This window comes from Streptomyces doebereineriae (assembly GCF_031845645.1).
GTDB lineage: Bacteria > Actinomycetota > Actinomycetes > Streptomycetales > Streptomycetaceae > Streptomyces > Streptomyces canus.
Genome location: NZ_JAVREZ010000016.1, coordinates 56,531 through 114,201, shown reverse-complemented (window position 1 = coordinate 114,201; position 57,671 = coordinate 56,531). Strand labels below are relative to the sequence as shown.

Annotated in this window: 50 protein-coding genes, 1 pseudogene and 1 riboswitch (2 of these 52 running past the window's edge); of the genes and pseudogenes, 31 read left to right on the top strand and 20 right to left on the bottom strand. The window is 69.5% G+C overall.

Translation table 11 applies throughout. The features are described from left to right. The 3 genes from RNB18_RS36390 to RNB18_RS36380 all read left to right on the top strand — a co-directional run. Positions 1-358, top strand: partial view of a prepilin peptidase gene (locus tag RNB18_RS36390; RefSeq protein WP_311718348.1) — the 3' end only. The gene continues 371 nt to the left of window position 1, outside the view; only the last 358 of its 729 coding nucleotides appear in the window; its start codon lies off the left edge, out of view; the stop codon is at positions 356-358. Between the two features lie 71 nt (positions 359-429). Beyond that, positions 430-1,629, top strand: a complete 1,200-nt coding sequence (mqnC, locus tag RNB18_RS36385; RefSeq protein WP_311718347.1) for a cyclic dehypoxanthinyl futalosine synthase — start codon at positions 430-432, stop codon at positions 1,627-1,629. Positions 1,630-1,636: 7 nt separating this feature from the next. Further along, positions 1,637-2,224, top strand: coding sequence for a hypothetical protein (locus tag RNB18_RS36380; RefSeq protein WP_311718346.1), 588 nt, complete (start codon positions 1,637-1,639; stop codon positions 2,222-2,224). A gap of 82 nt (positions 2,225-2,306) precedes the next feature. Here the strand turns inward: RNB18_RS36380 and RNB18_RS36375 are convergent, their stop codons facing one another. After that, positions 2,307-3,335, bottom strand: a complete 1,029-nt coding sequence (locus tag RNB18_RS36375; RefSeq protein WP_311718480.1) for a chitinase — start codon at positions 3,333-3,335, stop codon at positions 2,307-2,309. A gap of 278 nt (positions 3,336-3,613) precedes the next feature. Between RNB18_RS36375 and RNB18_RS36370 the strand changes: the two genes are divergently transcribed. The 4 genes from RNB18_RS36370 to RNB18_RS36355 are packed head-to-tail and all read left to right on the top strand — an operon-like array spanning position 3,614 to position 8,209. After that, positions 3,614-3,928, top strand: coding sequence for a hypothetical protein (locus RNB18_RS36370; RefSeq protein WP_311718345.1), 315 nt, complete (start codon positions 3,614-3,616; stop codon positions 3,926-3,928). A gap of 17 nt (positions 3,929-3,945) precedes the next feature. After that, positions 3,946-6,225 carry a bifunctional polysaccharide deacetylase/glycosyltransferase family 2 protein gene (locus tag RNB18_RS36365; RefSeq protein ID WP_311718344.1) on the top strand — a complete coding sequence of 760 codons (2,280 nt, stop codon included), beginning with the start codon at positions 3,946-3,948 and terminating at the stop codon, positions 6,223-6,225. Beyond that, complete coding sequence (locus RNB18_RS36360) at positions 6,225-7,517, top strand: acyltransferase family protein (RefSeq protein WP_311718342.1); 1,293 nt, start codon at positions 6,225-6,227, stop codon at positions 7,515-7,517. The genes RNB18_RS36365 and RNB18_RS36360 overlap by 1 nt, the downstream gene beginning before the upstream one ends. Next, positions 7,514-8,209 (top strand): demethylmenaquinone methyltransferase, encoded by a 696-nt coding sequence (locus RNB18_RS36355; protein ID WP_311718341.1) that lies wholly within the window; start codon positions 7,514-7,516, stop codon positions 8,207-8,209. Before RNB18_RS36360 ends, RNB18_RS36355 begins: the two co-directional genes overlap by 4 nt. A 45-nt stretch (positions 8,210-8,254) precedes the next feature. On the opposite strand, the gene RNB18_RS36350 is transcribed toward RNB18_RS36355, so the two are convergent. Next, positions 8,255-8,602 carry a PASTA domain-containing protein gene (locus tag RNB18_RS36350; RefSeq protein ID WP_311718340.1) on the bottom strand — a complete coding sequence of 116 codons (348 nt, stop codon included), beginning with the start codon at positions 8,600-8,602 and terminating at the stop codon, positions 8,255-8,257. Positions 8,603-8,685: 83 nt separating this feature from the next. After that, the gene (locus RNB18_RS36345; protein WP_311718339.1) at positions 8,686-9,210 is read right to left on the bottom strand and encodes a GNAT family N-acetyltransferase; all 525 of its coding nucleotides are present in this window, start codon (positions 9,208-9,210) and stop codon (positions 8,686-8,688) included. A gap of 122 nt (positions 9,211-9,332) precedes the next feature. Between RNB18_RS36345 and RNB18_RS36340 the strand changes: the two genes are divergently transcribed. Continuing rightward, entirely contained in the window at positions 9,333-10,619 is a 1,287-nt protein-coding gene (locus RNB18_RS36340) for a geranylgeranyl reductase family protein (protein WP_057608008.1), read from the top strand. 105 nt (positions 10,620-10,724) lie between these two features. Here RNB18_RS36340 and def read toward each other — a convergent pair whose 3' ends face one another. Together def and RNB18_RS36330 are read right to left on the bottom strand one after the other, a co-directional pair. Beyond that, a complete protein-coding gene (def, locus tag RNB18_RS36335; protein WP_311718338.1) occupies positions 10,725-11,372 on the bottom strand; it encodes a peptide deformylase in 648 nt (215 codons plus the stop codon). A gap of 353 nt (positions 11,373-11,725) precedes the next feature. After that, positions 11,726-12,532 carry a C40 family peptidase gene (locus tag RNB18_RS36330; protein WP_311718337.1) on the bottom strand — a complete coding sequence of 269 codons (807 nt, stop codon included), beginning with the start codon at positions 12,530-12,532 and terminating at the stop codon, positions 11,726-11,728. Positions 12,533-13,266: 734 nt separating this feature from the next. On the opposite strand from RNB18_RS36330, the gene RNB18_RS36325 reads away from it, so the two are divergent. Genes RNB18_RS36325 through nuoN form a run of 14 tightly spaced genes read left to right on the top strand, consistent with a single transcriptional unit; the run spans position 13,267 to position 29,329 of the window. Continuing rightward, positions 13,267-13,626: an NADH-quinone oxidoreductase subunit A gene (locus RNB18_RS36325; protein ID WP_007383963.1), complete on the top strand. Its 360-nt coding sequence runs from the start codon at positions 13,267-13,269 to the stop codon at positions 13,624-13,626. Between the two features lie 14 nt (positions 13,627-13,640). Continuing rightward, a complete protein-coding gene (locus RNB18_RS36320; RefSeq protein ID WP_010041554.1) occupies positions 13,641-14,195 on the top strand; it encodes a NuoB/complex I 20 kDa subunit family protein in 555 nt (184 codons plus the stop codon). Continuing rightward, positions 14,192-14,959, top strand: coding sequence for an NADH-quinone oxidoreductase subunit C (locus RNB18_RS36315; RefSeq protein WP_311718336.1), 768 nt, complete (start codon positions 14,192-14,194; stop codon positions 14,957-14,959). Before RNB18_RS36320 ends, RNB18_RS36315 begins: the two co-directional genes overlap by 4 nt. Beyond that, the gene (locus tag RNB18_RS36310; protein ID WP_311718335.1) at positions 14,956-16,278 is read left to right on the top strand and encodes an NADH-quinone oxidoreductase subunit D; all 1,323 of its coding nucleotides are present in this window, start codon (positions 14,956-14,958) and stop codon (positions 16,276-16,278) included. The genes RNB18_RS36315 and RNB18_RS36310 overlap by 4 nt, the downstream gene beginning before the upstream one ends. Further along, on the top strand, positions 16,275-17,135 hold the full coding sequence (gene nuoE, locus RNB18_RS36305; protein WP_311718334.1) for an NADH-quinone oxidoreductase subunit NuoE: 861 nt from the start codon (positions 16,275-16,277) through the stop codon (positions 17,133-17,135). The genes RNB18_RS36310 and nuoE overlap by 4 nt, the downstream gene beginning before the upstream one ends. Beyond that, positions 17,135-18,481: an NADH-quinone oxidoreductase subunit NuoF gene (gene nuoF / locus RNB18_RS36300; protein ID WP_373432043.1), complete on the top strand. Its 1,347-nt coding sequence runs from the start codon at positions 17,135-17,137 to the stop codon at positions 18,479-18,481. The genes nuoE and nuoF overlap by 1 nt, the downstream gene beginning before the upstream one ends. Then, the gene (locus tag RNB18_RS36295; protein WP_311718333.1) at positions 18,478-20,982 is read left to right on the top strand and encodes an NADH-quinone oxidoreductase subunit G; all 2,505 of its coding nucleotides are present in this window, start codon (positions 18,478-18,480) and stop codon (positions 20,980-20,982) included. Before nuoF ends, RNB18_RS36295 begins: the two co-directional genes overlap by 4 nt. Further along, positions 20,979-22,343 (top strand): NADH-quinone oxidoreductase subunit NuoH, encoded by a 1,365-nt coding sequence (gene nuoH, locus RNB18_RS36290; RefSeq protein ID WP_311718332.1) that lies wholly within the window; start codon positions 20,979-20,981, stop codon positions 22,341-22,343. Before RNB18_RS36295 ends, nuoH begins: the two co-directional genes overlap by 4 nt. Then, entirely contained in the window at positions 22,336-22,977 is a 642-nt protein-coding gene (gene nuoI, locus RNB18_RS36285) for an NADH-quinone oxidoreductase subunit NuoI (protein ID WP_311718331.1), read from the top strand. The genes nuoH and nuoI overlap by 8 nt, the downstream gene beginning before the upstream one ends. Continuing rightward, positions 22,974-23,831, top strand: a complete 858-nt coding sequence (locus tag RNB18_RS36280; protein ID WP_311718330.1) for an NADH-quinone oxidoreductase subunit J — start codon at positions 22,974-22,976, stop codon at positions 23,829-23,831. The genes nuoI and RNB18_RS36280 overlap by 4 nt, the downstream gene beginning before the upstream one ends. Further along, positions 23,828-24,127, top strand: a complete 300-nt coding sequence (gene nuoK, locus RNB18_RS36275) for an NADH-quinone oxidoreductase subunit NuoK (RefSeq protein WP_003974374.1) — start codon at positions 23,828-23,830, stop codon at positions 24,125-24,127. Before RNB18_RS36280 ends, nuoK begins: the two co-directional genes overlap by 4 nt. Before the next feature lie 14 nt (positions 24,128-24,141). Further along, positions 24,142-26,106: an NADH-quinone oxidoreductase subunit L gene (nuoL, locus tag RNB18_RS36270; RefSeq protein WP_311718329.1), complete on the top strand. Its 1,965-nt coding sequence runs from the start codon at positions 24,142-24,144 to the stop codon at positions 26,104-26,106. Positions 26,107-26,111: 5 nt separating this feature from the next. After that, entirely contained in the window at positions 26,112-27,683 is a 1,572-nt protein-coding gene (locus RNB18_RS36265) for an NADH-quinone oxidoreductase subunit M (protein WP_311718328.1), read from the top strand. Next, complete coding sequence (nuoN, locus tag RNB18_RS36260) at positions 27,680-29,329, top strand: NADH-quinone oxidoreductase subunit NuoN (RefSeq protein WP_311718327.1); 1,650 nt, start codon at positions 27,680-27,682, stop codon at positions 29,327-29,329. The genes RNB18_RS36265 and nuoN overlap by 4 nt, the downstream gene beginning before the upstream one ends. 74 nt (positions 29,330-29,403) lie before the next feature. Here the strand turns inward: nuoN and RNB18_RS36255 are convergent, their stop codons facing one another. Continuing rightward, entirely contained in the window at positions 29,404-29,904 is a 501-nt protein-coding gene (locus RNB18_RS36255; protein WP_311718326.1) for a hypothetical protein, read from the bottom strand. Positions 29,905-30,146: 242 nt separating this feature from the next. Between RNB18_RS36255 and recQ the strand changes: the two genes are divergently transcribed. Continuing rightward, positions 30,147-32,150, top strand: coding sequence for a DNA helicase RecQ (gene recQ, locus RNB18_RS36250; RefSeq protein ID WP_311718479.1), 2,004 nt, complete (start codon positions 30,147-30,149; stop codon positions 32,148-32,150). Between the two features lie 66 nt (positions 32,151-32,216). On the opposite strand, the gene RNB18_RS36245 is transcribed toward recQ, so the two are convergent. From RNB18_RS36245 to fahA, 8 genes are all read right to left on the bottom strand, one after another. Continuing rightward, positions 32,217-35,021: a fumarate reductase/succinate dehydrogenase flavoprotein subunit gene (locus tag RNB18_RS36245; RefSeq protein WP_311718324.1), complete on the bottom strand. Its 2,805-nt coding sequence runs from the start codon at positions 35,019-35,021 to the stop codon at positions 32,217-32,219. An 11-nt stretch (positions 35,022-35,032) separates the two neighbouring features. Beyond that, positions 35,033-35,800 carry an ABC transporter ATP-binding protein gene (locus RNB18_RS36240; protein WP_311718323.1) on the bottom strand — a complete coding sequence of 256 codons (768 nt, stop codon included), beginning with the start codon at positions 35,798-35,800 and terminating at the stop codon, positions 35,033-35,035. Then, positions 35,784-36,692, bottom strand: coding sequence for an ABC transporter permease (locus RNB18_RS36235; protein ID WP_311718322.1), 909 nt, complete (start codon positions 36,690-36,692; stop codon positions 35,784-35,786). The genes RNB18_RS36240 and RNB18_RS36235 overlap by 17 nt, the downstream gene beginning before the upstream one ends. Then, a complete protein-coding gene (locus RNB18_RS36230) occupies positions 36,689-38,026 on the bottom strand; it encodes an ABC transporter substrate-binding protein (protein WP_311718320.1) in 1,338 nt (445 codons plus the stop codon). The genes RNB18_RS36235 and RNB18_RS36230 overlap by 4 nt, the downstream gene beginning before the upstream one ends. A gap of 16 nt (positions 38,027-38,042) precedes the next feature. Beyond that, positions 38,043-38,270 (bottom strand): 4Fe-4S dicluster domain-containing protein, encoded by a 228-nt coding sequence (locus RNB18_RS36225; RefSeq protein WP_018568287.1) that lies wholly within the window; start codon positions 38,268-38,270, stop codon positions 38,043-38,045. Positions 38,271-38,301: 31 nt separating this feature from the next. Then, positions 38,302-39,087 (bottom strand): GntR family transcriptional regulator, encoded by a 786-nt coding sequence (locus RNB18_RS36220; protein ID WP_311718319.1) that lies wholly within the window; start codon positions 39,085-39,087, stop codon positions 38,302-38,304. 129 nt (positions 39,088-39,216) lie between these two features. Next, positions 39,217-40,158 (bottom strand): M56 family metallopeptidase, encoded by a 942-nt coding sequence (locus tag RNB18_RS36215; RefSeq protein ID WP_311718318.1) that lies wholly within the window; start codon positions 40,156-40,158, stop codon positions 39,217-39,219. Positions 40,159-40,312: 154 nt separating this feature from the next. Then, the gene (fahA, locus tag RNB18_RS36210) at positions 40,313-41,548 is read right to left on the bottom strand and encodes a fumarylacetoacetase (protein ID WP_311718316.1); all 1,236 of its coding nucleotides are present in this window, start codon (positions 41,546-41,548) and stop codon (positions 40,313-40,315) included. A gap of 247 nt (positions 41,549-41,795) precedes the next feature. On the opposite strand from fahA, the gene RNB18_RS36205 reads away from it, so the two are divergent. Together RNB18_RS36205 and RNB18_RS36200 are read left to right on the top strand one after the other, a co-directional pair. Then, on the top strand, positions 41,796-43,034 hold the full coding sequence (locus RNB18_RS36205) for a carboxylate--amine ligase (protein WP_311718315.1): 1,239 nt from the start codon (positions 41,796-41,798) through the stop codon (positions 43,032-43,034). Positions 43,035-43,084: 50 nt separating this feature from the next. Then, positions 43,085-44,287, top strand: coding sequence for an FAD-dependent oxidoreductase (locus tag RNB18_RS36200; RefSeq protein WP_311718314.1), 1,203 nt, complete (start codon positions 43,085-43,087; stop codon positions 44,285-44,287). A gap of 109 nt (positions 44,288-44,396) precedes the next feature. Here the strand turns inward: RNB18_RS36200 and RNB18_RS36195 are convergent, their stop codons facing one another. The 3 genes from RNB18_RS36195 to RNB18_RS36185 all read right to left on the bottom strand — a co-directional run bounded on the left by RNB18_RS36195 (position 44,397) and on the right by RNB18_RS36185 (position 47,500). Then, positions 44,397-44,795, bottom strand: a complete 399-nt coding sequence (locus RNB18_RS36195) for a hypothetical protein (RefSeq protein ID WP_311718313.1) — start codon at positions 44,793-44,795, stop codon at positions 44,397-44,399. A 199-nt stretch (positions 44,796-44,994) separates the two neighbouring features. After that, positions 44,995-46,209 carry an RNA-guided endonuclease InsQ/TnpB family protein gene (locus RNB18_RS36190; protein ID WP_311718312.1) on the bottom strand — a complete coding sequence of 405 codons (1,215 nt, stop codon included), beginning with the start codon at positions 46,207-46,209 and terminating at the stop codon, positions 44,995-44,997. 133 nt (positions 46,210-46,342) lie between these two features. Beyond that, the gene (locus RNB18_RS36185) at positions 46,343-47,500 is read right to left on the bottom strand and encodes a glycoside hydrolase family 53 protein (protein ID WP_311718310.1); all 1,158 of its coding nucleotides are present in this window, start codon (positions 47,498-47,500) and stop codon (positions 46,343-46,345) included. Between the two features lie 362 nt (positions 47,501-47,862). Between RNB18_RS36185 and RNB18_RS36180 the strand changes: the two genes are divergently transcribed. The 5 genes from RNB18_RS36180 to RNB18_RS36160 all read left to right on the top strand — a co-directional run bounded on the left by RNB18_RS36180 (position 47,863) and on the right by RNB18_RS36160 (position 53,239). Further along, complete coding sequence (locus RNB18_RS36180) at positions 47,863-49,194, top strand: ABC transporter substrate-binding protein (RefSeq protein WP_311718309.1); 1,332 nt, start codon at positions 47,863-47,865, stop codon at positions 49,192-49,194. Continuing rightward, complete coding sequence (locus RNB18_RS36175; protein WP_311718307.1) at positions 49,191-50,192, top strand: carbohydrate ABC transporter permease; 1,002 nt, start codon at positions 49,191-49,193, stop codon at positions 50,190-50,192. The genes RNB18_RS36180 and RNB18_RS36175 overlap by 4 nt, the downstream gene beginning before the upstream one ends. Then, positions 50,189-51,067, top strand: a complete 879-nt coding sequence (locus RNB18_RS36170; RefSeq protein ID WP_311718306.1) for a carbohydrate ABC transporter permease — start codon at positions 50,189-50,191, stop codon at positions 51,065-51,067. Before RNB18_RS36175 ends, RNB18_RS36170 begins: the two co-directional genes overlap by 4 nt. 32 nt (positions 51,068-51,099) lie before the next feature. Then, on the top strand, positions 51,100-52,128 hold the full coding sequence (locus tag RNB18_RS36165; protein WP_266560895.1) for a LacI family DNA-binding transcriptional regulator: 1,029 nt from the start codon (positions 51,100-51,102) through the stop codon (positions 52,126-52,128). A gap of 298 nt (positions 52,129-52,426) precedes the next feature. Beyond that, positions 52,427-53,239, top strand: a complete 813-nt coding sequence (locus RNB18_RS36160) for an HAD family hydrolase (protein ID WP_311718305.1) — start codon at positions 52,427-52,429, stop codon at positions 53,237-53,239. Here RNB18_RS36160 and RNB18_RS36155 read toward each other — a convergent pair. From RNB18_RS36155 to RNB18_RS36145, 3 genes and pseudogenes are all read right to left on the bottom strand, one after another. Beyond that, positions 53,236-53,718, bottom strand: a complete 483-nt coding sequence (locus tag RNB18_RS36155) for a transglycosylase SLT domain-containing protein (RefSeq protein ID WP_057607977.1) — start codon at positions 53,716-53,718, stop codon at positions 53,236-53,238. The genes RNB18_RS36160 and RNB18_RS36155 overlap by 4 nt on opposite strands. A 3-nt stretch (positions 53,719-53,721) precedes the next feature. After that, a riboswitch (cyclic di-AMP (ydaO/yuaA leader) is annotated at positions 53,722-53,897 on the bottom strand. 268 nt (positions 53,898-54,165) lie between these two features. Next, positions 54,166-56,160, bottom strand: coding sequence for a CocE/NonD family hydrolase (locus tag RNB18_RS36150; RefSeq protein WP_311718304.1), 1,995 nt, complete (start codon positions 56,158-56,160; stop codon positions 54,166-54,168). Between the two features lie 46 nt (positions 56,161-56,206). Beyond that, a pseudogene (locus tag RNB18_RS36145) lies at positions 56,207-56,662 on the bottom strand (POT-type proton-dependent oligopeptide transporter); the annotation flags it as partial. A gap of 201 nt (positions 56,663-56,863) precedes the next feature. Between RNB18_RS36145 and RNB18_RS36140 the strand changes: the two are divergent. Then, positions 56,864-57,671, top strand: partial view of a polyprenyl synthetase family protein gene (locus RNB18_RS36140; protein WP_311718303.1) — the 5' portion only. 203 nt of this gene lie beyond the right edge of the window; only the first 808 of its 1,011 coding nucleotides appear in the window; the start codon lies at positions 56,864-56,866; its stop codon lies beyond the right edge, outside the window.

The window sequence follows — 57,671 nt, the reverse complement described above, 5'->3', positions numbered from 1 at the left end:
CGCCGCACTCGCGCTGCTCGGGGCGGTCTCGCTGGTGCCCGAGCACGCCGGGAACTGGCTGAACTCCCTGTTCGGCGCCCTCGCGCTCGGCGTCGGCTACTGGGTGCTGTGGCGGATCAACCCCGGCGGCATGGGCTTCGGCGATGTGAAGCTGGCGCTCGGGGCGGGGGCGGTCCTGGGCTGGTACGGCTGGGACACCGTGCTCCTCGGCACCTTCGCCGGCTTCCTGCTCGGCGCGCTCTACGGCGGTGTCCTGGTCCTGGTGGGCAGGGCGGGACGCAAGACGGCGATCCCGTTCGGGCCGTTCCTGATCACGGGGGCGTACGCGGGGCTGCTGATCGGCGCGTACACGGCCTGAGGTCGGGCTTGCGGGAGGGCTGGCGTAGGCTGGCCGAGACCGCCCGAACCCTTGACGAAAGGCACGCCCCGGTGACCGAGAAGGCCGACCTTCAGTCCGTCCTCGACCGTGCCGCAGAGGGTGGGCGCATCACTCCGGAGGAGGCGCTCGACCTCTACCGCGACGCCCCGCTGCACGCGCTGGGCTCCGCCGCGGACGCCGTGCGCCGCCGTCGGTACGCGGGCACGGAGCACATCGCGACGTACATCATCGAGCGGAACATCAACTACACCAACGTGTGCGTCACGGCGTGCAAGTTCTGCGCGTTCTACGCCCCGCCGACCGCCAAGGACAAGGGCTGGACCCGCGACCTGGACGACATCCTGCGCCGGTGCGCGGAGACCGTCGAACTCGGCGGCACCCAGATCATGTTCCAGGGCGGCCACCACCCGGACTACGGCGTCGAGTACTACGAGAAGCACTTCGCCGCCATCAAGAAGGAGTTCCCCCAGCTGGTGATCCACTCGCTGGGCGCGTCCGAGGTCGAGCACATGGCCCGGATCTCCAAGGTGAGCGTGGAGGAGGCCATCCAGCGCATCCACGCGGCCGGCCTCGACTCCTTCGCGGGCGCCGGTGCCGAGATGCTCCCCGAGCGCCCCCGCAAGGCCATCGCGCCCCTGAAGGAGTCCGGCGAGCGCTGGCTGGAGATCATGGAGACGGCGCACAACCTGGGCGTGGAGTCCACCTCCACGATGCTCATGGGCACCGGCGAGACCAACGCCGAGCGCATCGAGCACCTGCGGATGATCCGTGACGTACAGGACCGGACGGGCGGCTTCCGCGCGTTCATCCCGTACCTCTACCAGCCGATGAACAATCACCTGAAGGGCCGCACCCAGGCCACGATCTTCGAGTACCTGCGGATGATCGCGATCTCCCGGCTCTTCATGGACAACATCGCCCACATCCAGGGCTCCTGGCTGACCACCGGCCAGGACGCGGGCCAGCTGACGCTGCACTACGGCGCGGACGACCTCGGCTCGGTCATGCTGGAGGAGAACGTCGTCTCGGCGGCCGGTGCCAAGCACCGCTCCAACCTCCAGGAAATGATCGACATGATCCGTACGGCGGGACGGATCCCGGCCCAGCGCGCCACCACGTACGAGCACCTCGTCGTCCACGACGACCCGGCGAACGACCCCGTCGACGCACGGGTCATGTCCCACATCTCCTCCACGGCGATCGCGGGCGGCACGGCGCATCCCGAGCTGAAGATCCTCGCGTCCAACTAGGCCTGTCTTGCTGACGATCCACACCGCCGACCTGCTGATCCCGGGCGACGGCAGGTCACCGCTGCCCGGTGGGGCGGTACTGGTCGAGGGGCGGCAGCTCGCGGCCGTAGAGGTCTACGAGGAGCTGGCCGCCGCACATCCGACGGCAAGGGTGCGCCGCTGGCCGGGAGTTCTCACCCCGGGCCTGGTGAACCCGTACGGGCCGGAGCTGTTGGAGCAGGCCTACCATCCGGACCCGCGTGAGGACTTGGGCAGCGGGCCGATCTCGGGGGAGGCGCTGGCGTCCCTCGGCATGACCGACGCTCGGTGGGGTGCGAGTGCGCGGCGGGGGGTGCAGCGGATGCTGGCGCACGGGGTGGTGGCGGTGAGGGGTGAGCTGCGACGCCCCGCGGTGATCGACGCCGTACACAGGTCGGGCCTGACGATCGAGCAACGGCTCGCGGATCCGGCGGGTCCGCCTTCACTGGCCTCGGGATCGTTCGCAACGGCCCTGCTGCCCCAGGCCGAGGCGACGTTCGCGATCTTCGAAACCCCAGAGCTGACAACCTGCGTGGCAACGGTGATCAACGGCCGCTTGCTACACAGGCGCAGGTGAGGTCTTTAGGGGCGCGGGACTGTATCGATTTGCGGCTCCGCCGCGCGGGCGCGACCAGCCCCCACCGGCCCGCACCCAAAACTCAACCGGCCAATGCCTCCCCAAACGCCCCCGCCGACTGAGAAACCCCACTGCAATTGGTCAACGGATCATCCTCCTCCGAGTTCCCCGACTCGCACTCCTGATCCCGAAACGTCGACCACATCGACACCCACGCCACCTCCTTCGACTCGGCGAACTCCCGCACCTGAGCCGCATCGGACAACGTGAACGTCTCCCCGTCCACATCATTCGTCCCGATCATCGAGGTGAGCGCCATCGCCCGCCACGCAGTGGAATCGGACGTACCGAAAACGTCCCGCAACTGAGCCTGCGCCGCCTGCGCCGAAGTGATCGCGTAATCCCCCATGTCCCCGTCGTACGACTCCCCGTAGTTCATCGTCATGATGTTGACGGTCGACACCTGAACCGACTTGTCGTTCGCGGACTCCAGCAACGCCACACTCTCGTCGTCGAGCCCGGACGGCATCACGGGAAGCGTGAACGAGACGGCGAGATCGCTCCGTTCCTCCTGGAGCAACGCGATCGCCTCGGACCGCAGCTCCACCGAGGCGGAGTCGGTCAGCGCGTCCCCCTCGATGTCGAAGTCGGCGAGTGAGGAACCGGCGGCGTCCAGCGCCTTTCCATAAGCCGCAGCCAATTTCGCCGCAGTGGAGCAGGTCTCGGCCAGTTCCTTCCCGGACGCCCCCCCGAAGGAGACCCGCACCTGAGCTCCGTCCTCCTTCAGCGCACTGATCCGGGACGTCACCGACGAGTCGCCGATGGCGGACGTGCCGTTCCAGGAAGGCGTGCAGGCACTGCCGTCGGCGATCACGAACGCGAGGTTGTACACCGAGGGCGAGCCCGCGGAGTCGTTGCCGGACGCTTCGTCAGCGCTGACGTAGGGCGCGTACGCGGTGACCGAGGACGCGGCTTCCGACGCCGACGCCGATGCGCTGCTCTGTTTCGGAGGCTCCGCGTCCGAGGTGCTGTCCGATTCGGAGGAGCACCCCGCCGTGGCCAGGGCGAACAGACAAATGACCCCGGCCGTCGGCTTCAGGAAACTCCGCATGCGCATGCCCCGCTCTCTCGTGATTTCTCTTTCTGGAGGGGCGAATGTCTCACACCCGCCTGAGCCTCATGAGGACGAATCGGTCACGCACGGCGGACACTCTCAGGAAACAGACAGTATAAGAGGTTTCTCATATGCGCCTCACAAGAATGTCAAATCTGGACACATAAAGACTGCCTAATGTCTGGGGAATGCATTCCGAGCCTGCCATCGAAAACCGCGCCGACGTGCGCGGTCGCCGCCGCAAACGCGGTAGTAACGGGTCTGCCGAGGGCCCGGTGTTCGTTGACAACTCCGGACGCCGCTCCAAGCTGCTGCGCCGGATCGGTCTTCTCCTCGGCGTCCTGTCCCTCGGGTACGCCGTCGTGCTGGGCCTGGCCTTCATGGGCATCGGCGTCTCCAGCACGACGCTGCTGCCCTTCGCGGGCGGCGGTCCCGGCGGTTCCTCGAACTCCGGCCCCGGCGGCATCCAGCCGCAGGGCGGTATCGGCAACCCGCCGTCGAGGCCCTCCGGCACTCCGCCCACGGGCACCGCCACGGGCGCTCCGCCGAGCACCGTCCCGACTGCGACCGCCTCCGCTGCCTCCCACTGACCGGAACGGCCCACCACATGACCACGACGACGCCCTCCCGCGGCCGCCGGCGTGCCCCCACCCGCATCGAGCGGGCGGCGGGCAAGGCCGCGGCGTTGCAGAAACCGCGGGTCATCCTCGCCCTGCTGCTCCTGCTCGGCCTGACCAGCGTGATGCTGCTCGACGGCTATCTGCGCGCCGAGGTCGGCGGCGACGAGCGGGTGCGCGACGGCGCCGGCTCCAGCAAGGTCCCCGACAAGATCCTCAACGGCGGGCCGATCATCAGCTTCCGGGGCGGCCAGGCCACCACGACCTCCGTGCCGGCCAAGACGATCGCGCTCACCTTCGACGACGGCCCGAACCCGACGTACACGCCCCAGGTCCTGAAGATCCTGGAGAAGTACGACGTCCCGGCGACCTTCTTCGTGGTCGGCTCGATGGTCTCGCGCTACCCGGGGATCGTGAAGGACATGGTCGACCAGGGCGACGAGGTGGGCATCCACACCTTCACCCACGTCGATCTCTCCTACCAGAGCGACGCCCGCATCAGGCGCGAGATGACCCAGACGCAGCTCGCCCTCGCGGGCGCGGCGGGCATCACCACCACGCTGTTCCGGGCGCCGTACTCCTCGGAGACGGACGCGATCGACAACTACAGCTGGCCCGTCTACAAGAAGCTCGGCGAGGAGGGCTACACCAGCGTCTTCGTCGACACCGACAGCGACGACTGGAAGAAGCCGGGCGCCTCGAAGATCGTCAAGTGGGCGACACCGTCCGGGACTTCCGGTGCCTCCGTGCTGATGCACGACGCCGGCGGCGACCGTGAGCAGACGATCAAGGCGCTGCCGGAGTACATCGAGAAGATGCAGGCGAAGGGCTACACCTTCACCACCATCAGCGGGGTCATCGAGGCGCAGAACACGGCTGCCCGCGCGGGACAGCAGGCGAACGCCCCGGCCGGCACCGGGGGCGGACAGCTCCAGGGCGGGAACCGGAACGGCACCGACCGCCTCCAGGCCGCGCACCGCGAGGCCACCGGCGCGACCCTCTACGAGGGCAAGGCGCTCGTCGTGGCCGTCGCCGTCGCCGAGTACACCGTGCCCACGCTGTCGGTCGGACTCGTGATCGTGGGCGTGGCCGTCATGGGCCGGTTCGGGATGATGCTGATCCTCGCCCGCCGCCACTACCGACTGCGCAACAGACGCCGCTTCAGCTGGGGACCCACGGTCACCGGGCCGGTGACCGTGATCGTGCCGGCGTACAACGAGAAGGAGTGCATCGCCAACACCCTGGAGTCGCTGGCGAAGAGCACCCATCCGATCGAGGTCATCGTCGTCGACGACGGCTCCTCGGACGGCACCTCCGAGATCGCCCGCGAGGCGGCCCGCTCGCTGGGCATGACGAACGTCCGGGTCATCCGCCAGGAGAACGCGGGCAAGCCGGCTGCCCTCAACAACGGTGTCCGCAGCGCCAGTCACGACATCGTCGTGATGATGGACGGCGACACCGTCTTCGAACCGGACACCGTACGGCAGCTGGTGCAGCCCTTCGCGAACCCGGAGGTCGGCGCGGTCGCCGGCAACGCCAAGGTCGGCAACCGCGACACGGTCATCGGCGCCTGGCAGCACATCGAGTACGTGATGGGCTTCAACCTCGACCGCCGGATGTACGACCTGCTGCGCTGCATGCCCACCATCCCGGGCGCGATCGGCGCGTTCCGCCGTGAGGCGGTCCTCCAGGTCGGCGGGATGAGCGAGGACACCCTCGCCGAGGACACCGACATCACCATCGCGATGCACCGCGCGGGCTGGCGGGTCGTCTACCAGGAGCACGCGCGCGCGTGGACCGAGGCACCGGGCTCCCTGAAGCAGCTGTGGTCGCAGCGCTACCGGTGGTCGTACGGCACCATGCAGGCGCTGTGGAAGCACCGCAAGTCCCTCACGGACAAGGGTCCCTCGGGCCGCTTCGGCCGGGTCGGCATGCCCCTGGTGGTGATCTTCCAGATCGTCACGCCGGTGTTCGCCCCGCTGATCGACGTGTTCACCGCCTACTCGATGATCTTCGTCGACTTCCGGGCGGCGCTGTACGCGTGGCTCGCGGTCCTCGGCGTCCAGCTCGTGTGCGCGGCGTACGCCTTCAAGCTGGACAAGGAGAAGTACCGCTATCTGCTGATGATGCCGCTCCAGCAGCTGGCCTACCGCCAGATGATGTACCTCGTCCTGATCCACTCCTGCATCACCGCGCTCACCGGCGGCCGGCTGCGCTGGCAGAAACTGAAGCGGACCGGCGAGGTCGGGACCCCGGCGGGGGTGAGTTGATGAGCTGGGAGCAGCAGGGGTATCAGCAGCAGGGCTATCAGGAGCAGGGGTACGGCTATGAGTACGGGTACTCGGGGTACGTAGAGCAGCCGTATCCGCAGCCGCCGTCTCCGCAGGAGTACGTCGACCACGGCTACTACGGACAGGGCGTGGAGCCGGAGCCGCCGGAGCCGCCGGTTCCCGGAGCCCCCGCTGACGCCGAGGCGGAGGAGGAGAAGCCTCCGTCTCGGCCCCCGGGCCGCGACCGCTACTTCGACACCCTCCGGGCCGTCGCCCTGATCCGGGTCGTCACATATCACACCTTCGGCTGGGCCTGGGCCGGCATGGTCTTCCCCTCCATGGGGATCATGTTCGGCCTGGCCGGCACTCTGATGGCGAAGTCCCTGGAGCGGCCCGCCCTCACGGTCGTCAGGAGCCGGATGCGCCGGCTGCTGCCGCCGTTCTGGTTCTGGGGCGTCTTCGTGGTCCTCGCGATGCTGGTCCACGACTGGATGCCGGGCTGGCAGATCGTCTACTGGATCGTGCCGCTCGGCGATCCTCCGGGCAACGCGTGGGGCGAGCAGGCCTGGGAGATCCTCTGGTACCTGCGGACCTACCTGTGGTTCGTCCTGCTGTCCCCGGTGCTGCTGAAGGTGTTCCGGTCGGCTCCGGTGCCGGTCCTGCTGCTGTCCCTGGCCCCGATCGTGGTCTTCCAGTTCCTGTGGGAGCCGCCGGACAACCGCCTCGGCAGCGCGCTGACGGACCTGGCCACCTTCCTGTTCTGCTGGATCCTCGGCTTCGCGCACCGGGACGGGGTCCTGGAGCGGCTGAAGGCGCCGGCCGTCGTCGTTCTCTCGCTCGCCGCCATCGGGTTCGGAGGCTGGTACGCCTTCACCCACCAGGCCGGGACGGGCTCGTACGACCTCGACGACATCCCCCTCGCCCAGGCCTTCTGGTCGGCCGGATACGTGACGCTCCTGATGTGGGCCAAGTCGCGCTTCGGGATCGACTTCTCCTGGCTCACCCGCTTCCGGCGGACCGACCGGGTCGTCACGATCTTCAACTCCCGCGCGGTGACGATCTATCTGTGGCACGAGATCGCGCTGATCCTCGCCGTGCCGCTGATCGACCAGTTCTGGAACGTGCCCGCGTTCGAGAAGTGGCTGCCGCTGGAGAGCCAGTGGTTCATGTTCGGCATCGGCTGGATTCTGATCGCGGTGTTCGTGCTGCTGTGCGGATGGGTGGAAGACGTGGCCGGGAAGAAGAAGCCGCAGCTTCTTCCGGGAGGGCGGCCTGCAAGAATGGCGACGTGACCCGCGCTTCCCTGAACAAGCAGCCGCACGAAGTCGCCTCGATGTTCGACGACGTGGCGGAACGGTACGACCTGACGAACGACGTGCTGTCGCTCGGCCAGGACCGGGTGTGGCGCAAGGAGGTCGCCAGGGCCGTCGACGCCCGCCCCGCCCAGAAGATCCTGGACCTGGCGGCGGGCACTGCCACCTCGTCGCTGCCCTTCGCCCGCACCGGCGCCTATGTCGTGCCTTGCGACTTCTCGATCGGCATGCTCCAGGTCGGCAAGCGGAAGCACACCTGGCTGCCGTTGACCGCGGGCGACGCGACGAAGCTCCCCTTCAAGGACGACACCTTCGACGCCGTCACCATCTCCTTCGGGCTGCGCAACGTCCAGGACACCGACACCGCGCTGCGTGAGATGTACCGGGTGACCAGGCCCGGCGGCCGGGTGGTGATCTGCGAGTTCTCGCACCCGACCTGGGCGCCCTTCCGCACGGTCTATACCGAGTACCTGATGCGCGCCCTGCCGCCGGTGGCCCGCGCGGTCTCCTCCAACCCCGACGCCTACGTCTACCTCGCCGAGTCCATCCGCGCCTGGCCGGACCAGCCGGCCCTGGCGGAGCGACTCCGGAAGGCCGGCTGGTCGAAGGTGGCGTGGCGGAACCTGACGGGCGGAATCGTGGCCCTGCACCGGGGCGTCAAGGAGAGCTGAGGAGCGGCTCCGTGACGTGTACGACCCGGGTCTGTACGACGCGGGTCAGCCGAGCCCCGTCCCACAGCGCACGGCGTACGGGTCTCCCGGCTCGTCCAGCTCGCGCTGGAGGCCGCCGCTCGGGGGTCTGGGGACGCGGGGCTCGCGGATGCCCCCGCCGCCCTCACCCGGACCGAGGCCGAACCACACGTACACCACCGAATCCCGCGGCACCTCCGCGCCGGCCTGCGGGTACTGACGTACGACATAGTCGACGACGGCCTGGTGGAAGTCCTTGCGATCCGGCGCACTGACGAACAGGCCCTGCGCCTGGGCCGTCTCGCGTGCGTCGACGGCCATGAGTCCGACCAGACGCGGTACGCGCACTTCGGGCGTCTTGGGTGTTATGCGCACAGATGTCACCCCCAGCGGTACCGGAAGGGTAACTCCGGCCCCGTGGCGACAGGAAGTGCCGAGTGTCTTTCTGTAACAGAACGCTACTCTGTGTGACTGATCTGCAGGGGGAGTCGGAAGCAGAGCGCCTCTTCGTTGTAGCGAGGGTGTGTGAAGGTCTCCGCGAGTTCCATTCCTAGGCGCTTGGCAACCGAGATCGACCGTTCGTTGCCGGGTCTGACCATCGCCACCACGTCCGGGACGCCCGCCGCCCTGAGCCGCTCCAGGGTCATCTGCGCGGCCGCCGTGGCGTACCCCTGGCCCCAGTAGGCCCGCCCGAGCCGCCACCCGATCTCGATCTCGCCCGTCGGCCCCCAGTCCTGCGGCCACGGCTGGGCACCGGTGAAGCCGATGACCTGCCCGCTCTCGGCAACCATGGTCCACAGACAGAAGCCACGCTCGGCGTCGTGCCGGCGCTGGCGCGCGGTGAGCTCTTCATAGACGTACAACTCGGCGGACCTGCCGCCGTGGAACTCCATGACGTCCGGGTCGTCGAAGATCCGGTGCCAGGCGACGGCGTCCTCGTCGGTGGGGACGCGCAGCCGTACAACAGGCAGAGCTCGGTTCACTGGGGCAGCCCTTCAGCCGGGTGATCAATTCTGCTGAATAGACTGCCCATGTCCAGTGCCGGTCGGCACGCGGATTCAGAACTTGATTCCGAACTTGATTCCGAGCCTGGGGAGATCCCGCCGTGACCGAGCCCCTGTCCGAGAACACCGCCGATGTCATCGTCGTCGGCGCGGGGCCGGCCGGCTCCACGACCGCGTACCACCTCGCCAAGTCCGGACTCGACGTGCTCCTGCTGGAGAAGACCGAGTTCCCGCGCGAGAAGGTCTGCGGCGACGGCCTCACCCCGCGTGCCACCAAACAACTCGTGGCGATGGGCATCGACATCTCCGAAGAGGCCGGCTGGCTGCGCAACAAGGGCCTTCGGATCATCGGCGGCGGCGTGCGCCTCCAGCTGGACTGGCCGGATCTCGCCTCCTTCCCCGACTACGGCCTCGTCCGCAAGCGCGACGACTTCGACGAGCAGCTCGCCCGCCAGGCCCAGAAGGCCGGGGCGCGGCTGTTCGAGCGCTGCAACGTCGGTGCCCCGATCATCGACGACCGCACGGGCCGCATCACCGGTGTCCACGCGAAACTGGGTGAGGACAAGCGCGAAGTCACCTTCCACGCGCCCCTCGTGGTCGCCGCCGACGGCAACTCCACCCGGCTCTCCCTCGCGATGGGCCTGCACCGCCGCGAGGACCGCCCGATGGGCGTGGCCGTACGGACGTACTTCGAGTCACCGCGGCACGAGGACGACTACCTGGAGTCCTGGCTGGAGCTGTGGGACCGCCGAGGCCCCGGCGAGGACCGGCTGCTGCCCGGCTACGGCTGGATCTTCGGCATGGGCGACGGCACCTCCAACGTCGGCCTCGGCGTCCTGAACACCTCCGACTCCTTCAAGGAGCTCGACTGGCGCGAGGTGCTGAAGGCCTGGTGCGCCTCGATGCCGGAGGAGTGGGGCTACACCCCGGACAACATGACCGGCCCGATCCGCGGCGCCGCCCTGCCGATGGCCTTCAACCGCCAGCCGCACTACACCAAGGGCCTGCTCCTGGTCGGCGACGCCGGCGGCATGGTGAACCCCTTCAACGGCGAAGGCATCGCCTACGCCATGGAGTCCGGCCAGATCGCCGCCGACGTCATCGTCCAGGCCCACGCCCGCTCCACCCCCGCGGGACGCGAGATGGCCCTGCAGCGCTACCCGCGCGTCCTCAAGGACACCTACGGCGGCTACTACACGCTGGGCCGCGCCTTCGTGAAGCTCATCGGCAACCCGAAGGTCATGAAGATCGCGGCCCAGCGCGGCCTGACCCACCCGCTGCTCATGAAGTTCACCCTCAAGATGCTCGCCAACCTCACCGACCCCACGGGCGGCGACGCGATGGACCGGATCATCAACGGGCTGAGCAAGGTGGCGCCGAAGGCGTGACGGGAGCCCCTCGGACGGAGCACCGTGGAGGGATGGACGTAGGGGTCGCGTTACCCGTGTTCGTCATCCTCATCGCGGTGTCGGTGTGGGCGCTGGTCCACTCCCTCAGGCGCTGACAGTGCCCTGACCGCCGTTCAGCGCCTCGATGTTGGCCGCCCGGCGGGCGAACACCTCGTCCCGCCGGTCCGCCACCTGCCGCAGCGCCTCCTTGCGCTCGCGGCTGGACAGCCGGTCCAGATACACATGCCCGTTCACATGGTCGGTCTCGTGTGCCAGGCAGCGCGCGAAGTAACCGGTCCCCTCGATCACGAGCGGCTCGCCGTCCTTGTCGAACCCGTGGACCACGGCCCGGTCCGGACGCGGTACGTCCATGACGGCGCCCGGCACCGACAGGCACCCCTCGCTGTCGTCGAGCAGCCTGCGCCCGGCCGGGTCGAACTGCTCGAGCACCGGGTTGACGATGTGCCCGACGTGCCGGACCCCGTCGTCGTCCGGGCAGTCGTAGACGAAAAGCCGCAGATCGACGTCGACCTGGTTGGCCGCGAGGCCCGCTCCGTCCGCGATGTACATCGTCAGGAACATGTCGTCGATCAGCGCGGCGAGATCGGGCCCGAACTCGGTCACGTCCCGGCACGGCTTGTGCAGCACCTCCTCGCCGACCTCGGTGATGCGCCGGACCTGCCCGCGCCGGGCCTCGGGGGCAAGACGCGGATACGAGTCGGTGGGCCTGCCCTGAACGAACACACTGGGCATGGTGATTTCTCCTGTTCGATGTGGGTTGTGAGGATGCTCAGAACACATCCAACAGCCCCAGGAGCAGACCGGCCACACCCGCAGGCGGTTCCTGGCGGGGGCCGGGGGAGCGGCCGTGGCGTGAGGAACCGTGGGGGCGGGCAGAGCGGGCGCCAAGCCTCCGGCAACCGCCCCACGGCGCGCACAGCGGTCCCGGCTCGCGGTCAATGCGCTGCCGGACGCGGACAATTCGGGCGCCGGGCGGAGATGGAACCCCTTGAAACGGGTCGACGAGCTGCGCTACCGCCTTGGACGAACCAGTGGGGCCGCTGCCCCCGAGCGGCTGCGGCCCCACCAAGCTAGCTGTTCCGGTGTCAGAGCACCCGCACCGCTCCGGTCGGCGGGTCGTAGGACAGCGGCTTCTCGGCGACACCCGTCGAGGGGTTCTGCGCGCCGACGAACATGCCGTCGCCGACGTACACCGCCACGTGGTACGCGCTGCCGGCGCCGCCCCAGTACAGGATGTCGCCCGGCTGGAGGTTGCTCAGCGAGACCTGGGTACCCGCGGTCGACTGGTCCTGCGAGACACGCGGCAGGTCGACGCCGATCTGGCTGAACGCGGCCTGGACCAGGCCGGAGCAGTCCCAGGAGTTGGGGCCGGTGCCGCCGGAGACGTAGGCGTCACCGACCTGTGCCTTCACGAAGGCGATGACGGCCGCGGCCGAACCGGTGGCCGTGGACGAGCTCGTGGAGACACTGGCGCTCGCCGAGGCGGACAGCGTGGCCCGTTCGGCGCTGCGCGAGGCGGCTTCCTCCGCGGCGGCCTTGCGGGCCTCCTCGGCCTTCTTCTTGGCCTCCGCCTTCTTCTTGGCCTCCGCGAGGTCCGCCTTGGCCTGCTTCGCGGCCTTTGCGGCGGCCGCGTCACGCTCGGCCTGAAGCTGGTAGTTGGCGGCCGCCTGCTGCATCGCGTCGGCGGATTCGGCGACCTGGCTGCCCAGATCGGCCGACAGGGTGGGCAGTTCGAGGGTCTGCGTCGTCGACTCGGCGGCGAACGCCGAAGCCGACGCGCCCGCCGCTGCCATGCTGAGCACGCCACCGGCGACGCCAGCGCGGACGGCGATCGAAGTCGTCGCGCTGCGGCGGGGTTTCCGGTGGCTGTGTATGTGAGCGGTGTGGGACATGAGACCAACTGGTATCAGGGGCTCCTCCATACCTTCAAGAAACGTGTGCTGCGCCACAGTTGTTCAATCGGTGGCCCGAATCCCCGGCGGCACGCTCTTTATTGACGCCGTAACGGACATTGCGGACTCTCGTGATCATGGCTGTGATCATGGCCTTTCGCTGTTACGTCCCAATTGCCCCGCATCTACCATCGGTTGAGGCCGATGGCCAAGCCCCCTTCTTAGGAACCTCTCATGTGTGTGGCGGAGGTCACGCAACGGTTACGGCGGCGGCTGCGTCCGGAGGTGGCCGGCGCTCGTGAATGTGTGCACGCGTCCACATCAGTCCTCCCCGGCCCCTCTCGGGTGTGAATGCGGTCCACTACCAAGCAGTCGCGTCCAGCACCAATTTGCATGCAGGGGAACTCTCTTGATATGGAGACGCCTCTCCCGACCTGCGCCGACTAGCGGAAATGTCACCTCTGGTGATCGCTCGGACGCTTCTCGTGTGAAGATCACCGCTGATCCAACTTCATGATCCTTCGTCTGGTGGTGGAGATCACAAAGCTTGTGCAATACCCCGTGTCGCAGATCACAGACCGGCAGGCATAGGATGCGGGTCAGTTGGGCTTGTGACCTGCTTCACATGTTCGCGATCTTCGTCGAGACGGACGGAGGTCAGAGGGACGTATGAGTCGGGTGTGAGTCCGATGCCATCGCCAGCAGTCAGTGCCGACTGAGAGGAGCGAGGAGCGGTGAACGCTTATGCGCCCATCCTCGTACTGGGAGCCCTCGGGGCAGGCTTTGCGATCTTCTCCGTGGTCATGGCCACGCTGATCGGTCCGAAGCGGTACAACCGGGCCAAGCTCGAGGCCTACGAGTGCGGGATCGAGCCGACCCCCACGCCGGCCGGCGGCGGGCGCTTCCCCATCAAGTACTACCTGACGGCGATGCTCTTCATCGTCTTCGACATCGAGATCGTCTTCCTCTACCCCTGGGCCGTCACCTTCGACGCCCTGGGTGTTTTCGGGCTCGTGGAGATGCTGCTCTTCGTGCTCACCGTCTTCGTCGCGTACGCGTACGTATGGCGGCGCGGCGGCCTGGAATGGGACTGAGGGGCCTTTAACTCATGGGACTCGAAGAAAAGCTGCCGAGCGGCTTCCTGCTGACCACCGTCGAGCAGGCCGCGGGCTGGGTGCGTAAGTCGTCCGTCTTCCCGGCCACCTTCGGCCTGGCCTGCTGTGCCATCGAGATGATGACCACGGGCGCCGGACGCTACGACCTGGCCCGCTTCGGTATGGAGGTCTTCCGCGGCTCACCCCGCCAGGCGGACCTCATGATCGTCGCCGGCCGGGTCAGCCAGAAGATGGCGCCGGTGCTCAGGCAGGTATACGACCAGATGCCGAACCCCAAGTGGGTCATCTCCATGGGGGTCTGCGCCTCCTCGGGCGGCATGTTCAACAACTACGCGATCGTGCAGGGCGTCGACCACATCGTCCCGGTCGACATCTATCTGCCCGGCTGCCCGCCACGGCCCGAGATGCTGATGGACGCGATCCTCAAGCTCCACCAGAAGATCCAGACCTCCAAGCTCGGCGTGAACGCCGAGGAGGCGGCCCGCGAGGCGGAGGAGGCGGCGCTCAAGGCCCTGCCCACGATCGAGATGAAGGGGCTGCTGCGGTGAGCGACGCGAACGGCACGAGCAACGGCGCGGGCGGGGCGTCGAACGGGGTGAACCCCGAGAAGGACCTCGCCGCCTCCAACCTCCCCGGCCAGCGCGGCGACGGCGGTGAGGAGATCCGCGTCCAGCGCGGCATGTTCGGCGCCAACAACGGCGGCGACACCTCCGGCTACGGCGGCCTGGTCCGCTCGGTCCGCCTCCCGGGACCGGCGTCCCGCCCCTACGGCGGCTGGTTCGACGAGGTCGCCGACGAGCTGGAAGGCGCCCTGGAGGAGCAGGGACTGCTCCCCGGCAACGCGATCGAGAAGACGGTCGTCGACCGCGACGAGATCACCTTCCACATCGAGCGCGAGCACCTGCTCCGCGTCGCTCGCACCCTGCGCGACGACCCGGCCCTGCGCTTCGAGCTCTGCACCGGCGTCAGCGGGGTCCACTACCTCCACGACAAGGGCCGCGAGCTGCACGCCGTCTACCACCTGCGCTCGATCACCCACAACCGGCTGATCCGCCTGGAGGTCAGCGCGCCGGACGCCGACCCGCACATCCCGTCGCTGGTCTCCGTGTATCCGACCAACGACTGGCACGAGCGCGAGACCTACGACTTCTTCGGGATCGTCTTCGACGGTCACCCGGCTCTGACGCGGATCATGATGCCGGACGACTGGCAGGGCCACCCGCAGCGCAAGGACTACCCCCTCGGCGGCATCCCCGTCGAGTACAAGGGCGCCCAGATCCCGGCTCCGGACCAGCGGAGGTCGTACTCATGAGCACGCAGCACGCAACTCCGCGTGAGACCACCGAAGGCACCGTGTACACGGTCACCGGTGGCGACTGGGACGAGGTCGTCCAGTCCGCGGCCCGCGCCGACGACGAGCGCATCGTCGTCAACATGGGCCCGCAGCACCCCTCCACCCACGGAGTGCTCCGCCTGATCCTTGAGATCGACGGCGAGACGGTCACCGAGGCCCGCTGCGGCATCGGCTACCTCCACACCGGCATCGAGAAGAACCTCGAGTTCCGCACGTGGACGCAGGGCACCACGTTCGTGACGCGCATGGACTACCTGACGTCCTTCTTCAACGAGACCGCCTACTGTCTCGCCGTCGAGAAACTCCTCGGCATCGAGGACCAGATCCCGGACCGCGCCACCCTCATCCGGGTGCTCCTGATGGAGCTGAACCGGTTGTCCTCGCACCTGGTGTGCATCGCCACCGGCGGCATGGAACTCGGCGCCACCACGATCATGATCTACGGATTCCGCGATCGTGAAATGATTCTCGACATCTACGAGCTCATCACGGGCCTGCGGATGAACCACGCGTACATCCGCCCCGGCGGACTCGCCCAGGACCTGCCGCCCGGCGCGGTGGACCACATCCGCGAGTTCGTGAAGAAGATGAAGAAGAACCTCCCGGAGTACGACAAGCTCGCCACCGGGAACCCCATCTTCAAGGCCCGTATGCAGGACGTCGGCTACCTCGACCTGGCGGGCTGCATGGCCCTCGGCGCCACCGGCCCGATCCTGCGCTCCACCGGCCTGCCGCACGACCTGCGCAAGTCACAGCCCTACTGCGGCTACGACACCTACGAGTTCGACATCCCGACCGCCGACACCTGCGACTCCTACGGCCGCTTCCTCATCCGGCTCGAGGAGATGCGCCAGTCGCTCAGGATCGTCGAGCAGTGCCTGGACCGGCTGCAGCCCGGCCCGGTCATGGTCGCCGACAAGAAGATCGCCTGGCCCGCCCAGCTCGCCCTGGGTCCTGACGGGCTCGGCAACTCCCTCGACCACATCAAGAAGATCATGGGCACCTCCATGGAGGCCCTGATCCACCACTTCAAGCTGGTCACCGAGGGCTTCCGCGTCCCGCCGGGACAGACGTACGCGGCCGTCGAGTCGCCCAAGGGCGAACTCGGAGTGCACGCCGTGTCCGACGGCGGCACCCGCCCCTTCCGGGTCCACTTCCGCGACCCGTCCTTCACCAACCTTCAGGCCATGGCGGCGATGTGCGAGGGCGGCCAGGTCGCCGACGTCATCGTCGCTGTCGCGTCCATCGACCCCGTGATGGGAGGCGTCGACCGGTGACCACCAGTTCTTCCGAGCGGGGCGTCAGCCTGGGCATGCCCGAACTGCCCGCGCCCGCGTACCCGGACGACGTTCGAGAGAGGCTCGAGAGGGACGCGCGCGAGATCATCGCCCGCTACCCGGACTCCCGCTCGGCGCTCCTGCCGTTGCTGCATCTCGTGCAGTCGGAGGAGGGGCACGTCACGCGCACCGGGATGCGGTTCTGCGCGGACGTGCTGGAGCTGACCACGGCCGAGGTCACCGCGGTGGCCACCTTCTACACCATGTACCGGCGCAAGCCCTCGGGTGACTACCAGGTGGGTGTGTGCACCAACACCCTCTGCGCGGTGATGGGCGGCGACGCGATCTTCGCGGAGCTCCAGGAGCACCTGGGCGTCGGCAACGGCGAGACCACCGACGACGGCAAGGTCACCCTGGAGCACATCGAGTGCAACGCGGCCTGCGACTTCGCGCCGGTCGTGATGGTCAACTGGGAGTTCTTCGACAACCAGACCCCGGCGAGCGCGAAGCGCATGGTCGACGACCTGTGCGCCGGCCGTCCGGTGGAGCCCACGCGCGGGGCGCCGCTGTGCACCTTCAAGGAGACCGCGCGGATCCTCGCCGGCTTCCCCGACGAGCGGCCCGGGGCCGTAGAGGCGAGCGGCGGAGCGGGACCCGCGTCGCTGGTGGGCCTCCGCCTGGCCAGGGGAGAGACCGCACCCGCGCGCGTGGTCCATCCGCGCGACGGCGCACCGCAGGACAGGGACGTCCACGAGCCGTCCCCGTCGGAGCACCTGAGCTCACACGACGCGCCACAGGACACGTCGGCCTCCGACCCGGCCCACCCGGCCGGGCCCGCCGCCGAGGAGGGGGAGTGATGACCTTGGCACCCGAACTCAAAGACACCAGCCCCGAGAAGCTGCTCGCACCCGTGCTGTCGGCCTTCTGGGACGAGGACAAGTCCTGGTCGCTGGACGTCTACAAGAGGCACGAGGGGTACGAGGGGCTCCGCAAGGCGCTCGCCATGTCGCCGGACGACCTGATCGCGTACGTCAAGGACTCCGGTCTGCGCGGCCGCGGCGGTGCGGGATTCCCCACGGGAATGAAATGGCAGTTCATTCCGCAGGGCGATGGAAAGCCGCACTATCTAGTTGTCAACGCCGACGAGTCGGAGCCCGGGACGTGCAAGGACATCCCGCTCCTCTTCGCGAACCCGCATAGCCTCATCGAGGGCATTGTCATCGCGTGTTATGCCATCAGGTCGTCGCATGCCTTCATCTATCTGCGTGGTGAAGTCGTCCCAGTACTGCGGCGGCTGCACGCGGCCGTGAGCGAGGCCTACGCTGCCGGCTACCTCGGACAGAACATCCTGGGCAGCGGCCTCGATCTCGAACTCACCGTGCACGCGGGCGCAGGCGCGTACATCTGCGGTGAGGAGACCGCACTGCTCGACTCGCTCGAAGGCCGCCGTGGTCAACCGCGGCTCCGTCCCCCTTTCCCTGCGGTCGCGGGCCTGTATGCCTGCCCGACTGTTGTGAATAACGTGGAGTCGATCGCGTCGGTTCCCGCGATTCTGACCCGGGGCAAGGAATGGTTCCGGTCGATGGGCAGCGAGAAGTCCCCGGGCTTCACGCTCTACTCGCTCAGCGGCCATGTCGCCAATCCCGGCCAGTTCGAGGCCCCGCTCGGCATCACGCTCCGCCAGCTCCTGGAGATGAGCGGCGGGATGCGGCCGGGGCACCGGCTCAAGTTCTGGACGCCCGGCGGCTCCTCGACGCCGATGTTCACCGACGAGCACCTCGACGTCCCCCTCGACTACGAGGGTGTCGGCGCCGCCGGTTCGATGCTCGGCACCAAGGCCCTGCAGTGCTTCGACGAGACGACCTGTGTCGTGCGCGCCGTCACCCGCTGGACCGAGTTCTACGCCCACGAGTCCTGCGGCAAGTGCACGCCGTGCCGCGAAGGGACGTACTGGCTCGTGCAGTTGCTGCGCGACATCGAGGCCGGCAAGGGCGTCATGTCCGACCTCGACAAGCTGAACGACATCGCCGACAACATCAACGGCAAGTCGTTCTGCGCCCTCGGTGACGGCGCCGCCTCGCCGATCTTCTCCTCGCTCAAGTACTTCCGCGAGGAGTACGAGCAGCACATCACGGGCCGCGGCTGCCCCTTCGACCCGGCCAAGTCGACGGCCTGGGCCGACCGCACGGAGGTGAACGCATGACTGTGACCACCAACGCTCCCGCAGGCGGGGGAGAGGCGGCGGTCCCGCCGGAGGATCTCGTCACGCTGACGATCGACGGCGCCGAGATCAGCGTGCCCAAGGGCACCCTGGTCATCCGGGCCGCCGAAGAGCTCGGCATCGAGATCCCCCGGTTCTGCGACCACCCCCTCCTCGACCCGGCCGGCGCCTGCCGCCAGTGCATCGTCGAGGTCGAGGGCCAGCGCAAGCCGATGGCTTCCTGCACCATCACCTGCACCGACGGGATGGTGGTGAAGACCCACCTCACCTCGCCGGTCGCCGAGAAGGCCCAGCACGGTGTGATGGAGCTCCTCCTCATCAACCACCCGCTGGACTGCCCGGTCTGCGACAAGGGCGGCGAGTGCCCCCTGCAGAACCAGGCAATGTCCCACGGCCAGGCCGAGTCCCGGTTCGAGGGCAAGAAGCGGACGTACGAGAAGCCCGTCCCGATCTCCACACAGGTGCTGCTCGACCGCGAGCGGTGCGTGCTGTGCGCCCGCTGCACCCGGTTCTCCAACCAGATCGCGGGCGACCCCATGATCGAACTGGTCGAGCGGGGCGCGCTCCAGCAGGTCGGCACCGGAGAGGGCGACCCCTTCGAGTCGTACTTCTCCGGCAACACCATCCAGATCTGCCCGGTCGGCGCGCTGACGTCGGCGGCGTACCGATTCCGCTCCCGCCCCTTCGACCTGGTGTCCTCCCCGAGCGTGTGCGAGCACTGCTCCGGCGGCTGTGCCACCCGCACGGACCACCGGCGCGGCAAGGTCATGCGCAAGCTCGCGGCCAACGACCCCGAGGTCAACGAGGAGTGGATCTGCGACAAGGGGCGCTTCGCCTTCCGGTACGCGCAGCAGCGGGACCGGCTGGAGCACCCGCTGGTCCGCAACCCCGAGGGTGAGCTGGTGCCGGCCTCCTGGCCGGAAGCCCTCCAGATCGCCGCCCAGGGACTGCTCGCCTCGCGCGGCCGGGCCGGAGTCCTCACCGGCGGCCGCCTCACCATCGAGGACGCCTACGCGTACAGCAAGTTCGCGCGCGTGGCGCTCGACACCAACGACATCGACTTCCGCGCGCGTGTGCACAGCAGCGAGGAGGCCGACTTCCTGGCCGCGCGGATCGCGGGCCGCGGACGTGACCTCGACGGTACGGGCGTCACGTACTCCGCTCTGGAGAAGGCACCGGCGGTCCTGCTGGTCGGGTTCGAGGCCGAGGAGGAGGCGCCCGGCGTCTTCCTGAGGCTGCGCAAGGCCTGGCGCAAGCACGGACAGAAGGTCTTCTCGCTCGCCACCCATGCCACCCGCGGCCTGGAGAAGGCCGGCGGCACGCTGCTGCCCGCCGCTCCCGGTACCGAGACAGAGTGGCTGGACGCGCTGGCCGGCGAAGTCGGACTGGAGGGCGACGGCAGCAGGGCCGCCGAGGCGCTGCGCACCGCGGGCGCGGTGATCGTCGTCGGCGAACGGCTCGCCGCGGCGGAGGGCGCACTGACCGCCGCCGTACGGGCCGCCTCCGCGACCGGCGCGCAGCTGGTGTGGATCCCGCGGCGGGCCGGAGAGCGCGGGGCCCTCGAGGCGGGCGCGCTGCCGTCGCTCCTGCCGGGCGGCCGTCCGGCCACCGACCCGCGCGCGCGTGAGGAGGTCGCCTCGGTCTGGGGTGTGGCCGACCTCCCGCACCGCTACGGACGGGACACCGGCCAGATGGTCGAGGCCGCCGCGTCCGGCGAGCTCCAGGCCCTGGTGGTCGCGGGCGTCGAGATCGCCGACCTGCCCGATCCGGCACGCGCGCGTGAAGCGCTCCAGGAGGTCGGGTTCGTGGTGTCGCTGGAACTGCGGCCCGGTGAGGTCACCGCACTCGCGGACGTCGTCCTGCCGGTGGCCGCGGTCGCCGAGAAGGCCGGCACCTTCCTCAACTGGGAGGGCAGGGTGCGCTTCTTCGAGGCCGCGCTCAAGCCCGACCAGATGACCCGCGGCCTCGCACCCACCGACGCACGGGTCCTCCAGATGCTGGCCGACGCCATGGACGTACACCTGGGCCTGCCCGATCTGCGCACCACGCGCGCGGAGATCGACCGGCTCGGTCCCTGGGACGGACCGCATGGCACCGAACCCATGGAGACCGGGGCCCAGTTGCCGCGGCCCGCCGCCGGAGAGGCCGTACTCGCCGGGCACCGGCTGCTGCTCGACCAGGGGCTCCTCCAGCAGGGCGACGAGGCGCTCGCCGGGACCCGGCACGCGGCACGCGCGCGTGTGTCGGCCGCGACAGCCGCCGAGGTGGGCGTCAAGGAAGGCGACCTCCTCGCCGTGACCGGCAAGACCGGAGTCGTCGAACTGCCGCTGCAGATCACCGAGATGCCCGACCGCGTGGTCTGGCTCCCGCTGAACTCCACCGGCGGCGGCGTCGCCTCCGACGCCGGGGTGCTGCCCGGCTCCCTCGTCCGCATCGGCCCGGCCACGCTCGCCACCGAAGTCCCCAAGGAGGTGGAGGCATGAGCCCGTACCTCGCTGCGGAAGACCTCTCGATGTTCGGCACCGACCCCTGGTGGCTCGTCGTCATCAAGGCCGTCTTCTGCTTCGCCTTCCTGATGGTGACCGTGCTGTTCTCCATCGTGTGGGAGCGCAAGGTCGTCGCCTGGATGCAGCTGCGCATCGGCCCCAACCGGCACGGCCCCTGGGGCATGCTCCAGTCGCTCGCCGACGGCATCAAGCTGATGCTCAAGGAAGACGTCATCGTCAAGCGCGCGGACAAGGTCGTCTACATCCTCGCGCCGATCGTCGCGGCCATCCCGGCTTTCATGGCGATCGCGGTGATCCCCTTCGGCCCGTCCGGCAACGAGGTGTCGATCTTCGGCCACCGTACGGCGATGCAGCTCACCGACCTGCCGATCGCGATGCTCTACATCCTCGCGGTCGCCTCGGTCGGCATCTACGGCATCGTCCTGGCGGGCTGGAGCTCCGGGTCGACGTATCCGCTGCTCGGCGGTCTGCGCTCCTGCGCGCAGATGATCTCGTACGAGATCGCCATGGGTGCGGCCTTCGCCTCGGTGTTCCTCTACTCCGGGTCGATGTCCACCTCGGCGATCGTCGAGGCCCAGCAGGACCGCTGGTACATCGTCCTGCTGCCGGTCTCCTTCATCATCTACGTCATCACGATGGTCGGCGAGACCAACCGCGCCCCCTTCGACATGCCGGAGTCCGAGGGCGACCTGGTCGGCGGCTTCAACACCGAGTACTCGTCGATCAAGTTCGCGCTGTTCATGCTCGCCGAGTACGTGAACATGGTGACGGTCTCGGCCGTGACGACCACGCTCTTCCTCGGCGGCTGGCGGGCTCCCTGGCCCATCAGCACCTTCTGGGAGGGCGCGAACCACGGCTGGTGGCCGCTCCTCTGGTTCGTGATCAAGGTGCAGCTGCTGCTGTTCTTCTTCATCTGGCTGCGCGGCACGCTCCCGAGGGTCCGCTACGACCAGCTGATGAAGCTCGGCTGGAAGGTCCTCATCCCGGTCTCCGTGGTGTGGCTGATGCTCGTCGCGACCGTGCGGACCCTGCGCAACGAGAACTACGACTTCGCCGACATCGCCCTCTACGTCGGCGGCGGAGTCCTGGTCCTGCTGCTGCTCTCCTTCGTCGCCGACATGTTCCGCGAGAAGTCGAAGGCGGCGGCGCAGCCCGCCGAAGAGCCGGCCGGCTTCGACCCGATGGCGGGCGGATTCCCCGTCCCGCCGCTGCCCGGACAGGAGTTGCCGCCGGTACCGCGACGCCCCTCGCGCCAGGAGCGGGAGCTGATTGTCAGTGGCGGGCCCGATACTCAGAGTGACGGATCTCTGGATGGAAAGGAGGCGTCCGATGGCTGAGGAGCCCAAGGAAACCAAGCCCGGTTTCATGAACCCCGTCGCCGGCTTCGGCGTGACCTTCAAGGCCATGTTCAAGAAGCGGCTGACCGAGCAGTACCCGGAGCAGCAGAAGACCACCGCTCCGCGGTTCCACGGACGGCACCAGCTCAACCGCCATCCGGACGGCCTGGAGAAGTGCGTCGGCTGCGAGCTGTGCGCCTGGGCCTGCCCCGCCGACGCCATCTATGTGGAGGGTGCCGACAACACCGACGAGGAGCGCTACTCGCCGGGCGAGCGGTACGGCCGCGTCTACCAGATCAACTACGCCCGCTGCATCCTGTGCGGCCTGTGCATCGAGGCGTGCCCCACGCGCGCGCTGACGATGACCAACGAGTTCGAGCTGGCCGACAGCAGCCGCGCCAACCTCATCTTCACCAAGGACCAGTTGCTCGCCGGCCTCGAGGACGGCATGGTCGACTCGCCCCACGCCATCTACCCGGGCACGGACGAGCAGGACTACTACCGGGGCCTGGTGACCGAGGCCGCGCCCGGCACCGTCCCCCAGGTCGCCCTCTCCAAGGGCGAGGTGGTCCAGGAGGCCGACTCCACCTTCGGTGAGGACGAACCGGCGTCGGAGAAGGTGATCGGGCGATGACCGCACCCCTTCAGCTCGCCGCCACAGCCACCCTGGCTGCCGGCACCTCGACCGGCGAGGCCTTCCAGTTCTGGGTCCTCGGCACCGTCGCCGTGATCGGCGCCCTGTGCACCGTCTTCATGAGGAAGGCCGTGCACAGCGCGCTCTGTCTCGCCGGCACCATGATCATCCTGGCGGTGTTCTACCTCGCCAACGGCGCCTACTTCCTCGGCGTCGTGCAGATCGTCGTCTACACCGGCGCGATCATGATGCTGTTCCTGTTCGTGGTGATGCTCGTCGGCGTGACCGCGGCGGACTCCCTGAAGGAGACCATCAAGGGCCAGCGCTGGCTGGCCCTTGTGTGCGGGCTCGGCTTCGGCATCCTGCTGTTCGCGGGCATCGGCAACGCCTCCCTCAACCAGTTCAACGGCCTCACCCAGGCCAACTCCGGCGGCAATGTGGAGGGCCTCGCCACCCTCATCTTCACCAAGTACGTCTTCGCTTTCGAAATCACCGGCGCTCTGCTGATCACGGCCGCCGTCGGCGCCATGGTGCTCACCCACCGCGAGCGCACCGAGCGCGCCCTGACCCAGCGTGAGATGGCCGAGAAGCGCGTCCGCGAGGGCACGCACGTTCCGCCGCTGCCCGCCCCCGGCGTCTACGCCCGGCACAACGCGGTGGACATCGCGGGCCTGCTGCCCGACGGCACCCCCTCCGAGCTCACGGTCAGCAAGACCCTGCGCCAGCGCGGTCAGATCCGTGACGTGTCCGCCGAAGCCCTCAACGACCTCAAGGCGTTGGAGCAGCGCGCGGAGGAGCGCCTGGATCGGACCGAGATCGAACCGGCCACCTTCAAGAGGGAGGCGTCGAAGTGAACCCGGTCAACTACCTCTACCTCGCCGCCCTGCTGTTCACGATCGGCGCCACCGGCGTGCTGATCAGGCGCAACGCCATCGTCGTGTTCATGTGCATCGAGCTCATGCTCAACGCCTGCAACCTCGCGTTCGTCGCCTTCTCCCGGATGCACGGCAATCTCGACGGCCAGATCATCGCCTTCTTCACGATGGTCGTCGCCGCCGCGGAGGTCGTGGTCGGGCTCGCGATCATCGTGTCGCTGTTCCGTTCCCGCCACTCGGCCTCGGTCGACGACGCCAGCCTGATGAAGCTGTAAGGGGTCGCTGAATCGTGGAGAACCTCATCGCGCTGCTCATCGCGGCGCCTCTGCTCGGAGCCGCGGTCCTGCTGACCGGCGGCCGGCGGCTGGACGCCGTCGGCCACTGGATCGGCACGATCCTCGCCGCCGCTTCCTTCGTGTTCGGCGCCATCCTCTTCGCCGACCTGCTCGGCAAGAACGCCGAGGACCGCACGCTCATCCAGCACCTGTGGACCTGGATCCCGGTCGAGGGCTTCCAGGCGGACGTCACCTTCCGCCTCGACCAGTTGTCGATGACGTTCGTGCTGCTGATCACCGGCGTCGGCTCGCTGATCCACCTGTACTCGATCGGGTACATGGAGCACGACGAGCGCCGCCGCCGCTTCTTCGGCTATCTGAACCTGTTCCTCGCGGCGATGCTGCTGCTCGTCCTCGCCGACAACTACCTCCTGCTGTACGTCGGCTGGGAGGGCGTCGGTCTCGCCTCCTACCTGCTGATCGGCTTCTGGCAGCACAAGCCGAGTGCGGCCACCGCGGCGAAGAAGGCCTTCCTGGTCAACCGCGTCGGCGACATGGGCCTGTCGATCGCGATCATGCTGATGTTCACGACGTTCGGCACCTTCGCCTTCGGCCCGGTCCTCGGCAGCCACGAGAAGCCCGGACTTGTCGAGGGCGCCTCCGAGGCCACGCTCACCGGCATCGCCCTGATGCTGCTGCTGGCCGCCTGCGGCAAGTCCGCCCAGGTGCCGCTGCAGTCCTGGCTCGGGGACGCGATGGAGGGCCCGACCCCGGTCTCGGCCCTCATCCACGCGGCGACCATGGTGACCGCGGGTGTCTATCTGATCGTCCGCTCCGCCAACATCTTCAACCTCGCGCCGGACGCCCAGCTCGTCGTCACCGTCGTCGGTGCCGTCACGCTCCTGTTCGGTGCGATCGTCGGTTGCGCGAAGGACGACATCAAGAAGGCACTGGCCGGCTCGACCATGTCGCAGATCGGCTACATGGTCCTCGCCGCGGGCCTCGGCCCCATCGGCTACGTCTTCGCGATCATGCACCTGGTGACGCACGGCTTCTTCAAGGCCGGGCTCTTCCTCGGGGCCGGTTCGGTCATGCACGGCATGAACGACGAGGTCGACATGAGGAAGTACGGCGGCCTCAGGAAGTACATGCCGATCACCTTCGTCACCTTCGGCCTCGGCTACCTCGCCATCATCGGCTTCCCGGGCCTGTCCGGCTTCTTCTCCAAGGACAAGATCATCGAGGCGGCCTTCGCCAAGGGCGGCACCGAGGGCTGGATCCTCGGCGGCGTGGCCCTGCTGGGCGCGGCCATCACCGCCTTCTACATGACACGCGTGATGCTGATGACGTTCTTCGGAGAGGAGCGCTGGAAGAACCAGCCCACCCGCTCTCCGGAGGCCCCGAGCGCGGAGCCCGCCGCCGAGCACCACGGCGCGCACGCCGAACCTCACCCGCACGAGTCCCCCAAGTCCATGACGATCCCGATGATCGTGCTGGCCTTCGGATCGGTCTTCGCGGGCGGCTTCTTCAGCATCGGCGACCGCTTCCTGCACTGGCTGGAGCCCATCACCGGGCACGACCACGGAGACGCGCCGATCAGCGCGACCACGGTCACGGCGGCCACGGTGACCGTGATGGTCATCGGCGTCGCGATCGCCTGGCTCCAGTACGGCCGCCGCCCGGTCCCGGTCGTCGCCCCGCGCGGGTCGCTGCTCACCCGGGCCGCCCGGCGCGACCTGCTCCAGGACGACTTCAACCACGTCGTCCTGGTCCGCGGCGGAGAGCACCTCACGCGCTCCCTGGTCTACGTCGACCACACCCTGGTCGACGGCGTGGTCAACGGCACGGCGGCCTCGGTCGGCGGTCTCTCCGGGCGGATGCGCAAGCTGCAGAACGGCTACGCGCGGTCGTACGCGGTCTCGATGTTCGGCGGCGCGGCGATCCTCGTCGCCGCGACCCTGCTGATGAGGGCGGTCTGATACCGATGTCCTTTCCTCTGCTGACAGCGACGGCGGCGCTCCCGGCGATCGGGGCGATCGCCACGGCCGCCGTGCCGGCCGCGCGACGCACCGCCGCCAAATGGCTGGCGCTGCTCGTCTCACTCGCCACACTCGCCCTCGCGATCATCGTCCTGGTCCGCTTCGACCCGGACGGCGCCCGCTACCAGCTCACCGAATCGCACGCCTGGATCGCGGACTTCGGGGTCAGGTACGAACTGGGCGTGGACGGCATCGGAGTGGCGCTTCTCGCGCTGACCGCGCTGCTGATCCCGTTCATCATCCTGGCGGGCTGGCACGACGCCGACCCGCTGGAGACCGGAAGCAGGCGGTGGCGGCCGACGCAGGGCTTCTTCGCCCTGATCCTGGCCGTCGAGGCGATGGTGATCATCTCCTTCGAGGCCACCGACGTCTTCCTCTTCTACATCTTCTTCGAAGCCATGCTCATCCCGATGTACTTCCTCATCGGCGGCTTCGGGGACCGTGCCCACGCGGGCTCCGACGAGAAGGCGGCGGCCCAACGCTCGTACGCCGCCGTGAAGTTCCTCCTCTACAACCTGGTCGGCGGTCTGATCATGCTGGCCGCGGTGATCGGCCTCTACGTGGTCGCCGGGAACTTCAGCCTCCAGGAGATCGCCGAAGCGCGTGCCAACGGCTCACTCGACATGGCGACCAACACCGAACGCTGGCTGTTCCTCGGGTTCTTCTTCGCCTTCGCGGTGAAGGCGCCCCTGTGGCCGCTGCACACCTGGCTGCCCAACGCGATGGGGGAGGCCACCGCCCCGGTGGCCGTGCTCATCACCGCGGTCGTCGACAAGGTGGGCACCTTCGCGATGCTCCGCTTCTGCCTCCAGCTCTTCCCGGAGGCCAGCAAGTGGGCGACGCCCGCGATCCTGGTCCTGGCGGTGATCAGCATCATCTACGGGGCGCTGCTCGCCGTCGGCCAGCGGGACATCAAGCGGCTGGTGGCCTACGCGTCGATCTCGCACTTCGGCTTCATCATCATGGGCATCTTCGCGATGACCAGCCAGGGCCAGTCCGGCGCGACGCTCTACATGGTCAACCACGGGATCTCGACCGCGGCGCTGATGCTGGTGGCCGGCTTCCTGATCTCGCGGCGCGGCTCGCGGCTCATCGCCGACTACGGCGGGGTCCAGAAGGTCGCCCCGGTGCTCGCCGGCACGTTCCTGATCGGCGGTCTGGCGACCCTGTCCCTGCCGGGACTCGCGCCCTTCGTGAGTGAGTTCCTGGTCCTGGTCGGCACGTTCGCGCGCTACCCGGTGATCGGCATCATCGCCACCTTCGGCATCGTGCTCGCCGCGCTCTACACCCTCGTCCTCTACCAGCGGACGATGACGGGCCCGGTGAAGCCCGAGGTCTCCGCGATGCCCGACCTGCGCGCGCGTGAGCTCCTGGTCGTCGCCCCGCTGGTCGTCCTGTTGATCTTCCTGGGCGTCTACCCGAAGCCCGTCACGGACATCGTGAACCCGGCGGTGAAGTCGACCATGTCCGACGTACACAAGAAGGACCCCAAGCCCGAGGTGGAGGCGGCCAAGTGAGTGCGACAGCCGTCCACAGCCTGTGGACAACCGCGGCCGACCCGATCTCCAAGATCGACGCGCCGAAGATCGAATACGGGCAGTTGTCGCCCACCCTGATCATCCTGGGTGCGGCGATCATCGGAGTGCTGGTCGAGGCGTTCGTCCCGCGCAAGTCCCGTTACTACGCCCAGCTGTTCGTGTCCGTCGTGGCGCTGTGCGCCGCCTTCGCGGCGGTCGTCGCGCTCGCAAGCGACGGGTACGCCACCACCAAGGCGGGCATCGCGGCGATGGGCGCGATCGCCGTCGACGGGCCCGCCCTGTTCCTCCAGGGCACGATCCTGCTGGCGGGCCTGGTCGGCCTGTTCACCTTCGCCGAGCGCCGGCTCGACCCCGAGACACACGGCAATCGCGTCGACTCGTTCGCCGCCCAGGCCGCGTCCGTGCCGGGCAGTGACAGCGAGAAGGCCGCCGTGAAGGCCGGGTTCACCACCACCGAGGTGTTCCCGCTGCTGCTCTTCGCGGTCGCGGGCATGCTGATCTTCCCGGCGGCCAACGACCTGCTGACGCTGTTCGTGGCCCTGGAGGTCTTCTCGCTCCCGCTGTACCTGCTGTGCGCCCTGGCCCGCCGCAAGCGCCTCATGTCGCAGGAGGCCGCGGTCAAGTACTTCCTGCTGGGCTCGTTCGCCTCCGCGTTCACCCTGTTCGGCATCGCGCTGCTGTACGGCTACGCGGGCTCGGTGTCGTACGGCACCATCGCGAAGGTCGTCGACGGCACGATCACCACCGTGGACCCGGCGCTCGTGGACACCATGGGCAACGACGCGCTGCTGCTGATCGGCGCCGCGATGATCGTCATGGGTCTGCTGTTCAAGGTCGGCGCCGTCCCGTTCCACATGTGGACGCCGGACGTCTACCAGGGTGCGCCGACCCCGGTCACCGGCTTCATGGCGGCGGCGACCAAGGTGGCCGCGTTCGGCGCGCTGTTGCGCCTGCTGTACGTCGTCCTGCCGGGCCTGCGCTGGGACTGGCGGCCGGTCATGTGGGCCGTCGCGATCGTCACCATGCTCGGCGGTGCGATCGTCGCGATCACGCAGACCGACATCAAGCGGCTGCTGGCGTACTCGTCGATCGCGCACGCGGGATTCATCCTCGCGGGTGTCATCGCGACCACGCCGGACGGGGTCTCGTCCGTCCTCTTCTACCTGGCGGCGTACTCGTTCGTGACGATCGGCGCGTTCGCCGTGGTGACGCTGGTGCGTGACGCCGGTGGTGAGGCGACACACCTGTCCAAGTGGGCGGGCCTGGGGCGTCGTTCGCCGCTGGTGGCCGCCGTGTTCGCGGTGTTCCTGCTGGCCTTCGCCGGTATCCCGCTGACCTCTGGCTTCGCCGGGAAGTTCGCCGTGTTCAAGGCGGCGGCGGAAGGCGGCGCGGCGCCGCTCGTCGTGGTCGGTGTGATCTCGTCGGCCATCGCCGCGTTCTTCTACATCCGGGTGATCGTGCTGATGTTCTTCAGCGAGCCGCGCCCGGAGGGGCCGACGGTCGCCGTGCCGTCACCGCTGACGATGACGGCGATCGGGGTCGGCGTGGCGGTCACGCTGGTGCTCGGTGTGGCGCCGCAGTACTTCCTGGACCTGGCGAACCAGGCGGGAGTGTTCGTGCGCTGATCCGCGGTGCCTGAACCGTGTTCACGCAACGGGCCCCGGCTCCCTCGAAGGGAGCCGGGGCCCGTTGCGTACGCTCAGGGGGCCGGGGTCGCCGGACACGTCACGTCGGGGTGCGTGGGGTTGAAGAGACCGCTCGGGTTCGGCTTGTAGAGCCAGGCGCGCAGGGTGTAGCCGGAGCCCACGTCGGACACGTCCTCCGGTACCTGGAACGTCTGGCCGAACATCGTCGGCGGGGTGACACCCGACTCGGCCTTCACGACCCACTCCACGGCGACGAGCCGGAGCCCGTCCGGGTCGTTCTCGTAGAGGAGCGCCGCGGGCCTGTCGGGGTCCGTCTCCCCGACGTTCTCCTCGTTGACGTAGTGGTAGCCCATGCCGGGCACGCAGCTCGTGGGGGCGTAACCGTCGGCGACGGCGTACGGCTCGTAGGCGTACATGCCGGTGGCAACGTATGTCCTGGCCAGCTCGGTCCAGATGAGCGGGTCCGGGTCGGCTGCCTGTGCGGGTGCGGCGGTCAGTGAGAAGGCCGCCGCCGCCGCGACGGTGAGCACTGCCTTCAGGGGCCGAGGGGCCATGGTGGTTCTCCTTGAGGCGGGCGAGGCGCGCGCACGGGGCGCCGGCCCGTGGCGAGGGGAGCGGGTCTCCCCGGCCCGCCCCAGCAGCATGTCCCCGCCTCGAACGAATGCGCCATGTGGCAGAGGCCATTCGAATGACCACGGAACGTCACAGGCCCGGCCTGTGGATAACTCCGACGCTGTCGGTCCCGGCACCTATCGTGGAGGCAGTGGTCGAGGGACGACGTACGGGGGACGGGACTATGGGCGGGATGGGCGGTATCAGCGAGATGCCAGGGATCACCGGGACAGCGGACACGAGCGACAGCGAGGCACTGGCCACGCTGCACCGGGTCTTCGGATACGACGCCTTCCGCGGCGAGCAGGAAGAGATCATCGAGCATGTGGTGGCCGGCGGCGACGCCGTCGTGCTCATGCCGACCGGCGGCGGCAAGTCGCTGTGCTACCAGATTCCGTCCCTGGTCAGGCCCGGCACGGGCATCGTCGTCTCACCGCTCATCGCGCTGATGCAGGACCAGGTGAACGCGCTCAGGGCGCTCGGCGTGCGCGCCGGGTTCATGAACTCCACGCAGGACTTCGACGAGCGCCGCGTGGTGGAGGCCGAGTTCCTGGCCGGAGAGCTGGACCTGCTCTACCTCGCGCCGGAGCGGCTGCGGCTGGACGCCACCCAGGACCTGCTCTCCCGCGGCAAGATCGCCGTCTTCGCCATCGACGAGGCGCACTGCGTCTCGCAGTGGGGCCACGACTTCCGTCCCGACTATCTGACGCTGTCGGTGCTCGGCGAGCGCTGGCCCGACGTTCCGCGGATCGCGCTCACCGCGACGGCCACGCGTGCCACGCACGACGAGCTCACCCAGCGGCTGAACATGCCGACGGCCCGGCACTTCGAGGCGAGCTTCGACCGGCCCAACATCCAGTACCGGATCGTGCCGAAGGCCGACCCCAAGAAGCAGCTGCTGGCCTTCCTGCGCGAGGAGCACGCGGGCGACGCGGGCATCGTGTACTGCCTCTCCCGCAAGTCGGTGGAGGCCACGGCCGAGTTCCTCTCCCGCAACGGCATCGAGGCGGTCCCGTACCACGCGGGCCTGGACGGGGGCACCCGCGCCGCCCACCAGTCCCGCTTCCTGCGCGAGGACGGCCTGGTCGTGGTGGCGACCATCGCCTTCGGCATGGGCATCGACAAGCCGGACGTCCGCTTCGTCGCTCACCTCGACCTGCCCAAGTCGGTCGAGGGTTACTACCAGGAGACGGGCCGCGCGGGGCGTGACGGACTGGCGTCCACGGCCTGGATGGCCTACGGCCTCAACGACGTCATACAGCAGCGCAAGATGATCCAGTCGAGCGAGGGCGACGAGGCGTTCCGGCGCCGGGCCGCCGCTCACCTGGACTCGATGCTGGCGCTGTGCGAGACCGCCCAGTGCAGGCGCGGACAGCTCCTGAACTACTTCGGCCAGGAACCGGAGCCGACGGGCTGCGGCAACTGCGACACCTGCCTCACACCACCGGAGACCTGGGACGGCACGGTCGCCGCCCAGAAGCTGCTCTCGACGGTGGTGCGGCTGCAGCGGGAGCGCGGGCAGAAGTTCGGGGCCGTGCAGATCGTCGACATCCTGCTCGGCAAGCGCACCGCCAAGGTCATCCAGTTCGACCACGACCAACTGTCGGTCTTCGGCATCGGCGAGGAGCTGTCCGAGGGCGAATGGCGAGGTGTCGTACGGCAGTTGCTGGCCCAGGGACTGCTCGCGGTCGAAGGGGACTACGGCACGCTGGTGCTGACCGAGGCGAGCGGTGCGGTGCTGCGGCGGGAGCGGGAGGTGCCGCTGCGCAAGGAACCGATGAAGCCGGTGAGCGCCAAGGGCTCCTCGTCCTCTTCCGGTCGGGGCAAGGCCAAGGCCGTCGTGGCCGAGCTGCCAGAGGCGCTGGTGCCGGCGTTCGAGGCACTGCGGGCCTGGCGCGCCGAGCAGGCCCGTGAGCAGGGCGTCCCGGCGTACGTCATCTTCCACGACGCCACGCTCAGGGAGATCGTCACGGTGTGGCCCACGTCCGTGACGCAGCTCGGAAGCGTCGGCGGGGTCGGTGAGAAGAAGCTCGTGACGTACGGGGAGGGTGTGATCGAGGTTCTAGCCGGGCTGGCCGACGGCGGTGCGGCCGCGAAGACACCGGACCAGGCCGGCGACGCGGATCCCGGCGCGGACCACTGGCCCGAGATGGACGCGGAACCGGCGCCCGAGGACGACTGGATATAGCCGCCACCGGGCTCCGGCTCCGGCGCGGGGCGCGCGTCGGCTGTGTCGCGCAGGCCTTACGTCACCTCACAAGGCCCGCGCCGCATACGCCCTGACGTCCGCGTCCGAGTCCGTCGTCGCCGTGGCCAGGGCCGCGCGGGCGTCGTTGTTGCTCGTGTGCCGGGTCAGGGCGAGGACGGCGGCCTTGCGGACGTCGGCGTTCGGGTCGGCGAGGGCTTTCGCGAGGGCGGGGACGGCCACGTCGGAACCGGCGGCGGACAGCGCCGTCGCGGCACCCGACCTGACCTGCCACGCGGCGGCCGACAGGGCGGCGACGGCGCGGGTGGCGAGGGGTGCGGGGCAGCCGGTGGTGCCGAGCGCTGCGTAAGCGGCCCCCCGTACCAGGGCGTCGGCGTCGTCGGTGAGACGGGCCAAGGCGTCGAGGACGTCGTCGAGCGGGCGTTCCGCCGACACCGTGGCCAGTGCCTTGGCGATCGTCACGCGGACCTCGCGGGACGGGTCGGTCGTCGCCGCGTGGGCGAGTTCCACGGCGGCGTCCACCGAGACGAGGGCACGGACGGCCTCGATGCGGACGGCGATGTCCGGGTCGGTGAGGGCCCCGGCGAACAGCGCCGTGTCGCCGAGGCGCAGGGCCCGCAACACGTCCAGGGCGGCGGCGCGGACGACCGGGTCGGACTCGGCCAGGGCGGCGGCGAGGCCCTCGCGGAGGGCGGGCTCGGGCGGGAGAGTCTCGACGAGTTCGCGCAGGGACGCGGCCGCGGCGGCACGGACGCCGGGGTCGTGGTCGGTGAGGGCTTTGGCGAGGACCGGCCCGGTCCCCGGTGGCGCGGTCTCCGTCAGGACGGTGACGGCCGTACGGCGGACAGCGGGCTCGGGATCGGACAAGTAGGTCCGGACGATGGTGAGTTCGGGTTCCTGTTCGGCGAGAGCGAGGAGTTCGAGCAGACGGGGTGAGACCGGGGCGGAAGAGTCCGGGGCGGGTGAGACCGGGGCGTCCGTCACGGTGTCGGCAGCGGGGCGGTCGGCGGCCGTGTCGCTCGTGGCACCGAACTGCCCGACGGCGACCGGGGCCACCTCCCGCGCGCCCGCTGTCGCCACCACCTCGGCGTGCACCTCGCCGAGGTGCCGGGAGGCGCCGCCGACGGGGGTGAACTCGTCGATCGGAACCAGATAGGGAGCCACGGGACGGGCCGTGAACTCCATCGCACCGGAGGGGGACTTGTGCAGGTCGAGGTGGTGGAACCAGGAGGCGTCGTCGCGATGGGGGTGGTCGAGACGCTCGTGGTAGAGGCCCCAGCGGGACTCCGTGCGGGCGAGGGAGGCGCGCGCGGCCATCTCGGCGCAGTCGCGGATGAAGGAGACCTCGGCGCAGCGCATCAGCTCGTGCGCGGTGCGGGCACCCATCGAGGCGATGTCGGTGCGCATCCGCTCGAAGGACTCCAGGGCCAGCGACAGCCGCGCCCCCGACTTCGGCGGGGCCACGTAGTCGTTCACGAAGCGGCGGAGCTTGTACTCGACCTGGGGCTGCGGCGGGCCGTCCGGGTTGCGCAGCGGGCGGTAGATCAGTTCGTGCGCCTCGCGGAGCTGGTCGAGCGGCAACTCCCCTTCGTACGGCGCGTACTGGGAGGCGTCCGCGCCCGCCAGGTCACCGAAGACGAAGGCGCCGATCATGTAGTTGTGCGGGACGCAGGCCAGGTCGCCGGCCGCGTAGAGCCGGGGGACGGTCGTACGGGCGTGGTCGTCGACGCGGACGCCGGAGGCCGAGTGGCCGCCGCACAGGCCGATCTCGGAGATGTGCATCTCGATGTCGTGGGTGCGGTAGTCGTGACCGCGGCCTTCGTGGAACGTGCCTCGCGTGGGCCGTTCCGTGGAGTGCAGGATCGACTCCAGGGACGAGATCGACTCCTCGGGGAGGTGGCTCAGTTTCAGGTACACGGGCCCCCGGTCGGACGCGACCTCCGCCGCGAACTCGGCCATCATCTGGCCGGACCAGTAGTCGGAGTCGACGAAGCGCTCGCCGTGCCGGTTGACCTGGTAGCCGCCGAAGGGGTTGGCGACGTACGCGCAGGCGGGCCCGTTGTAGTCCTTGATCAGCGGGTTGATCTGGAAGCACTCGATGCCGGTGAGCTCGGCTCCCGCGTGGTAGGCCATGGCGTAGCCGTCGCCCGCGTTGGTCGGGTTCTCGTAGGTGCCGTACAGGTAGCCGGAGGCGGGCAGGCCCAGGCGGCCGCAGGCGCCGGTCGCCAGGATCACCGCGCCCGCGCGGACCGTGACGAACGCGCCCGTACGCGTGTTGAAGCCGACCGCGCCCACCGCACGGCCGTCCTCGGGAGAGGTCAGCACCCGCACCGGCATCACCCGGTTCTCGATGCGGATCCGCTCCCGCATCTCGCGCCGCCGCAGCTGCCGGTACAGCACCTTTTTGACGTCCTTGCCCTCCGGCATCGGCAGCACGTACGAACCGGAGCGATGGACCTGGCGGACCGCGTAGTCGCCGTGCTCGTCCTTCTCGAACTTCACGCCGTACGACTCCAGGCGCTGCACCATGCCGAAGCCGCGCGTGGCGGTCTGGCGGACGGTGGACTGGTCGACGATGCCGTCGTTGGCGCGGGTGATCTCGGCGACGTAGTCGTCCGGTTCGGCACGGCCGGGGATGACCGCGTTGTTGACGCCGTCCATGCCCATGGCGAGGGCGCCGGAGTGCCGGACGTGGGCCTTCTCCAGCAGGATGACGTCCGCGCCGTGCTCGGCGGCGGTCAGGGCGGCCATGGTGCCGGCGGTGCCGCCGCCGATGACAAGGACGTCGCAGGTGAGTTCCTCGGCGTCGGTGAGCGCGGGGATCTCCAGGGGCGGGTTCACGGAGGTGGTCACCGGGGGGCCTTTCAGGTACCGAGCGAGGAGAGGACGTCGCGCCGCAGCGCCAGGCGTGCCGGGTCGTCGTGGGCCGTGCGGTCACGCGGGCGGGGCACGTCGCGTACGGCGGTCAGGCGGCCGGAGCCGATGAGCGCGACCCGGTCGCCCAGGAAGAGGGCCTCGTCCACGTCGTGGGTGACGAAGACGACGGTGGCCCCGGTGCCCCGCAGTACCTCGACGAGGAGGTCCTGCATTCCGGCGCGGGTCTGGGCGTCCAGGGCGCCGAAGGGTTCGTCCATGAGGACGGCGCGCGGCGCTCCCGCGAGGGCGCGGGCCAGCTGGGCGCGCTGGCGCTGTCCGCCGGAGACGCGGTGCGGCAACTGCCGGGCGTGGTCGGCCAGTCCGACGCGCTCCAGCCACGCCTCCGCCTGCCGCCTGCGCTCCGCACGCGGCACCCCCTTGATGGCGAGCGGGAGTTCGACGTTCGCGCGCAGGGTGCGCCAGGGCAGGAGGGCGTCCTCCTGGAAGATCAGGGCGCGGTCGGCGGCGGGGCCGGTCAGCGGGCGTCCGTCCTGGCTGACCTCTCCGGTAAGCGGCGACAGCAGTCCGGCCAGCGTGCGCAGCAGCGTCGACTTGCCGCATCCGGAGGGCCCGACGAGGGTCAGGATCTCGCCGGGAGCCACCACGAGGTCCACTCCGTCGAGCACGGGCACGTCGGGCCGCCCGAGGGCGGCGCCGCGCAGCGCCAGTGCCGCGCCGGCGCGGGCGGCCGAACGGACGTCAGACGAGCTGGTCATGGGGCACGCCCTCCTGAGTCGTGGGGCTCACCGGTACGGCGGCCGCGGCACGGTTCACCCGCCGCGGAGCTCGGCCGGCGGCGACGTACGACGTCCTCGGCAGCCATCGCGTCAGGCGGCGGCCCAGGAGTTCCACGGCGGTGGAGGTGAGCCAGCCGAGGACGCCGATGGTGACCATGCCGACGAAGACACCCGCGTAGTTGACGACGGTGTAGTCCTGCCAGGTGCGGTAGCCGACGCCGTACTGGCCGGAGATCATCTCGGCGGAGATCACACAGATCCACGACACGCCGATGCCGACGGACAGGCCGCCGAAGATGCCCGGCAGGGCGCCCGGCAGGACGACCGAGGCGAGGATCCGCCACCGGCCGCCGCCCATGGTCAGCACCGCCTCCTCCCACCCGGGGGTCAGCGCGCGGACCGCGTGCCGGGTGGAGACCAGGACGGGGAAGAAGGCGGCGGTGAAGGTGATGAAGACGATGCCCTGTTCGTTGGAGGGGAACAGCAGGATCGCGACGGGGACCAGGGCGATCGCGGGGATCGGGCGGACGACCTCCAGGACCGGGCCGAGCAGGTCCTCGGCGAGGCGGGAGCGCGCCACGAGCACGCCCGCCGCCACACCGAGCACCGCGGCCAGCAGGAAACCGGTGAGGATGCGGGTGAGGCTGTCGGTGAGGTCCGTCCAGTAGTCCGGGCCGGACAGCCGGTCGGCGAAGGTGCGGGCCACGTCGGCGACCGTGGGGAACTGCGAGAAGCGCAGCCACAGGTCGATGTCGAGACTGGTCAGCAGCTGCCACACGCCGAGGGCGACCGCGAGCGAGGCCGCCCGCAGCGCGTACCGGCCGAGCCGGGGCACCCCCCGGCCCCGGCTCGCGCGCGACTTCCCGCTCACGACGCCTGCTCCAGCGCCTCGGCGTACGTGACGACCCGGGCGCCGCCGTGCGCGGAGACGTAGGCCCGCGCGGTCTCCGGGGCGACGAAGGGCAGCAGTTCGTCGCCGTCGGCCACCCAGACCGCCTTGTCGGCGAACCAGAGGGTGCCGGTGGTGGCGTCGGGGACGTAGGCGGCGCGGATGCCGTCCTTGTGGGCGGAGACGTACGCGAGGAGTTCGGCGGGCGTCTTGAAGCTCTGGGTCTTGGAGGCGCCCTTGGGCCAGACCTCGCTCGCGGAGGCGGACGGCTTCGTGGTGAGGCGAGCCGCGTAGTCGGACCCGAGGGCCTTCCTGACGTACTGGTCGTCGACGAAGGAATCCACGTCCACGTCACCGGTGAGCTTGGCCGCCTTCAGGACCGAGACGTCCTGCTTCAGGGCGGAGACGAGCTGGGGTTTGATCGCCGGGTCGAAGGTGGCGATGCCGTGGGCGCCGTTGTAGAGGTAGACGACCTCGGCGGGCAGGCCGGTGGCCTTGGCGACCGACTCGGCGGCGCCGACCGGGTGGGTGTTGAGGTAGTCGGTGGCCTCGGCCTGGGCTTTGAGGAACGCCTCCAGGACCGTCGGCCGCTGCTTCGCGAAGTCCTCGCGGGCGGTGACGCCGTGGAAGGTGGGGAGGTCCAGCTCGGCACCGTCGTAGAGCGCCTTCGCCTTGCCCTGGTAGGCGAGCAGACCGGGCCAGGCGACGAACTGCGACAGGGCGTCAGTGCTGCCCGCCGACAGGGCCGAAGCGCCCACCGCGGGCTGCTGGTTGAGCTTCTCGATGCCCTTGTCGGGGTCGATGTCGGCGCGCTGGAGGGCCCGTACGAGGGTGCCGTCGGCGGCGGAGCCGACGCTCGTGGAAACCTTCTTGCCCTTCAGGTCGCCGAGGGAGTTCAGTTTCGAGTTCGGGGAGGTGACGATCGTGTTGAGGCCGCCGCGCAGGTTGTAGCCGGTGACCGAGACCAGGCGGGTGGGCTTGCCGAGCTGCTTGCCGCGGGCCGCGTTGATGAGGAGCGGGAAGTCGCCCATCGAGCCGATGTCGATCTTCCCGGCGGTCATCTGGGCGGTGATGGGGGCGCCGGTGGCGTAGTCCTGCCAGTCGACCTTGTAGGTGTGGCCGTCGTGGAGGGAGTTGAGCTGCTTCTCGAAGTAGCCGAGCGAGCGAAGCAGCGTCCCGGCCGTGACCGTGTTGATGGTCTTGGACTGGTAGCCGACGGTGACGGTGACCGTGGAACTGTCGCCCGCCTGGGCACTGCCGCAGGCCGTCAGCGGCGCGAACAGCAGCAGTGCGGCGACAACCGGTTTGTGTTTCATGGGATTTCTGGACCTCTCACCGGAGCAGATAGGGCATGTTGACCGTGACGGCTCCGGTGGGACAGCGGGCCGCGCACGGGCCGCAGTACCAGCACTCGTCGACGTGCATGTAGGCCTTGCCGCTGCTGGTGTCGATGGCCAGGGAGTCCAGCGGGCACATGTCCACGCAGAGCGTGCAGCCGTCGATGCACTTCGACTCGTCGATGGTCACGGGCACATCGGCCCGCTGGGGCGCCAAGGGCATGGCTGTCTCCAGGAAACGGCTCGGAAAGAGGTCAGAGGGAGCGGTGCAGCAGACCGCTCATCGTGATGCGGTCGCCGCGGAAGCGGATGAACTCCAGGTCGACGGGGCGGCCGTCGGCGAGGTGGGTGAGGCGTTCCAGCATCAGGACGGCCGCGCCGCGCGGGGCTTCCAGTACGGCGGCGGAGTGGGCGTCCGCGTTCACCGCCTCCAGGGTGATCTCGGCGTGGCCGAGGCCCTGGCCGGTGATCGTCTCCAGGAGGCGGAAGACGTCGGTGTTCTCCAGGTCGGCGCCGAGCAGGGCGGTGCCGATGTCGAGGGGGATGTAGGTGAGGTCGAGGGAGAGGGGGAGGCCGTTCAGGCGGCGCAGGCGTTCGATGTAGAGGACGTCGGTGCCGGGGGCGATCTGGAGGCGCTGGGCCACCGGGTGGGGGGCGGGGGCCGGGCCCATCGTGCGGACCTCGTTGGTGACCGTGCCGTGTTCGCGCAGGGTTTCCGCGAGGCCCATCAGACGGTCCAGGCCATGGGGGTACTTCTGGCCCACGACCACGGTGCCGACGCCGGGGAGGCGTTCGACCAGGCCTTCGGCGCGGAGCAGGTCCAGGGCTTGGCGGACCGTGTTGCGGGAGGCGCGGTAGTCGGTGGCGAGGGTCGTCTCGTGGGGGAGGGTGCCGTCCTCGAAGCCGCCGGTCAGGAGCTGGTGGCGCAGGAGGTCGGCGAGTTGTCGTGCCTGGTCCGCACGCAGCCGGCGCCGGGCGCGGGCGGCGACGGTGGTCGCGCCTTGGCCGGCGTGGTCCCGGATGCGGTCGGTGGGTGGCATGGCTGGAACCATACCGAGCTGGTAGGAAAAGCAGTGTTGCCGGATTGTTGCGCCACCTGACGGTGTGACGGTTTGGTGGCTGACCTGCGGTTTCTGCAGCTGTGGGGTGAGATGTGCCACCTGACCCCGCTACACCAGCGCCGACAACCCCGGACCGAAGACGATCAGCAGCGGCAGCAACGGCACCAGTGAAGCCATCGCCGTGGTCAACGCCCTCTGCCGCCGCAACAACCTCGGCGGCGGCTCCAGCAGACGGTCCACCCGCTCACCCAGCAACCGATGACTGGAGGCGCACGACAGCACCCCCCGATGCTGGTTCAGCTCGATCAGCGCCAACGCCGTCGTCAGGTGCCCGCACCGCCGTGACGCCGTGTCGTCCGCCGCCAGTTCCACCAGGCGGTGCGTCTGGTCGCAGAAGTGGGCGAAGAGCGGCACCCGGGGAAATCCCGTGGCCAGCGCGGTAGACAGATGGAGCAGCCAGTCGTGGCGGGCCCGCGCATGTCCGCGCTCGTGGGTGAGGACGGCGTCCAGCTGGTGATCGGTCAGCCGGTGCAGCGCACCGGTCGTCACGATCAGCTGCGGCGGATTCCCCGGCATCCACCAGGCGTCCGGATACTCGTCCTCCAACACCAGCAGCGGACCGCGCGCGACAGCGCCCAGCCCGGCCGGCAGATCCGGCGCGCGCTCCCGCAGATGCTCACGGGCGACCCCCTGGCGCCGACGGGCCTCGACCAGTTCACGGGCCAGCATCGCCGTGGTCCACGCGGCCCCGCCCGCCAGCAGCAGGGTCAGGGTGACCGCCCAGAGCGGCGCCGCCGAGAGGTCGTACGCCGCGGTCACGGCCGGCGGCGCCGGGGCGAACACATGGTCGCGGACCGTGTGGAAGACCGCCGCCGCCCCCAGCACCAGCGCCGTCAGACAGCACAGCAGCACCGTGGCGACCAGGCACTGCCACACCCACAGCCCGACCACCGGTTCCCGTTCGGGCCACGCGGACCGGGTGAGCGCACGCGGCACCGGCACGGCGGCCGCTACGGCGACGGTGCTCAGCAGGAGCAGGCAGAGAGTCATGCCACGGGCTCCGCATCCTGATCGGAGACAGGGAAGGTGAGGCAGGGTGGTGAGGTGCTGCGGGGCGGGCGATACGTCGTCCCACGTATGCCGCCCGCCGCCAGTATGCCGTGAGCGGACGCCCTACGGCAGGACTCGAACAGCACCGGACGCCTCACACCTCCCCGGACACCACCCGCCCCGTCACTTCCCCCAGCCCCACCCGGACCCCGCCCGGACCGGGAGCCCACGCCGACAGCGTCACCACGTCCCCGTCCTCCAGGAACGTCCGCTTCCCGTCGGGGAGTTCGAGCACGTCCCGGCCGTTCCAGGTCAGCTCCAGCAGCGAACCCCGCTCGCCCGCCGAGGGCCCGCTCACCGTTCCCGAGCCGTACAGGTCACCCGTCCTCAGCGACGCCCCGTTCACCGTCATGTGGGCCAGCTGCTGGGCCGCAGTCCAGTACATGGTGGAGAACGGCGGCTCCGACACGACGTGGCCGTTGACCGCGACGGAGATCCGCAGGTCGTAGCCCCCGGGTTCCACGTCGGAAGCGGTGTCGTCCAGATACGGCAGGAGCTCGTGCGTCCGCTCCGGCGGCGCCACCCGCGCCTCCTCCAGCGCGTCCAGCGGGGTGATCCACGCCGACACCGACGTGGCGAAGGACTTGCCGAGGAACGGGCCGAGGGGGACGTACTCCCAGGCCTGGATGTCCCGCGCGGACCAGTCGTTGAGCAGGCAGAGCCCGAAGACGTGCTCCCGGAAGCCGTCGAGCCCGACCGGCCGGCCCAGCTCCGAGGGCGTCCCGACCACGAAACCGACCTCCGCCTCGATGTCGAGCCGCACGGACGGACCGAAGACGGGAGAGGCGTCGGAGGGGGCCTTCCGCTGCCCCGACGGCCGTACGACATCCGTCCCCGACACCACCACCGTGCCCGCGCGGCCGTGGTACCCGATTGGCAGGTGCTTCCAGTTGGGGGTCAGGGAGTCGGCGGCGTCGGGCCGGAACATCTGGCCGACGTTTCGCGCGTGGTTCTCGGAGGCGTAGAAGTCGACGTAGTCCGCGACCTCGAAGGGGAGATGGAGGTCGACCGACGACAGCGGGTGGAAGAACCCCGCGACGGCCTCCTGGTGCGCCGGCACGGTCACCCACGCGGTGAGCGCGCGCCGCACGTCCGACCAGGCCGTGCGGCCGGCGGCGAGGAGCGGGCGCAGGGAGGGCCGGGCGAGCAGGGAGACGTACGGGGAACCGAGGGCGGCGGCCGCCGCGCCCGCGTCGAGGACGTGGTCACCGAGGCGGACGCCGACGGTCCGGTCGGACGAACCCGTCGGCGAGAACACTCCGTAGGGGAGGTTGTGCGGGCCGAAGGGGTCGCCCTCGGGCACGTCGAAGGGGACATCGAAGGGGGGCATGGGGTGCTGCCTCACTCTCGCGCATGCCGTGCGGTGCAGGTGGTCGCGGCACACGTTACGTCCGAGTCGCCTGTCGCGGCAGTGCCTCAAGGGGCAGCAAGGCGACTAAAGAGTTCGCAATGTCCCGTTAAGGGGCACTCGGAGGCTTCCATTCCGGCTTAGCGTCCTTTGCGAGTACGGACGGGATGGGTGGGGTCACGTCCGTTGGGGGACGCGTGGGGGGACCGTGGCCAGGAGCGCGAACAGTGTGCCATTCGAGGCCGATCGTGAGGTACCGGCCCTGATCGTCAAGTTCGGCGACTACCCGCTGCACCACGGCGGAGTCGGCGCGATCCGCAGTCTGGGCCGCCTCGGCGTGCCCATGTACGCCATCACGGAGGACCGCTGCACGCCCGCGGCCGTCTCCCGGTACCTCACCCGCGCGTTCGTCTGGCCGACGACCGGCACCGAGGACCCGGGCCGGCTGATCGAGGGACTGATCCGGATCGGGCGCCGCATCGGCCGCCCCACCGTCCTCGTACCGACCGACGAAGAGGCGGCGGTCCTGATCGCCGAGCACCAGAGCGACCTCTTCGGCCGCTTCCTCTTCCCGCCCGTGCAGCCCGGCCTGCCGCGCCGGCTGGCCAGCAAACAGGGCCTGCACGAACTCTGCGTGGAACACGGGATCGCGAGCCCGGAGGCCGCCTTCCCGCAGTCGTACGACGACATCGTGGACTTCGCCGAGAAGGCCCGTTTCCCGGTGGTGGCCAAGAACCGCGAGGCGTTCGTACGGCGCCGGCGGCCCGCGGTGGGCGGCACCACACGCATCGCCACCCGCGAAGGGCTGCTCGCCCTCGCCCGTGACTGGGGCGAGCGGCCCGGGGTGATCCTCCAGGAGTACCTGCCGCGAGAGGAGGCCGAGGACTGGATCGTGCACGCCTACTTCGACCGCGACTCCACACCGCTGGCCATCTTCACCGGCGTCAAGGTGCGCTCCTGGCCGCCGCACGCGGGCATGACGGCCAACGCGTACGTCGTCGACAACCCAGAACTCGCGGACCTCGCCGCACGTTTCATCAAACAGATCGGCTACACCGGCATCATCGACCTCGACCTGCGCTTCGACCGGCGCGACGGTCAGTACAAACTGCTCGACTTCAACCCACGCATGGGCGCCCAGTTCCGACTCTTCGAGAGCGAGTCGGCGGTGGACGTCGTCCGCGCCATGCACCTGGATCTGACCGGGCGGGCCGTTCCGGAGGGGGAACAGCGCGCCGGTCACCGCTATGTCGTGGAGAACATCGACCTGCCCGCCCTGCTCGCCTACCGCCGCAGCGGCTATACGACACCGCACGCGCCGAAGCGGCCCAGCGGGACCGAGCTGGCCTGGTTCGCGGGTGACGACCCGCTGCCGTTCCTCACGATGCTCGGGCGCTTCGTACGGCCGGGCGCCAAGCATCTCCACCAGCTGTGGCGGGCCAACCGCCGCGGCAGCGCGACCAGCTGAACAGCGGAACCACCACGAAGTGACGAAGTGACGTCCTGGGGAGGGACTTCGTGATCCATCCGGTAGCAATCATCGGCGCCGGGCCCTTCGGCCTGTCGACCGCGGCCCATCTGCGGGCGCGCGGCATACCCGTGCGCGTCTTCGGCGACCCCATGGTCAGCTGGCGCGACCACATGCCCGCGGGCATGCTCCTCAAGTCGACCCCGGCCGCCTCCAACCTCGACGCGCCCCAGCCCGGGCACACCCTCGTCGACTACTGCGACGCGGCGGGGATCCGCCGGCTGGTGACGGACGAGGACATCGTCCCCGTGGAGACCTTCATCGCCTACGGCCAGTGGTTCCAGCAGAAGCTGGTGCCCGAGCTGGAACAGGTGCGGGTGGTGTCCGTGGACCGGAGCGAGCAGGGGGGTTTCCAGCTCAAGCTCGACTCGGGGGAGTCGTTCACCGCGCGGGCGGTCGTCGTCGCCACCGGTCTGTCGGGGCTCTCCCACCTGCCCCCGGAGCTGGCCGCCGCCGCACCCGACGGCCCCGCCCCGACCGGCCCGATGTCCCACAGCTCCCAGCACCACGACCTCTCCCGCTACTCCGGCAAGGAGCTGATCGTCGTCGGCGCCGGGCAGTCCGCGCTGGAGACGGCCGCCCTGGCCGCGGAGGCAGGCGCGCAGGTCAGGGTGGTCGCCCGTGGCCGCGGCAGCGTGGCCTTCGGCGCACCGCCGTGGAAGCAGCCCAGGCTGCGCCCCGAGTCGCCCTTCGGCCGGGCCTGGTCGCTGTGGGCCCTGACCTACTACCCGCACCCCTACCGCCACCTCCCGGCCGGCACCCGTCACTTCCTGGTCCGACGGGTCCTCGGCCCGCTCGGCGCGTGGTGGCTGCGCGACCGCTTCGAGGGGAAGGTGCGGGTCACCGAGGTGGAGCGCATCCTCAAGGCGGACACGTCACAGGGGCACCCGAGCCTGGAGGTCCTCACCGACGCCGGGACCATGGACCGCCTCGCCGCCGACCACGTCATCGCGGCCACCGGCTACCGCGTCGACCTCGCCGCGATGGGCTTCCTCGGGCACGAACTGCGCACCGCCCTCGCCGTCAGCCGGGGCACGCCCAGGCTCGGCGCCGGATACGTCTCCTCCGTACCGGGCCTGTACTTCACCGGCCTGCCGGCCGCGGCGTCCTACGGCCCGGTGATGCGCTTCGTCTGCGGCACGGAATTCGCCTCCCCGAGGCTCGCCCGGCATTTGGCGGCGGCCCACGGCTAGCGTCCCGGCAGGCAGCGTTCGCCTCGTCGCGACGCCCGGCACGCCGAGAGCACGCACGGGAGCCGCTACTGACGGGCAAACGTCACCTGTTGGCAGCCCACGGCAAGCCTCACGACGCGCAGACCTCCTTCAACCGGTCGGCCGCCGCGTCGATCCTGCCGGTGTCCGGGTGGGTGTCTCCGTCGAGGATGGACCTGTTGTAGTCCTCGATCGCCTGGTCGAGGTCCTTGACGGCCTTGTCGACCTTGCTGCCGGCCGAGTCGTCGTGGGCCTTGTTGATCTCGTCGACGTTCTTGTCGATCGTGGCGATGGATGCGGCGGTCCTCGAGGGGTCCTTCACCGCGTCCCAGCCGGCCTCGTGGATGGCCTTGACGCTGTCGGCGATCGTGTCGGCGTTCGACACGCAGTCCAGGGAGTTGTCCACGTCGTCGGGGTCGCACCCGGTGGCGAGGACGGCGGTGAGGGCGACGGCGGTCAGGGCGGTGGCGATGGTGAGGCTACGGCGCATGGCTGTGGCCAACCCTTTCTCGGGGCGGATTCGATACCGTCCACGATTCCGTCGCCCGCCCACCGCCACGAGGGAGCTGCCCGGCGTATGCGGGGGGTAGCCGACTACACCCCGCGGCGGCGGCCCGTCCTACAACCGTTGACTTGCTCTTCGGGCTGAAGCCCGAGGATTCTGGCCTTCTCGGCCGGGTTCTGTGCCGCTACGCGGCACGGGGTCCGGACGGGAATCCGTGGCTTCCTGCTTCGTCGCGCTGTGCCAGAACGGGTTCTGGTCTTACCGGCGCTCCACAGGCTGGCACCGCCAGTCCGGCGGCCTTCTTCACATTGCGTGCGGAGTTGATGTCCCGGTCGAGGACCGTGCCGCAGGCGGGACAGGTCCACTCCCGGATGTGGAGGGGTTTGGGCCCGTCCACGGTGTCGCAGACCGAGCAGGTCTGGGACGTGGGCACGAACCGGCCGATCTTGACCAGGGTGCGCCCGTACCGCTGGGCCTTGTACTCCAGCATGGCCACGAACTGTGACCAGCCCGCATCGTGCACACTCTTGGCCAGTGGGGTGCGCGCCAGTGCCTTGACCGCCAGGTCCTCCACGCCGATCGCTTGATTCTCGCGGATCAGCTTCGTGGAGAGCTGGTGGTGGAACTCGCGGCGCGCATCGGCCACGTGGGCATGGGCGCGGGCGACCTTGAGGCGGGCTTTGTTCCGGTTCTTGCTGCCTTTCTGTTTGCGGGACAGCTCCCGCTGGGCTTTCTTGAGTTTCTTCTCCGCCCGTCTGAGGAACCGCGGGGAGTCGATCTTTGTGCCGTCGGACAGGATCGCGAAGTGCGTCAGCCCCAGGTCGATGCCGGTCTGCTGGTCGCTGTCGGGCATGCGGGCGGCGTCGGCGGCCGGGGCGGTGGTGATGACGAAGGAGGCGAAGTACCGTCCGGCCGAGTCCTTGATCACAGTGACCGAGGACGGGGTGGGGGGCAGGGAGCGGGACCACTTCACCTTCACCGCCCCGACCTTCGGCAGATTCAGCCGCCCGGCTTTGTCGATGTGCCAGCGGGCGTTGGCGGTGAACCGGATCGGCTGACGCCGGTCCTTGCGGGACTTCAAGCGCGGAGCGCCCAGCCGGGTGCCCTTGCGGGTGCCCTTGAGGGAGGCGAAGAAGTTCTTGTATGCCCGCTCCGCGTCGCGCAGGGACTGCTGGAGCACCACCGCAGACACCTCGCCCAGCCACGCCCGCGAAGCGGTCTGCTTGGCCTGGGTGATCAGGCGGGTGGACAGCTCGCCGGCCTTCGGGAACGGCAGGCCCGCCGTGCGGGCACTCTCACGGGCGCGCACCGCGTCGTTGAACACGACACGGGCGCACCCGAACGCCTTGGCCAGCGCGGTGCGCTGGGAGGCATCCGGGTACAGGCGCACAAGCGTCACCAGAGGGAAAATTCGCTCGAACCATCACCGCCCCCTGCGCACCGTCCGACTCCGCCGCAACGACACCGCGACGCTCCGCGTCGCAACCTTCAGACTCACTTCACCCCCGGCCTGAAGGCCCGAGCACTGCGAATTAGTCCCGGTAGCGCCCCAGTGTCCGCAGCCCCGGCAGCGCCCGGTCCTGGAAGTCGAACAGCGCCAGGTTCTCCCACGCGTTGCCCGAGGAGGAGTCCGTCGGGTCCCAGCCGCTGCCCGCGCGGTAGGTCCACAGGCCCTCCCAGTAGCAGTAGCCCAGCCCCTGCCCGTCCGGCACACCGGCAGCGAGGTCGGCCACCGTGCGCAGCCACGCGGCCTGGCCCGCCGGTGTGGCGGGGAAGCCCTCGGTCAGCTGCGAGGGGTCGTTCAGGATGTCGTTGACGTCGTCCTCGCTCTCCAGCGTGAACGGGTACGCCGTCTCGGCTATCACACACGGCTTGCCGTAACGCGCGGTGATGTCGGCCATGTTGGCGGCCGCGTTCGCGATCGGGCCGTGCCAGAACGGGTAGTAGGAGAGCCCGATGATGTCGAAGTCGACGCCGTACGCCACCATGTTGTCGAACCACCAGCGGTACAGCCCGTTGTCGCCGCCGTTCGCCAGGTGCAGGATCGTGCGGACCCGCGGGGTGGTGTCGCGGGCCGCGCTCAGACCGGCCTTGAGGAAGGCGGTCATGGTGTCGAAGTGCTCCCAGTTGCCCTCGGGCCAGATCAGGCCGCCGTTCAACTCGTTGCCGATCTGCACGAGTTGAGCCGGGGTGCCCTGCCGCTTCAGTGCTCCCAGGACGTCGGCGGTGTGGTCGTACACCGCGCGCGTCAGGCCCGCCACGTCCAGGTCCGCCCAGGCGGCCGGCTTGGTCTGGTGGGCCGGGTCGGCCCAGCTGTCCGAGTAGTGGAAGTCGATCCAGATGCCGACCCCGGCCCGCTTGAGGCGCCTGGCGAGCGGCAGGATGTGCGCCTTGTTGTTGTAGCCGTCGGCCGGGTTCACCCACACCTTCAGGCGGGCGTGGGTGACGCCGGCCTGAGCGAGCAGGCGGACCGGGTCCTCGCGGTGGCCGTCGGCCGTGCGGTACACGGCGCCGTGGTCCTCGTTCTTCGGCAGCGAGGAGATGTCGACGCCCCGGATCTTCAGGCGACGGCCGTCGGACGCGCCGGAAGGGCCGGACGCGCCGGGAGCGGCCACGGCCTGGGTAGCCCCCAGCGCCGGAACGGCCAGCGCGGCGGCTCCGGCAGCGGTGAGAACACTGCGTCTGCGCATGTCAAGGGGTCCTTTCGCGGACGGTCACGGGGATGCCGGCTCTGCGGTGACTTCGGCGGCCGGGGGTAGGCCGGGAAGCGGGGCGAGGGGAGTCGGCGTAACGCCTGACGATCACAGAAAACCCTCATTTTCTGTGATCGTGCACAGCTCCCCTCGCCCCTGTCATCGGCGAGCAACAAGTAGGTAACCCCACGCCCCCGCCATTGACAAGGGGCCGAAACAATTCTCTACTGTGCACGATCACAGAGCCGCGCGGCCCTCGCGCACAGCCTCTCGGTCACGTCCGCAGAACCTCCCCCCACGGCGGTTGCCGCGTACGCGGGACGTGCGGGACGGCTGGTTCCAAGTCAGGGGAGATGTAGATGTCGATCAACCGCCGCCAGATCAGCAGGCGCAGCATCCTTGCCGGGGCCACAGCCCTCGGCCTCACGAGCACCCTCGCCGCCTGCGGCGGTTCCGACGACAAGGACTCCGGCGGGAGCAGCGGACCGGTCAAGCTGACCTACTGGTCCTGGGCTCCGAACATGGAGAAGGTCGCCGCGATCTGGAACAAGAAGAACCCGGACATCACGGTGACCGTGTCCAAGCAGGCCAGCGGCGGCGAGATCGTCTCCAAGCTGATCACCGCGAAGAAGGCCGGCAACGCCCCCGACCTCATCCAGGTCGAGTACCAGTCCCTGCCGACCCTGGTCTCCAACGACGTCCTGGCCGACATCACCAAGTACGCGGGCAGCACCAAGTCCGAGTTCGCCGAGGGCCTGTGGGGCATGGTCACCCTCGGCACGGACGCGCTCTACGCGATCCCGCAGGACGCCGGGCCGCTGATGTTCTACTACCGCGAGGACCTCTTCAAGAAGCACGGCCTGACCGTCCCGAAGACCTGGACGGAGTTCGCCGAGACCGCCCGCGCGGCCAAGAAGGCCGTCCCGGACGCCTACTTGACCACCTTCTCCTCCAACGACCCCGGTCTGTTCGCGGGCCTCGCCCAGCAGTCCGGCGGCAAGTGGTGGACCGTCGACTCGGCCGGCAAGTGGACCGTCGGCATCGACGACGCGGCCACCAAGCAGGTCGCCGAGTTCTGGGGCGGCCTGGTGCAGGAGGGCGTCATCGACAACCAGCCGATGTACACCCCGGCCTGGAACAACGCCCTCAACAAGGGCACCCACCTGGCCTGGGTCTCCGCCGTATGGGCGCCCGGTGTGCTGGTCTCCTCCGCCCCCGACACCAAGGGCAAGTGGCGCATGGCCCCGCTGCCGCAGTGGAAGTCCGGCGAGAACGTCACCGGCAGCTGGGGCGGTTCCTCCACCGGTGTCTCCACCGACTCCAAGCACGCCGAGGCCGCCGCCAAGTTCGCCACCTGGCTGAACACCGACCCGGAGGCGCTGGCCGCCCTGGTCAAGGAGGTCGCGATCTACCCGGCCGCCACCAAGGGCCAGTCCGGGAACGTCCTCACCACGCCGGAGTTCTTCTCCAACCAGGCGGACTTCTACACGACCGCCGGCGAGATCGCCGCGACCACCGCCGCCGCGGCCTGGGGCCCCAACGTCAACACGGCCTACACCACCTTCCAGGACGCGTTCGGCAAGGCCACCAAGGCGAAGAAGGAGTCCCAGTTCGACTCCGCCCTCGCCACCGTGCAGTCGAAGACCTTCGGCGACATGAAGAAGCAGGGCTTCGAGGTGACCGAGGCATGACCAGCGCTCCGCTCAAGGGCTCCGACCTCAACGAGGTCGGGCCCTTGGCGGACGGCACCGGCACCGCCCAGTCCGTCCGCCCCCGCCGCCCCCGCCGCCGTGGTCGTGGCCGCAGCGCACCGTACTGGTTCCTGGTGCCCACCCTGACGCTCTTCGCCGCCTTCACCGTGGTGCCCATCGGGTACGCGATCTGGCTGAGCCTGCACAGGGTCCAGGTCAAGGGCATCGGCCTCGGCAAGGGTGCCCGCTCACAGGTCTGGAACGGCATCGGCAACTACACCGACGTCCTCAAGGACTCCGAGTTCGGCCACAGCGTCCTGCGCGCCTTCGGCTACGGCCTCATCGTCATCCCGACCATGCTGGGGCTCGCGCTGCTGTTCGCGCTGATGCTGGACACCCCGAAGGCGCGCAGCGCGCCCTTCGCCCGGCTGATGATCTTCCTGCCCTATGCGGTGCCGGGCATCATCGCCGCCCTGATGTGGGGCTTCCTCTACCTGCCGGACGTCAGCCCCTTCTACTACCTGCTCGACAAGTTCGGCCTCCCGCAGCCCGACCTGTTCGACGGCGGCAACCTCTACCTCTCCTTCGCGAACATCGCGGTCTGGGGCGGCACCGGCTTCAACATGATCGTCATCTACACCGCCCTGCGGGCGATCCCGCCGGACATCTACGAGGCGGCCCGGATCGACGGCGCGTCGAACCTCAACATCGCCCTGCGGATCAAGATCCCGATCGTGATGCCCTCCCTGGTGCTCACCTTCTTCTTCTCGGTGATCGCCACCCTCCAGGTCTTCACCGAGCCGATGGCCCTCAAGCCGCTCACCAACGGCCTGCCCAGCTCGTGGAGCCCTCTGATGGCCATCTACGACAAGGCCTTCCTGCAGTCCGACATCTACGGTGCCTCCGCCACCGCGGTCGTCCTGGCCCTGGCCACGTTCGTCCTCTCCTTCACCCTGCTGCGCATCTCCGACCGCTACACCCGGGAGGACCGGGCATGACCCCCCTCACCCTCACCGCCGACACCAACGGCAGGGCCGCCAAAGCACGGCGTACGGCCTGGGTGCCGACGATCGTGCTGCTCCTCGGCGCCCTGTACTGCCTGATCCCCATCGCCTGGGTGGTCATCGCGGCGACCAAGGACCGGTCGGAGCTCTTCTCCACCTTCACCTTCGCGCCCGGCAGCGGCTTCCTCCAGAACCTGAGCGACCTGACGGACTACCGCGACGGCATCTTCTGGAGGTGGATGGCCAACTCGGCCTTCTACGCCGGTTTCGGCGCCCTGCTCTCGGCCGCGGTCTCCGCCGCCGGCGGCTACGCGCTCGGCCGGTTCGCCTTCCGGGGCCGTGAGGCCATCTTCAAGATGATCCTGGCCGGCGTCCTGGTGCCGTCCATCGTGCTCGCCGTACCGCAGTACCTGCTGCTGTCGAAGCTGGGCATGGCCGACTCGTACTGGTCGATGCTGCTGCCGTCGATCCTCTCGCCGTACGGCGTCTACCTGGTCCGCATCTACGCGGCCGCCTCGGTGCCCGCCGAGCTGATGGAGGCGGCCCGCATGGACGGCGCGAGCGAGTGGAGGATCTTCTCGCGGATCGCCGTACCGATGATGATGCCGGGCCTGATCACGGTGTTCCTCTTCCAGTTCGTCGGCATCTGGAACAACTTCCTGCTGCCCTACGTGATGCTCGCCGACGACGAGAAGTTCCCGATCACCCTCGGCCTCTACACGCTGCTCGCGCAGGGCGCCTCGCAGCCGGCCCTCTACACCCTGGTCATCACCGGCTGTCTGCTCGCGATCCTCCCGCTGATCGGGCTCTTCCTGGTGATCCAGCGGTTCTGGTCCCTGGACCTGCTCAGCGGCTCGGTCAAGGCCTGAGGCCCCCGGACCCACTTTCACGAACGAGGAACATGACCACCAGCGCGAACGGACGCCGAAGGCCCCCGACCATCCACGACGTGGCCCGGGAGGCGGGCGTCTCGCGGGGCACCGTCTCCCGCTTCCTTAACGGCGGCCACTACGTCTCGCCGGCCGCCCGGCGGTCCGTGGAGGCCGCCATCAGGAAGACCGGTTACGTGGTCAACCGGCACGCGCGCAGCCTCAGTACCGGCCGGTCGGACTCGGTGGCGTTCCTGCTGACGGAACCCCAGGAGAAGTTCTTCGAGGACCCCAACTTCAACGTCCTGCTGCGGGGTTGCACCGAGCGGCTCGCCCAGCACGACATCCCGCTGCTGCTGATGCTGGCCGAGAGCGACGACGACCGGCGCCGGCTGACCCGGTACATCACGTCGGGTCACGTCGACGGCGTGCTGCTGCTCTCCAACCACAGCGGAGACCCGGTCGCCGCCGAACTCCACGACGCCGGGATCCCGTTGGTGGTCTGCGGCAAGCCGATAGGGCTCGGTTCCAAGGTGAGTTACGTGGCAGCCGCCGACCGTGAGGGCGCGCAGGAGATGGTCCGCCATCTGCTCACAGGGGGCCGGCGCCGCATCGGCATGGTCACCGGGCCGCTGGACATGCCGGGCGGTCCCGACCGGCTGGCCGGCTACCGGGACGTGCTCGCCGAGGCGGGCCTGCCCTACGACCCGGCGCTCGTGGTCGAGGGCGACTTCCGGCGCAGCGGCGGCGAACGGGCGGCCCGCCGCCTGCTGGCCCAGGCCCCCGACATGGACGCCGTCTTCGTCGCCTCCGACCTCATGGCCCTGGGGGTCGTCAACGTCCTTCAGCAGGCCGGGCGTTCGGTCCCCGGTGACATCACCGTCGGCGGCTTCGACGACTCACCCGCGGCCACCGCCATCGCCCCCGCCCTCACCACCATGCGCCAGCCCTTCGACCGCATCAGCGCCGAGATGGTCCGCATGCTCCTCGCCCAGATCGCCGGCGAGGACACGGCCGGGGTGATCCTCCCGACGGAACTGGTGGTCCGGGACTCGGCGTAGGCGCTCCGCTGGAGGCGCGGTGTGCTGGGTGAGCCGCACGTCGCAGGTGGGGGCACGGCGACGCGGCGCACGCCGGCCTTGGCCGTTGCGCGCCGCTCCCCGGCCGGCAGCCGCGTCAACAGGGCGGAGCCGCACGGGACATGCCCCCGCCCGACCCTGCCCGCTCTCGTGGCGCAGGCCGGCGGGCCGTCCCGCACTGCCGCACCCCGGGAACCGGAACTGTGGTCAACGGATGTGAAAGCAGCAGCCGTCCGGTTCGCGTCGAGTCGCAGGGGCCAACCATCCGTATTCTCTGATCATGGCCGCCTCCCCCGCATATGCACTGATCGCCACCGACCTGGACGGCACGCTGCTCCGCGCCGACGACACCCTCTCCGACCGGTCGTTGACCGCGCTCGCGCGGGTGGCCGCGAGGGGGGCCCGGCATCTCGTCGTGACGGGACGGCCGGCACCCAGAGTGCGGCCGCTGCTCGACGACCTGGGCAGTACGGGGCTCGCGGTGTGCGGGCAGGGCGCGCAGGTGTACGACGCCGGTGCGGGCCGTCTGCTGTGGTCGGTGACCCTGGACCGGGAGCTGGCCGAGACCGCGCTCGGGAAGATCGAGGCCGAGGTCGGCCAGGTGTACGCGGCCGTCGACCAGGACGGTGTCGACGGGCTCACGCTCATCGAGCCGGGATATCTGATGCCCCATCCGACCCTGCCGGCCGTGCGGGTCGGCCGGCGCGACGACCTGTGGTGCGAGCCGATCAGCAAGGTGCTGCTGCGCCATCCCTACCTGTCCGACGACGAGTTGGCGGTGACGGCGCGCTCGGTGGTGGGCTCGCTGGCCACGGTCACCATGTCGGGGCCCGGGACCGTCGAACTCCAGCCATGTGGCATCACCAAGGCGACGGGCCTCGCGCTGGCCGCCGAACACCTGGGCCTGGGACCGGAGATGACGATCGCCTTCGGCGACATGCCCAACGACATCCCCATGTTCGACTGGGCGGCCCACGGCGTCGCGATGGCCAACGCCCACCCCGAACTCAGGGCCGTGGCCGACGAGGTGACCCTGTCGAACGAGGACGACGGCATCGCCGTCGTCCTCGAAAGACTGTTTCCCGAGGCCTAGTAGGCGCCCCAGACATTGTCGATGGACCCGTAGCGCTGGGCCGCGTAGTTGCAGGCCGCGGTGATGTTCGCGACCGGGTCGTACGGGTCCCACGACGTGTTGGCCACGTGGTAGGCGTTGAAGGTCGGGTCGATCACCTGGAGCAGGCCCTTGGAGGGGGTGCCGGCGGCCGCGTTGGAGTCCCAGAGGTTGATGGCCCAGGGGTTGCCGGAGGACTCACGGATGATGTTGCGGTAGATGCTGTCGTAGGAGCCGGGAATCCCGTGCTCCGCCATGACGGCGAGCGAGGCGCGGATCCAGCCGTCCAGGTTGTTGGGGTAGCCGAGCGTGGCCGCGGTCTGCACGGTCGGGGTGGCCGCGGACGCGCTGGTCGCGCCGATCAGGGGGAGCGCGAGCACGGCGACTCCGGTGCCGGCGACGGCGAGCTTGCGGACGAGACGGCTGGTACGGGTACGTCGGTGCTGAGCGGCAGCAGACATGGCGAAGTTCCTCTCCGGCGCCTGCGAGGTGAGCTGTCGGGTTCGGGCTGGAGTTGCCCGGCCACGCCTACGAAAGGCGTGACTTCACCCCGAGCCGTACCGGTATGTCCGAAGACGCCCGGTCCGGCGGCTTACCTGGGTCCCCCGCTCCTGCCCTGGTTTCTCGGTGGGTGTACGGGCGGTGGCAGGATTCGGCGTCCGCCCGACAGGCCGGGAACGTATGCGAGAGCACATGTCCGGAACAAGTGGCGAATTCACATGCGATGCCTATTGACCTTGGTCTGAGGCATTTGGGGCACTTGATCCTTTGCGGTCGCCAAGCTCAACTGACGCTTTGGCAAAGGCGGATCGACAGATTCCGGATCGGTGCCTGTTCACCTGCCCGCGTGGGCCAAGTCACAGCCGAGCGCAAGAGGGGTAAAACGGTCAAGAGTGCCCAACTCGTGGTCAACCGCCCGTCCGTGGGATCCGCTTCTCCCACGTCCGGTGGAAGACCACCTCACCGCCCTCGGTGCAGACGACCTCGTTCGAGGTGTGGAAGTCCGTCCCGTCGCAGGTGATCTCCGAGCGGGTCCGGACGGTCGCGTCCCAGGCGAGCTCCGGTCGGTGCAGCCGGATCGACCAGTCCGAGCGGGTGCGGGCGGACAGCGGGTCGTGCTCGTCGATCGTGTACGTCTCCAGCGCGTCCTCGGTGAACTCCAGACCGTCGGGGTACACGCGCGTGCCGCCGTACCGCGGGGCGACCTCGAGACGCCACTCACCCTTGGCCACGTCACGGACGATCAGGCGCTCGGGGCGCGGCTCGTCGAAGGTCGCGGGGTGGCTGACGCCGAGCGGCTCGGACTGCTCCGGCTCCTCGAACGCGATGTCCGAGGAGGCTTCACGCGCGCGTACCGGCAGTTCGAGGAAGCTCCCCGCGGGCTCCAGTGCGAATCCCGCCTGCGAACCGGGCTGCGGCCAGATCCACGGCCAGTACGCCGAGGAGACGGCGAGCCGGATGCGGTGGCCGGGCGGGAACGCGTACCCGATGCCGTTCAGTTCGAAGCTCACCTCCTGCGTCGCGCCCGGCTCCCAGGGCACCGCCCGGTCCCGCCCATGGCGTGCCGAGAGGTTCAGCACGCCCCGCGTGACCAGGGTCGACGACCCGTCCGGGGCGACATCGCACAGCCGCGCGACGACCTGCCCGCGCGACACCTCCGAGGTCACCCTCAGCCGCACCCGCGGCCGTCCGAGGACCCACGTCTCCTCACCCACCGCGAACTCGAAGCAGGCCGAACGCGCGTCCTCCTCCCGCTGGTCCGGCGGCAGGTCGGCGCCGTTCCCGAACGGGAGGAAACGGCCGGCGTCCACGCCCGTGTGCTGCGGGGAGCGGACCAGGACAGCAGGGCCCTGGAGGCCGTACGACACCGTCGTCACGTTCGGGGAAGGCCACGTCGGCTCGCCGACCCAGCGGCCGGGCAGGGTGTCGTAGACCGTGGCCGGGGGGTGGGAGTCGCTCACGTAGGCCCTCAGGAGCGGTTCCCGCATGACGCCGGTGTCGACGCCCTTCAGGTGCTGGTCCCACCAGCGCAGGGTTTCCTGGAGGAAGCCGATCGCCGGGCCGGGCGGCAGGCCGCGGTCCGGGTACTGGTGGGACCACGGACCGATGAGCCCCCGCACGCGCTCGGCGGGGAGGTGCTCGACGAGTCTGAGGACCGTGTCGCGGTACGGGTCGTGCCAGCCGCCCACCGCGAGTACGGCCGCGTCGATCGCGCCGTAGTCCTCGCAGACGCTGCCGTGGCGCCAGTAGTCGTCGCGCGTCTGGTGGTCGAGCCAGGTGTGGATGAACGGGTCGACCTGTTCGAGTCGTCCCAGCCACATGTCCCGCCAGGCGTCGCCGACATGGAGCGGATCCGGCGGCCGGGAGACGTAGGCGAGCATCGTCGCCGACCAGGCGTGCATGTCCACCGCGAGGACGGAACCACCCATGTAGTGCACGTCGTTGTCATAGCGGTCGTCGGTGGAGCAGACCGTGACGACCGCCTTGAGCGGCTCGGGTGCGAGGGCCGCGATCCGGAGGGAGTTGAAACCGCCCCAGGCGATGCCGAACATGCCGACCCGGCCGTCGCACCAGGGCTGCGCGGCCAGCCAGTTGACGACCTCGACCCCGTCGGCGAGCTCGGTCGCGGAGTACTCGTCACCCGGCACGCCCTCGCTGTTGCCGTGCCCGCGCACGTCGACGCGCACGGAGGCGTAGCCGTGGCCCGCGTACCAGGGGTGGCGCTGCCAGTCACGGGGAGCGGTCCAGTCGGTGAGGCGATACGGCAGGTATTCGAGGATCGCGGGTACCGGTTCAGGGGTGAGGGGCCGCCACACGCGTGCGTACAGGAACGTCCCGTCCGGCAGCGGGATGCGGACATCGTCGTGGGTCGTCTCGTAGGGGAAGGACGTACGGATGTGCATCGGTGGGGTCCCGTCGGTTTCAGTGCACCGGGTGCAGGGTGCGGCGCAGCCAGGGTGCGGCGGCGATCCCCGCGGCGATCAGCTGCACCGCCCGCCTCATCGCCTCGGGCGCGAGGGCGAACTCGGCGGCCTCCCTGCGGCCGGTCAGGTGGCGGCGGCCCCGGACGTACTGGATCAGGCCGAAGGTCATGCCGATCGCGGCCGCCGAGAAGCCCCGGTGCCGGCCCTGGTGGTCGCCGAGCCGACCGGTGATCAGCGGGCCCGCGAAGGCGCCGATGTCGATCGCCAGGTAGCACAGCGCGAAACCCGCGTCCCGGCGGTGGTCGTCCGTGGCGTAGTGACCGCAGGCGGCGAGCCGCCCGCCCGCGACGGAGACCAGGTGGACGAGGGTGCCGGAGGCCGCGGAGACGGACGCGGCGGTTCCGGCCGACATGCCCAGGCCGCTGTGCGCGAGCGTGTCGGCGAAGTACAGGACGAGGATGGCCTGCATGGACACGCGGCTACTTCCCTACAAGTCGATAGATATCCGTTCTTTTCAGGTGATCAAAAACATACCGGTCGTGATCCGATACCGCCTGGCATGGACGGGGCGGGCGCTATCGGTGATCCAAAGGTGACCGGATACGCTGACTTGAGTGATGGCAGCGACCTATCGACATTCCGTATAACCGCCAGTGGGACACCAGCAGACAGGAGACCCCTCGTGACCGTCGTCGGGCCGTTCGGGCTGAGCGTGCGGGACCAGGCTCTGGAAGCCGATGTCCAGGCCGGAATGGCGGCTGTCGAGGAGGGATTGCTCGAAGCCACCAAGAGCGAGGTTCCCTTCATCACCGAGGCCGCCCAGCATCTGGTGCGCGCGGGTGGAAAGCGCTTCCGTCCGCTCCTCGTGATGCTCGCTGCCCAGTTCGGGGACCCCTATACGCCGGGCGTGGTGCCGTCGGCCGTGGTGGTGGAGCTGACCCACCTCGCGACGCTGTACCACGACGACGTCATGGACGAGGCCGAGGTCCGACGGGGCGTCGACAGCGCCAACACCCGCTGGGGCAACTCGGTGGCCGTGCTGACCGGCGACTTCCTGTTCGCCCGCGCCTCGCACATCCTGGCCGACCTCGGGCCCGAGGCGGTCCGGGTGCAGTCGGAGGCGTTCGAGCGCCTGGTCACCGGCCAGATCCTGGAGACGGCCGGGCCGCAGGACGGCCGGGACCCGGTCGAGCACTACCTCGACGTGCTCGGCGGCAAGACGGGCTCGCTGGTCGCGGTCTCGTGCCGCTTCGGGGCGATGATGTCCGGTGCCGACGAGACGGTCGTGGACGTCCTCACCCAGTACGGCGAGCGTCTCGGCGTCGCGTTCCAGCTCGCCGACGACGTCCTGGACATCGCCTCCGACTCCCACGAGTCCGGCAAGACTCCGGGCACGGACCTGCGCGAGGGCATCCCCACGATGCCGGTACTGCGGCTGCGTGAGCGGGCCGCCCGCCTCGGTCTGGCCGAGGACATCGCCCTGTGCGAGC

Excerpts from the sequence above, each read along its gene's own strand:
- RNB18_RS36375 (WP_311718480.1), bottom strand. The coding sequence starts at position 3,335 with ATGCGGAGTTTCCTGAAGCCGACGGCCGGGGTCATTTGTCTGTTCGCC.
- RNB18_RS36365 (WP_311718344.1), top strand. The coding sequence starts at position 3,946 with ATGACCACGACGACGCCCTCCCGCGGCCGCCGGCGTGCCCCCACCCGC.
- RNB18_RS36360 (WP_311718342.1), top strand. The coding sequence starts at position 6,225 with ATGAGCTGGGAGCAGCAGGGGTATCAGCAGCAGGGCTATCAGGAGCAG.
- def (WP_311718338.1), bottom strand. The coding sequence starts at position 11,372 with ATGCCCAGTGTGTTCGTTCAGGGCAGGCCCACCGACTCGTATCCGCGT.
- RNB18_RS36330 (WP_311718337.1), bottom strand. The coding sequence starts at position 12,532 with ATGTCCCACACCGCTCACATACACAGCCACCGGAAACCCCGCCGCAGC.
- RNB18_RS36320 (WP_010041554.1), top strand. The coding sequence starts at position 13,641 with ATGGGACTCGAAGAAAAGCTGCCGAGCGGCTTCCTGCTGACCACCGTC.
- RNB18_RS36310 (WP_311718335.1), top strand. The coding sequence starts at position 14,956 with ATGAGCACGCAGCACGCAACTCCGCGTGAGACCACCGAAGGCACCGTG.
- nuoF (WP_373432043.1), top strand. The coding sequence starts at position 17,135 with ATGACCTTGGCACCCGAACTCAAAGACACCAGCCCCGAGAAGCTGCTC.
- RNB18_RS36295 (WP_311718333.1), top strand. The coding sequence starts at position 18,478 with ATGACTGTGACCACCAACGCTCCCGCAGGCGGGGGAGAGGCGGCGGTC.
- nuoH (WP_311718332.1), top strand. The coding sequence starts at position 20,979 with ATGAGCCCGTACCTCGCTGCGGAAGACCTCTCGATGTTCGGCACCGAC.
- nuoI (WP_311718331.1), top strand. The coding sequence starts at position 22,336 with ATGGCTGAGGAGCCCAAGGAAACCAAGCCCGGTTTCATGAACCCCGTC.
- RNB18_RS36280 (WP_311718330.1), top strand. The coding sequence starts at position 22,974 with ATGACCGCACCCCTTCAGCTCGCCGCCACAGCCACCCTGGCTGCCGGC.
- RNB18_RS36265 (WP_311718328.1), top strand. The coding sequence starts at position 26,112 with ATGTCCTTTCCTCTGCTGACAGCGACGGCGGCGCTCCCGGCGATCGGG.
- RNB18_RS36255 (WP_311718326.1), bottom strand. The coding sequence starts at position 29,904 with ATGGCCCCTCGGCCCCTGAAGGCAGTGCTCACCGTCGCGGCGGCGGCG.
- recQ (WP_311718479.1), top strand. The coding sequence starts at position 30,147 with ATGGGCGGGATGGGCGGTATCAGCGAGATGCCAGGGATCACCGGGACA.
- RNB18_RS36240 (WP_311718323.1), bottom strand. The coding sequence starts at position 35,800 with ATGACCAGCTCGTCTGACGTCCGTTCGGCCGCCCGCGCCGGCGCGGCA.
- RNB18_RS36230 (WP_311718320.1), bottom strand. The coding sequence starts at position 38,026 with ATGAAACACAAACCGGTTGTCGCCGCACTGCTGCTGTTCGCGCCGCTG.
- RNB18_RS36225 (WP_018568287.1), bottom strand. The coding sequence starts at position 38,270 with ATGCCCTTGGCGCCCCAGCGGGCCGATGTGCCCGTGACCATCGACGAG.
- RNB18_RS36220 (WP_311718319.1), bottom strand. The coding sequence starts at position 39,087 with ATGCCACCCACCGACCGCATCCGGGACCACGCCGGCCAAGGCGCGACC.
- RNB18_RS36215 (WP_311718318.1), bottom strand. The coding sequence starts at position 40,158 with ATGACTCTCTGCCTGCTCCTGCTGAGCACCGTCGCCGTAGCGGCCGCC.
- fahA (WP_311718316.1), bottom strand. The coding sequence starts at position 41,548 with ATGCCCCCCTTCGATGTCCCCTTCGACGTGCCCGAGGGCGACCCCTTC.
- RNB18_RS36195 (WP_311718313.1), bottom strand. The coding sequence starts at position 44,795 with ATGCGCCGTAGCCTCACCATCGCCACCGCCCTGACCGCCGTCGCCCTC.
- RNB18_RS36185 (WP_311718310.1), bottom strand. The coding sequence starts at position 47,500 with ATGCGCAGACGCAGTGTTCTCACCGCTGCCGGAGCCGCCGCGCTGGCC.
- RNB18_RS36180 (WP_311718309.1), top strand. The coding sequence starts at position 47,863 with ATGTCGATCAACCGCCGCCAGATCAGCAGGCGCAGCATCCTTGCCGGG.
- RNB18_RS36175 (WP_311718307.1), top strand. The coding sequence starts at position 49,191 with ATGACCAGCGCTCCGCTCAAGGGCTCCGACCTCAACGAGGTCGGGCCC.
- RNB18_RS36170 (WP_311718306.1), top strand. The coding sequence starts at position 50,189 with ATGACCCCCCTCACCCTCACCGCCGACACCAACGGCAGGGCCGCCAAA.
- RNB18_RS36165 (WP_266560895.1), top strand. The coding sequence starts at position 51,100 with ATGACCACCAGCGCGAACGGACGCCGAAGGCCCCCGACCATCCACGAC.
- RNB18_RS36160 (WP_311718305.1), top strand. The coding sequence starts at position 52,427 with ATGGCCGCCTCCCCCGCATATGCACTGATCGCCACCGACCTGGACGGC.
- RNB18_RS36155 (WP_057607977.1), bottom strand. The coding sequence starts at position 53,718 with ATGTCTGCTGCCGCTCAGCACCGACGTACCCGTACCAGCCGTCTCGTC.
- RNB18_RS36150 (WP_311718304.1), bottom strand. The coding sequence starts at position 56,160 with ATGCACATCCGTACGTCCTTCCCCTACGAGACGACCCACGACGATGTC.